The sequence below is a fragment of the Streptomyces sp. H27-D2 genome (assembly GCF_035828615.1).
Lineage (GTDB): Bacteria > Actinomycetota > Actinomycetes > Streptomycetales > Streptomycetaceae > Streptomyces.
The window spans coordinates 1-53,598 of record NZ_JAYMZR010000048.1; the positions used below are offsets into that span (position 1 = coordinate 1).

Below are 53,598 nucleotides of genomic sequence, written 5' to 3' on the forward strand. Positions count from 1 at the left end.
CTTCTCCTGGCCGCGCCACCACGAGCGGAACGACTCCGCCGGGATCGCGGGAGTATCCCGGCTGTCCGTCCAGGCCGCGGCCGGGCCGGGGACCGGGATGCGCTTGGGGATCAGACGGCGGGTGGCAGACGCCGTGCGCTGGGCCGCGGCGAGGCGGCGGGGGTTCTCCAGGACCCAGCGGGCGCCCCTCATCGCGGTGCGCTCAGCCGCGTGGCCCTTGCCGGTTTCGGCGATGCGTTCGCGCAGGTGGACGAGGACTTCGGGGATGTCGATGGCGACGGGGCAGACGTCGTAGCAGGCGCCGCACAGCGTGGACGCGTACGGCAGCGACGCGTCCACCTCGTTCTGCGTGCCGCGCAGTTGCGGGCTGAGGATCGCGCCGATCGGGCCGGGGTAGACCTGGCCGTAGGCGTGGCCGCCCGCGCGTTCGTAGACCGGGCAGACGTTGAGGCACGCGGAGCAGCGGATGCAGCGCAGGGCCTGCCGGCCGACGGTGTCGGCGAGGGTGTCGGTGCGGCCGTTGTCGAGCAGTACGAGGTGGAAGTCCTGCGGGCCGTCGGCGTCGGTGGTGCCGGTCCACATCGAGGTGTAGGGGTTCATCCGCTCCGCTGTGGAGGAGCGCGGCAGGGTCTGTAGGAAGACTTCCAGGTCCTGCCACGTGGGCACGATCTTCTCGATGCCGACGACGGAGATCAGCGTCTCGGGCAGCGTCAGGCACATCCGGCCGTTTCCCTCGGATTCGACGACGACCAGCGTGCCGGTCTCGGCGACCATGAAGTTCGCGCCGGAGATGCCGACCTTGGCGCGGAGGAACTTCTCCCGCAGGTGCAGCCTGGCCGCGTCGGCGAGTTCGGCGGGCTCGTCGGTGAGGTCGTCGGGGGCGGGGCGGCCCCAGTCGCCCATCTTCTCGGCGAAGATGTCGCGGATCTCGCCCCGGTTGCGGTGGATCGCGGGGACCAGGATGTGCGAAGGACGGTCCTCGCCCAGCTGCACGATCAGCTCCGCGAGGTCCGTCTCGTAGGCCGCGATGCCCTCGGCTTCCAGCGCCTCGTTGAGACCGATCTCCTGGGTGGCCATGGACTTGACCTTGACGACTTCGAGGCGGTCCGGATCGCTGACGGGCGGGTCACTGGCGGGCAAGTCGGTGGCCTTGCCCCCGGCCCCGGCTCTACCTCCGGCCCCGCCCCCGGCCCCCCGCGTCGCCTTCACCAGATCCGCCACGATCCGGTTGGCCTCCCCCGCGTCGGACGCCCAGTGCACCGTCCCGCCCGCCTTGGTGACCGACTCCTCCAACTGCACGAGGTAGTGATCGAGGTGCCGCAGCGTACGGTCCTTGATCGCCGCGCCGGCGGCCCGCAGCTGCCCCCAGTCGTCCAGTTCGGCGACGGCTACGGCCCGCTTGTCGCGGATCGTGCGCGTCGCGCGCCGCAGGTTCTCCCGCAGGGTGGTGTCGCGGACCGCTTCCTTCGCGGCGACCGGGAAGGACGGGTACGACGGGAAGGACGGCATGCCGAGCGGAACGGCGCTCATCGGGTTGCTCCTTCGCTACCGGTGACGACGGAGAGGCCGGAGCCGCCGGTGACGACGGAGACCGGAGCCGGCCCGTCCGCCCAGTGGGCCCCGAGCGGGTCCTCCTCCGTCGCGGCCAGGATCTCCGCGATGTGCAGCGGCTCGATGGCCGTGCGCTGCCGGGAGATCGTGCCGCCGATGTGCAGCAGGCAGGAGTTGTCGGCGGCGCACAGCACCTCCGCGCCGGTGGACGCGGCGTTACGGACCTTGTCGGCGCCCATCGCGGCGGACACGTCCGGGTTCTTCACCGCGAAGGTGCCGCCGAAGCCGCAGCACTCGTCGGCCCCCGGCAGCTCGACCAGCTCCAGGCCCTTGACGGCCTCCAGCAGCCGCCGGGGCCTCTCCCCCAGGCCCAGCATCCGCAGGCCGTGGCAGGTGGGGTGGTAGGTGACCCGGTGCGGGAAGTACGCCCCGACGTCGGTGACGCCGAGCACGTCCACCAGGAACTCGGTCAGCTCGTACGTCTTGGGGACCACCGGCGCGAGCGCGTCGGCGAGCTCCTCGCCGCGCCCCTCCGCGCGGGCCCGCTCGCCGAGCCGGGGGTAGATGTCCCGGACCATCGCGACGCAGGAGCCCGAGGGGGTGACGATCGCGTCGTAGTCCGCGAAGACCTCGGCGTAGCGCCGGGCCAGCGGCTCGGACTCGTGCCGGTAGCCGGTGTTGTAGTGCGCCTGGCCGCAGCAGGTCTGGCCCATCGGGAAGTCCACCCGCACTCCCAGCCGGTTGAGCAGCGCGACCACGGCCTGACCGGTGCGCGGATAGAGCGTGTCATTGACACAGGTGAGGAACAGAGCGACACGCATCGCGACTCCCTCGGCGTCCGGCCTCGGGGTGGGGTCGGACGGGTGCGAACAGAAACTGGACAGAGGCCGGACAGAAACCGGACAGACGGCACCGGTGCGGCCGGAACTTGGGAACGCCCCGGCGCATCGATCTTCAAGCTCCATGAGATCACCCGGCGGGCGGCAGGGGTAGCCCTGTGGACAGTAGCGGTACCGGGGACTCCGGTTGCCGGGCGCTCGGAGCCGCCCTTCGCGGCAGACGCCGAACCGCCGCCGCGTGCCCGGAACACCCCCGCCCGCCCCACGCGGCCGAATCCGGCGGCGGCCGGGTTTCACGGCTGCCGGGGCCCCCGACGGGGTACAAGACCAAAGCGTCGGAGCGGGCGCCGGAGGGGGAGCGAATGGCTGGGAACGAACGGACGTCGCGCGCGGTCGTGGTCGCGGTGGAGCAGTACCAGGGCGGTTCGTCATGGAACCTGGACGGGCCGGTACGGGACGCCCTGGGCTACGCCCGCTACCTGCTCGACACCGGGCTCGACGCCGATCAGCTGACCCTGCTGCTGTCACCGCTGCCGCACAACGTCGCCGAGGCCGAGCGGCTCGGCCTCCCGTACCGCCCTGCCGACCGGGAGACCGTACACCAGGTGCTCTTTCGCGAACTCGCGCCCCACCGGGGCGACTTCCTGTTCGCCGCCTGGTCCGGGCACGGGCTGGTGGACCCGGAGGGGCGGCGGCGGCTGCTCTACGCGGACGCCGTGCAGGACGACATCCGCAGCCTCGACCTGGACGCCGCGCTGTCCGCCTACCGCTCCGACCTGGTCCCCGCGTTCCCGCGCCAGCTGTGGCTGATCGACGCCTGCCAGATATTCACCGACCCCTCGCGGTTACGCGGCTCGCTGCGGCCCGACCCGGTGCCGACCGGCAGGCTGCGCGGCAGACCCGGCCAGCACGCCCTGTTCGCCTGCGCCCCCGGCGGCACCGCCCGCAACGAGGCCGCCGCCCGGTCCGGGACCTTCAGCACCGAGGCGCTGAACCTGCTCCGTACCGGACAGCGGAAGGGGGACTGGCCGCCGGCCCCTGACGTGCTGACCGACGCGCTGCACGAGCGCTTCGCGTCGCTCGGCCGCGACGGGGCGCCGCAGCAGATGCCCACGTACTTCTGGCACGCGGGCCCGCGCGGCGAGCGCGAGTGGTGGGGCGAACAGCCCGCCGAGCGGTCCAACGGGTCCAACGGAGATGCTGCCGGCCAGCCCACGCGCGCGGGCGGCGCGCGTCCCTCTCGCGAGCAACGCATCGGTCTGGTCAAGGCATTGGAGTCCGTCCCGGTGCTCGCCGACCCCAACTCACGGGGCGCGGTCATGGGGATGCTCGCGCCGGAGATCTCCGGCAGCCTGCCGCGCTCGCCGATCACCCGGATCGACCTGATCGGGCTGGTCGACACCTGTTTGTCGTTCCCCGAGGGCCTCGCGGACCTGTGGGAAGCCGTCAGCTCGGCGGACGGCGGCACACTGGCCGTGGAGCAACTCGGGCGGGTGCTAGGGGACTTCCCCGGCTATACTGAACGGTCGGCCGACAGAGCGCCCTGACGGCCCCATGACAGCTCCATGACGGCCCCACAGCAGCGCCAGGACATGGCGCGGGTGCGCCCCATGCCCGGCCCGCGGCGGGCCCGCGCCCGCCCCACGTCCGCCCCGCGCCCGCCGCACTGTCCGAAAGGATGTCCGAGACACAGGGTTTCCGGCCTGGTGACGCGGGGACATCATGGAAACAGCGGGTCGGCTCGACCCGGAGGGTGGGAGGCAGCGGCACGATGGACCAGTCCGGCACCGCTATCGAGTCCGAACTTCTTGATCTGACGGGGGTCACGCTTGAGGAGTTACGCCAGCACCGCAGTCCCGAGCGCGACGACGCCGAACGGCGATTGCTCCAGGATCTCTGCCATCCGGCGACCAACCTCGGTGACAACACGTCGAGTTGGAAGATCTGACCCGGCCGCCGAGCGCCGGGAAGGATCCTTCTGTGCCCCATGAGCAGCAGACCGAGCCGCCCGCCCCGCCCGCTCGGCGGCACGCGCTCGCACCGCGCCACTTCGACGCCCTCGCCGCAGGCGGCGGGGGCGCGTCCGCGATGGCCCACCTGTGGAGCGGTGAACGCAGCCATCGACTGCTACTGCTGGACCTGCTGCTGAAGACCGTGGCCGACCGGCCGGACGCCACGGGCTCGCTGCCGCCGGTCAGCCGCGCCTGGGAGCTGCTGATAGCCGCCGAGCGCCGCGACCGCGCGGTCACCGACCGGATTCTGCTGCTGCCGGAGACCGGGCTGTGGCTCATCCACTCACTGCTGCGGCTCCAGAAGAAGCGTCCGGCGCCCGACGAACCACCGCTGTGGATCGACGTGTGCCATCTGCACACCGTCGCCGCCGCCGCGGCGATCCGGGCCGGCCTCGACTTCTCGCTCCGGGTGCCCGCCCGCTCCGGCGCGGTCTGGCTGCCCTCGGTCGGCCGCGCCTCGCTGCCGGACACGGTCGCGTGGGGAGCGGCGGAGGTGACGTTCCACGGCGGCGTGCTGAACATCCGCAGCGAGGACGGCAACGTCCGCTTCCCGCCGCCGCTCAGCCGGGCCCGCCCCGGCTGGGAGCCGCCCCGCACCCTCACGCTCGAACGCGCGGCGGCCCCCGAAGACCCGCTGTCCATCGACGATTCGGCCGCCCCCGAGGGCTCCGCCGGCTCGCCGGCCCCCGGCGACGTCTTCCTCGACGACCTCAGCTCCTACCGCATCTTCCCGGTCCAGCCGAGCTACCCGCAGCGCGAGTGCCTCTCCGACGAGTCGGCCGGCCGCTGGACCACCCTGCTCAACGAGGCGTGGCCGCTGCTGTGCCGCACCGACCCGCAGTCCGCGGAGGACATCGCCGCGTGCCTCCGTACGATCGAGCCGCTCTCGGCGAAGGAACGCTTCCGGCTGCGCAGCGCCACCTCGGGCGACGGCATCGGCGGCGTCGCCACCTCCGAGCCGTCCGACGCCGCGCAGTGCGCCGCCGTGCTGACGCACGAGATCCAGCACAGCAAGCTCAGCGCGCTGATGCACATGCACCCGCTGCACAGCGAGGAGAACGCCGCCCGGCTCTACGCCCCCTGGCGCGACGACCCCCGGCCGCTGCGCGGGATGCTGCAAGGGGCCTACGCCTTCACCGGAGTGGCCCGGTTCTGGCGGGCCCGGATGCTCGACCCGGCGACGGTCGGCGAGGACGCCATTCTGGCCAGCTTCGAGTTCGCGCTCCGGCGCAACCAACTGCGGCGCGCCCTGAAGCGCTTGGCCGCAGACCGGGCCCTGACCCCGCTGGGGCGGCGGCTGGTCGAGAAGCTCACCGGGACGGTCCTGCGCTGGGAGACCGACCAGGTCCCGCCGGACGCCCTCGCCGAGGCCGAACACGCGGCGGACGACCACGCGATGAGCTGGCGGCTGCACCACCTCGCGCCGCACCCCTCCCTCCTGGACGCCGCGGTACGGAGCTGGCTCAAGGCCGCCGAAACGGGGCCGTCAGCCGGGACCGCGGGCTCGTCCGCGACAGGAGCCGACCCCGAAGCCGCGGAGCCACCCGCGGCGGCGTTACGGATGGACGACTTCCCCGGCCCGCGCCTGGACCCGGACGCCTTTGCGCGCCACCTGGACTCGCGGACCGTGCTGCGCCGGATGCGGCTGACCGAGCCGATCCTCGACAAGCTGCGCGACACCCCGGACGGGATCGGCGCGATCGTGTCCGGCGCCCGGATGTCCGACCTCACGCTGGTCACCGGGGACGCGGCAGCCGCGCGGCGGCTCTACACCGCCGAGATCATGGCGGCGAGCGCCCCGGACGCACCACCGCCGGACGAAGGCGGCGGCACCCGACCGTCGGCCGCCGCCTGGGCCGGTCTACGGCTCGCGCTGGCCGACCGGGACGGCCGGCAGCCGGCCGTCAGAGCCCTGTCGACCTGCCCGGAGCTGGTACGCGACGTGCACAGCGCCGTACGCGAGAAGGCCCGGGAGGCGACCGACCCGGTGGCGGTCGCGACCTGGCTGGGCCGGGCACTGCCCGAAGCGCGCTGACCCGAACAGCGCTGCGGGCACTTGTACGAGGCGTGTCAGCACGAGGCGTGTCAGCACGAGACGTGTCAACACGAGGCGCACCGGCATGAGGCGTACCGGCACAGGCGTACAGGCACGAAACGCACTGCCCCAAGCCGACGCTGCCTCGACGGGACGTGCCCCGAGGCGGCACAGCCTCGACGCGACAAAGCCCCGGGGCGACCACCGCATACGTGATCGCCCCGGACACCCGTACCAGCTACCAGCCCCGCCCGCCCTACATCGGCATCGGGTCCGCGTCGCAGTTCGCCCGCCGCCACGCGGCCGCGTCCTCGTACGCCGGGTGGGCCACGCCCAGCCTGGCCTTCATGCCCTCGACGGCCCTCGCGTGCATCGCCTCCGCCTCGTCGAGGCGGCGCAGCGCCCTGAGGTCGGCGGCGATGTTGCTCATCAGCGCCAGCGCCGAGGGGTGGTCCTCGCCGAGGGTGCGCACGGTGGCTTCCAGCGTCCGCTCGTCCAGCTCCAGCGCGCCGGCCGCCTCGCCCTGCGCGAACATGTCGCTGGCCAGGTTGGTGGCGCACACCAGGGCGGTGGGGTGCGTCTCGTCCAGCACCTGGTGGGCGCGCTCCAGCGCCGACTCGTTGAGCGCGCGCGCCGTGCCCACCTTGTTCAGCAGCCGCAGGGTGATCGCGAGGTCCACGTCGGCCGCGATCGTGTACGGGTGATTCGGCCCGAACACCTCCTGGTAGAGCCGGCTCGCCTCCTCGCCCAGCCGCAGCGACTCGTTGAGGTCGCCCGTCTGCCGCAGGTCCACCGACAGGTTCAGCGAGGCGACCAGCGAGTCGGGGCTGCGCCGTCCGTAGCGCTCGCCCAGCGTCTTGCGGGCGTGCCTGCTGAGTTCGAGGGCGCCCGTGTGGTCGCCGGCTTTGCGGCGGGATACGGCCAGCCGGGTCGCGGCCCGCAGGGTGTGCGGGTTCATCTCGCCGAGCAGCCCGCGGTACTTGTCGGTGATGCCCTCGAAGAGCTGCGCGCCCAGGGCGTAGTCGCCCAGCTCGCGGCGGTCGATCGCGAGGCCCATCTCGGTGATCAGGGTGACGAAGACCTGGTCGCCGTACATCTGGACCTTGCGCCGCCAGGTCTCCTGGTCCAGTTCCAGCGCGCGCCGGAAGTTGCCGTTCGCGCGCAGTCCGACGCCCAGGTTGTGGGCGTGCAGCAGCGTCTCGGGGTCGTCGTCCCCGTACGAGCGCAGCGCCCGCTCGTAGACCTCTTCGTCGAGCGCGAGGGCGGACCGGAAGTCGCCCTGGGCCCGCCGGTCGGCGGCGACCTGGCCCATCACGGCGAGGAGTTCCTCCTCCGCCTCGGGGCCCAGCCGCTGGGCCTCGGCGAGCATCCGCTCGCCCAGCACGGCGGCCTCGTCGTAGCGGCCCATCGTCCAGAGCACGAAGCGCAGTTGCCGGGCGAGCAGCATCGTCTGCTGGTCGTCGGCGCCGAACCGCTCCCGCCAGATGTCGTACGCGTTCTGGGCGAAGGCCCGCGCGCCCTCGTGGTCGCCCCAGTAGAAGAGGTAGCTCGCGACGGTGATGACCATCTGGCGGACGTTGCGGGACTCCGCGTGCACCGCGTCGGAGACCACCACGTGCGGGTACAGGTCGCCGAACCGCTGCCAGTGCTCCGGGTCCTGCGGGTCGCGAGGGGTGTTCGCGGTGAGCAGCAGATGCGCGCCGTGCCGCATCTTCTTGCGCTGCTCCTCGGACATCCGGGCGATGAGCACCGCCTGCACCAGGCGGTGCATCTGGATCGAGTTGTTCCGGTGGTCGATCTTCGCGAGCGAGTAGCGGTTGATCTCCCGGATCGCCTTGGCCAGCCGCAGCGGGTCGGTCAGCGCGCGGTCCAGGTCGGGGGCGATGGGCTCGACGGCCGCGCCGGAGAACAGCGAGCGAGCGATCGGCTCGGGCGCGAAGTAGGCGCAGACCTGGAGGAGTTGCAGCGCCGCCGCGTTCTTGCGCTCCAGGTGGTCGAGGGAGACGTTCCAGGCGGTGGCCACCGTCTGCTCGTACTGGGTCGGCGGGGAGACGGTCATCAGCTCCGCGCGCTTCTCCTCGAACAGCCGCAGGTACTCGGCGGCCGGCATGCCGGTCTCGGCGCGCCAGGCGGACGCCTGCTCGACGGCGAGCGGCAGATCCCCGAGCACCTGGGCGAGCTGGTCGGCTTCCGCGTCGGGGAGGTCGGGGTTGCGGCGCTGGAGCAGGTGGATGCTCTCCTCGCGCTCGAATACGTCGACTTCGAGCGGGTGGGCGAGGGTGTTCCACTGCGGATTGCGCGAGGTCACCAGAATAGAGCCGATCGGAGTGTCGCCGGAACCGGTCGGGAAGTATTCCTGCACCGCCTGCGGGCTCTCCGCGTTATCGAAGACCAGCAGCCAATTCCCGTACGGCGTTCCGGTCCGCAGCGCTTCCAGTACGGCCGGTACGGCGGTGATGGCCTCGCCGGAGACCGGAAGGTGCAGCCGCTGGGCGAGTTCCACCAGCGCCTGGGCGATCTGGGTGGTGCGCTCCGCCGGAATCCACCACACGATGTCGTACTGCGCCGCGTGCCGGTATACGTATTCCAGGGCCAGTTGGGATTTCCCGACGCCGCCCATGCCGTGCAGGGCGTGCGGCAGGACGGCGGTGGGGCCTTCGCTGAGGCCGCGTTCCAATTGGTGCAGCAATTCCTCGCGCCCGGTGAAGACCAGATTTCGGGGCGGCATGTTCCCCCAGACCGCGGGCCGCATCGACGGGGCCCGCTCGGTCCGGTCGAGCGTCACGCCGGCGCCCTCGCCGGGGGCCGCGCCCCCGTGGGAGCCGGTGCCCGCGCGGGCGGCGGCGTCACGGACCGCGGCCCCCTCGTGCAGGTACATCGGGGCGCCCTGCGAAGTCCCCTGGGCAGGTGTGCCCTGGGCAGGTGTGCCCTGGGAAACCGTGGTCATTTGCGTGCCTCCTTGCCCCGAGGGAACGGGCGCTTCTTCGGGGTCGTTCCGGCTGCCGGGCGTCGCTGAGTAGTCCACTTTGCCAGAACCTTCGCTCATAACAGGAGAATGGGAATCCATGGAATTACGCGTCGATGCGTCAATATTCTCGTACGACCCGGCGCGGTCCTCGACCCGAACCCGCACCGGTTCGTCGTACTCTTCGATCAACACCTCAAGCTGCCGTGCGCGATGCAGATGAGATCCCGACAGCGCCTGTAGCACAGCGCGCTCCACCACCCGGAACCGTAAATTGTCCTGGGTGACCTCGGGTTCCCGCCAAGGCGGCCGGCCGTCGAGATGGGTCAGCAGGTCGCGGGCGGCGTCACTGTGCGGCGCGAGTATCTCCGCCGCTTTTCTGGACGCGCGCTCCGTGTGCTGCCGGGTGCTGGAGGCGAGCAATTCCTCCCGCACGCCATGGCGGAACAGATAGGAGTTCTGTTCGCTGCCCGGCAGTGGTTCGACCAGACCGCTCATCAGGAATTCGGCCAGGTGCGCCGGACCGGACCGGGGCAGCGTGTGGCGCTGCACCGAGGCGATGACCGGCAGGTCGAGCTGGACCGCCGCCAGCCGGGTGGCCAGCGCGAACGCGTCCGACGACGACCACACCCGGAAGCGCGCGACGCGCTCCGCCGGGGATATCGGACGCTCGGCGGCGCTCATCGGCCGCTGCGCGCGGTCCGCCTTCTCCGCCGCCGCGTCCGCCGCGCCGTTTGCCGCGGCGTGCCCCGGGCGCCCGGCATGCCCCGCGTGCTCGGAGTGCTTCGAGGGAGCGACGAGCATCGCCGCGACCTCCGCCCAGCGCGGCCCCTCGCCGCCCACGAAGCGGGCCCACGGCGCGATCCAGTCGGCGGCGATCTCCAGCACCGGGACCGGCAGCGGCGGCCGGCCGCCGTCCTGGCCCGGCTGCTCGGCCAACAGCGGTTCGGTGTACTCCCACTCGACCTGCCCATTGGCGGCCCACGGCCCGGTCGTGCGCAGCCGGACCCGCTCGGGGAACAGTCCGGTGCGGTGCCAGAGGCGCTGCGGCAGGGTGTGCAGCACCGCGAGCGGCTGGTGCCGCCCCCAGGTCGCCAACAGCTGCTGCATCGCGCCGGACCGCCAGGCGCGGGCCAGCCCGTCGGTCAGTACGAAGACGATGCGGCGGCCGGTGGGGTCGACCAGGCTCCGGAGCGGCTGGGCCCGCGCGCCCCGGCCGCGCCCGCGCAGCACGACGCCCTCGGCGGTCTCGGAGTCGGTGTCCAGGCTGTGCAGTTCGACGGTCCGAAATCCGCCGTAGCGGTGCAGGACATGCGCGAAGCGGTTGGCCGTGCCGCGCCACACCGCCATCTGCGAGCCGGTGTCCACCAACAGGACCGCGTCCCAGCGGGGCTCGTGCCCGGAGCGCATCACCGGGGGCAGCCGCGGGTCCTCGGCGAGCTGCTCGGCGGTCGCGTCCTCGTCCAGTTCCTGGAGGCGGGCCGTCCGGATCTGCCGGCGCAACGGGCGCAGCGCCCGCCCCAGCGCGGCGGCGTCCAGGCCGGTGGCCGCGCCCGCCCCGGGCGCGGCGCGCGCCGGGCGCGCTTTGCGGCGCTCCTTGCGCTCGTCGCCCGCCTCGTCCTCGGCGGCCGGGAGGACCACATGCGGGCGGTACGCCAGGCGCTCGTCCCACCCCAGCGAACCGCGCGGGGGCGGACCGCCGCCGTCCGGCCGCCGGTGCTCGTCGCCCGGGTCGCCCAGGTCGCTGGGGTCCGTACCGCCTTCGCCCGTACCGCCGTTGTCCGCACCGCCGTTGTCCGCACCGCTGCCGTCCGCACCGCCGTCGTCCGAGGCGCCCCGGCCGCCGGGCGGGCGCTCGCCGCCGTCCTGGTCACCGCCCCGGCCGTACGGCGGCGGCGCGGCGGAGCCCTCGGGGGGCGTTCCACCGGAGGGCGGCGGCTCGTCCGCGCGCTCGGGGCTCGCGAGGAGCGGGTGGTGCTCGGCGAGCCACAGCGCGTCGGCCACCTCCCACCAGCACAGGTCGGCGACCGGCAGACGGCCGCGAGCCGGCGCGGGGCCGGGTTCACCCGCCCCGGGCCCCGTCTCCGCGCGCTCGGGCACCGACGGCCTTTCAGTCACCCCGGCCAGCCCCATCGGAGTTCAACGGGTGCCAGATGGCCCGCAGGACCGCCTGCCACTCGGTGCTGTCGCCCTCGCCGAACGCGTAGGCGCCGGACGTCGCCAGATGGGCGGCGTTGAGCAGTTGGTCGGCTGCCAGACCATCGGCTTGTTCGCTACGCGTCATGAAGTCGCCGATGAGCTTTCTCTGCGAGTCCCCGAGGCGGTCGGAGAAGTGGGCCGCGACCAACTCTCCCAGTGCTTCGGCGTCCGGGTCCCGCATGTCCAGCCGCAGGCATCTGCGCATGAACGCCTCGGGGAACTCGCGTTCTCCGTTCGACGTCATGATCACGATGGGAAAGGCCCGAGTCCGAACGATTCCTTCCACCACTGGAGCGATTTTGCCTGGATCCGAGGTGTGGACGACAGCTCTCGGGGTCTGATGCTTCACTCGAACGAGAGGCGGAACGGCGTACCAGCCGTCCTCGAAGAGCGTCAGCAGATCGTTCGGCAGGTCCGCGTCGCCCTTGTCCAGCTCGTCGATCAGCAGCACCCGGGGCAACCGGTGCGGCAACAGGGCAGTGCCCAGCGGCCCCAGTTGGACGAAGTCGCCGATCTCGGCCCGCGCCTCGACGGGCCGCGCCTCGAGCGCCCGCTCTTCCCCGGTTCCCTCTTCCACGGCTCCCGCCGCGCCGGTCCCGGCCGCCGCCTCGGCGCGCTGCGCGGCGTACCACGCCTGCCCCGCCTGGGCCCGCCCGATGACGTCGTACTCGAAGAGCCCGGAAGCCAGCGTCGTACGGCTGGTAACCGGCCATTGCAGCACCCGCCCGAGCCGCAGCTCACGCGCGATCCGGTAGGCGAGGCCGGATTTGCCCACCCCCGGCCGCCCGGTCACCAGCAGCGGACGGCGCAGCAGCAGCGCGGCGTTCACCAGCCGCACCTCGGCGGCGGACGGCCTGCGCACCGCGCCGACCGGTCCCAGCCGCCGGTCCGGCTCGCCGTCCTCGGGCGGTCGCGGCTGACAGGGACCGCCGCTGAAGGTCCGCCAGCGCGGGCCCTCGGGCCAGTCGCGCTCCTCGTACGGGACGTCGGGCAGCACCTCGCCCGTGCCCCGGTAGAGCAGCCCGTCACGGGCGGGCGGTCCGGCCCGCTCCTGCGCGGCTGCCCCCGTCGGCCCACCGCTCCTCTCCGACGCGTTCAATCGATCCCCCCTACGAAAGTGGCGGGAGCGCACGGTCCGCCATCGAGAAGCTGCTCCGGGTCGTCCCAGATCACGTTGAGATGTTTGATGACGGCGGCGTCACGCGGGCCGATTCCACCGGCGGCGGCAGAGTCGCTTTTCCACTGTTGCGCACGAGCGGGAAGGTTGGCCAGACCGTCGTCGGCCAAGACCTCCCTCACCATGCTGCGAAACTCCTCCGAGGCGCTGTCCTCCCGGTGGAAGATGAGTATCGGCAGCCCGAAATCCAGCCCCAGCCGCACCTCGCGCAACCCCAGCCCGCCCCTGCCCCGCGGCGGCTCGCTCAGCACCATGCCCACCACCTCCTCGGCCTTGCCGATCTTCGCGTCCAACAGCCCCAGATGTTCATCGGCCGGACGCCCGTCCGGATCGCACCAGTGGAGGTCACCCTGGTCCGGGTGGCTCTTCCAGCGCGCCCACCGCATCCGCCACGCGTGGTGGAGATCGCGGCGCTGCACCCGCTCCAGGCTGTGCAGCACGATCTGCGGATATTTGCTCAACAGCGGGTTGTCGTACCCGAGTTGAGGATCGCGATTCCACCATTCCACCGGCTCGTTGAGCAATTCGGAGGGCAGGAAGAACTCCAATACGACATTCTCCGCACGAGCCTGCCAGAGCTGCGCCATCCGCGTGAGCAACTCCGCGACAGCCAGCGGCAGTCGGTTGCGCGGCACCAGCTCGTGCGCCCCGCCTTCACTCTCGCTCTCCGCCTCCTGATGCAGGGCCGCCGACTCGGCGTACTTCACGCACGCGGAGATCCGGTAGCGGGCCTCCCGGCGGCCCTGCCGCCTGGCTCTGGCGTCGGTGGGGGTCAGGTCCGGCGCGACCTTGATGAACAGCCGGATGACCGGGCGTTCGTGGCCCGGCCGCACGTCGTCGGCGCCGGCCTCCGCGAGGGTCGCGCCGCCCACCGCCCACGGGTCCGGCAGCGCCGACGGGTCCGGCGCCGAGCCCCCCGCCACCGACGTCTCCCTCCCCGCCGACGGCACGCTGTCGGCCCCCGACGCCCGCAGGCCGGCGATCTCCATCTGTGACAGACCCCACAGCTCGGCGAAGCGGTCGTTCCAGGCGCGGATCTCGCCGACGGCCGCCGCCGCGTCCGGGCGGACGGCGAGCCGCTCCAGCAGCGCCATGCTGGGCGGCGGACAGCCGGGGGCGGTGTTGCGGCAGGCGAGGTGCACGAAGGCGTGCCAGACGGTCGTGCAGTGCGAGGGCAGCCGCACCCGGTCGGCGGTCAGCTCCGCCACCACGGCGTTCAGCTCCGGCAGCGGGAAGTCGAGGACGCCGCGCAGCGCCTCCCAGTCGCCGCTCGTGTAGAGGTCCACCGCGTGCCACTCGTCGAGCAGCGGGCGCAGCCGGTGGGAGAGGGCGGGAACGACCGCCCGGGTGACGTCCAGCAGCTTTTCCAGGCCGTCCTCCAGCGTGCAGCAGTAGCGCACCACCTCGTAGAACTCCTGGTGCCGGGTGGGGTATTCGGGCAGTTCGAAGCCCTCGAACTCGTCCAGCAGCTCACGACGCCACTGGTGCCGCCCATGGGCGTCGGCCAGCGCCGACGATTCGTCCAGTGCCTCCACCATCGCCCCCCGGACACGGCGCCGAGCAGGGTGTCTCGCCAACTCCTGTGGCACTCGCGCCCTCCCCCTCGCACCGCGATGCAGCCCCTGCGCGGCGCGCGCAACACGACAGCGCCGACCCAGCCAGAATCGCTCAGGTTAGAGCCAGATCACCCCCGTCGAACAGCTTCGTCACGTAATTCGTACGTAGCTGTTTGGATGCTGTTATGGACGCTGGCACTCGCGCATCGCCCTGGCCCGGGTGGGGAGTTGGCGGTCTGCGGCTCGGGGCGTACTCAGGAGTCGACCGGCGTCACTCGCGCATCACGCGAACCGCGCATGACGAACACCGGGCGGGCACCGGGCGGGCACCGGGCGGGCACCGGCACGCGGTCGTCATTTGGGGAGCACTCCGGCCAGAATTCGGTGCACCTCCGGGTTGGCCCAGTACGCGCTGTGCGCCGCCGAGGCGGGCTGGCCGTTGTCGACGCCGATGTCGTGCACGCCGTCCCCGAAGACCCCCGCGCCGAGGAAGGAGAGCAGGTCGCGCGGGTCGTAGATGTTCACCCAGGCCGGAAACCCCGCAGGCAGTCCGGTGCCGTAGGGGCGGGAGGGGAGGGCGTCCAGCTCGTACAGCAGCGGGGCCTGCGAGCCGACGGTGATCAGCAGCTCGACCCCGGGGGCCGCCGCTCCGGGCCCCGGCGGCGCGTCGCCGGGCGTACGGGACGCGCCGGGCGTACGGGACCCGAGTACGCCGGACGCGAGCAGGTCGAACGAGACGATGCCGCCGAGACTGTGCCCCAACAGCACGACAGGGCTCGGCAGTTCACGGGCGCGGTCGGCCACGTAGGCCCGTACCGCCTCACCCCGGACCAGATAGCTCATAATGTCCCCGGCGAATCCCACGGAGCGTTCCATCATGGCCCCGCGCCGGCTCACGAGCCAGCGCGAGCCGCCCGCGCGCTCCAGCATGCGCGCCGTCGCGCCCAGCGACGCCGAGACGGCGTCCGCGATGCCGCGCTCGTCGCCGCCCAGCTCGTCCACCACGGCGTCCACCAGCGCGTCCCTGACCCCGACCGGCACCACGCCGGGGCCGCCGGGCAGCCGCCCCAGCAGCCGGGCCGCGAACGCCCGGCCCACCAACCGCGGCAGGCCGCCGGGCTCGGCGCCGGCCGCCGCGTCCGTGGCCCGCTGGAAGGAGGGCGAGGCCAAGAGGTCCTCGACGGCCGCGCCCAGAGCGCCGCCCGCAGCCGCGCCCACCCCGGTGTCCACCGCCGCGCGCACGCCCGTCCCCGGCCCCGCTCCCGCGCTCGCCGCCTCCCACGCCCGGCCGACCGCCCCGGACCCGGCGAGCCCGGCCGCCCTGGACCGCAGCGCCTCACCGGGCGGCAGCACCCCCGGCGCGAAGCCGGTCTCCGGCGCAGCGGTCATCGCGTAGAGCGCCAACTCCGCGTACGGATCGGCGTAGAGCAGCGCCCAGCGGGCCCGCTCCTCGTCCTCCTCACGCGGGGGAACGGGGGCGGATTTCGGCTGGAACCCGGGTATCGAGACCCCTTCGGCGCGCAGGTGCGAGCCGAGCGCATCGCCCCAGTTGCAGCCCTCCACCGCGACATCGGGCCGCAGTGCGCCGAGGCCGGAGCGGAGGGCCGCGAGGGCGGCGGTGTATCCGGGTTCGCGAACTCCGGTTCCGTGTACGAAGAGGACCGTGGTCATCGCGTCGAGATCCCTTCTGGGAGCTTCGAGTCGGGAACTTCGGGTGATGGGTGGGGGCCGGGGGCTGAGTGGCCTGGGCCGCCTGGTGCTCGTTACGCCTTACCGGCCGGGTTACCAGCCGGGGGCCGCGCGGCGGCGCGCGCCCGTGAGCGCTGCCACCAGTGGAGGCGGCGCGGGTGCACGGCGCGGCCCAGCCTGCGGCCGAGCAGCAGATAGCCGAGCAGCGCGCCCGTCGTGTTGAGGATGACGTCGTCGATGTCGAAGGCGCGGCCGGTGATGAGCGCGCCCTGCACCAGCTCCACCAGCAGCATCACCATGGCGGTCGCGATCCCCACCCGCAGCAGCCCACGGGCCTTGGGGACCAGCACCGGCAGCAGCACCCCGAACGGCACCCCGAGCAGGATGTTCCCGCCGAGCTGCTTCACGGTGTCGCGGAGCGCGGGCTGCCCGAGGTAGTCGCGGATCGAGTCGCCCGGATGGAGATTGCTGTGCGTCAGCGACACCGAGGAGGCCGACGGAAGCAGCGTCAGCCGGGCCAGCACGACCGCGAAGCCGACCATCGCGGCGAACGCGAGCAGCAGGAGCAGCGCCCGGACGGGCCAGGACGCGCGGGCGGCGTTCCGCCATGAGTCGGCCCAGTCGGCCGGGTTGGTCGCGTCAGCCGAGTCGGATGCGCCGGATGCGCCGGGTGCGTCCGAAGCGCCGGGTGCGCCGGACGGCTTCCGTGTCGCGGGCGGCTCGCGGGACTCCGGGGGCCCGGTTTTCGTACGGCCGCCGCGTCTGGCCCAGATCGCGGGCTTCGCCGTTTTCGCTCCCGCCGCCTCGGCCGAGCGCGGCTTCTTCGCCGGCGCCGGCTTCGTCGTTCCCGTCCTCTTCTTCGTCCTGGTGCTCCTCGTGTTCTTCGTCCCCGTTTTCGCCGCTGTCGTTGCGATCGCCGCTCTGCCGAACAGGTTGGGCCGCACCACGAGAACTCCTCCGGGTCGTTGCTTGCCTGGAGTGCCGATTACCCGCCGTGGCCCCGCACATGCGTGCCGCCGGGGGCGCAGCGGTGTGCGCGGCGGTGTGTTCCGCGCGCGCCGGTCGCGGATACCCGTCCCGGATATGAGCGACAGCGGCGGCAGCAGCGGCACCGGCCCAGGCACGGATGCGGGAACGAAGGCGGGAACGGGCGACCGGCGGAGCGTGCGGATCGGGCGGCGCACCGTGAAATGCGGGCAGCGGAGCGCCCGCTCGCGAAGCTGAGCTGAGCTGAGCTCAGCAGCACTCAGCTCAGCTCAGCTCAAGCTGTCAGGCCCCGATGTCGCGCCCGTCGCGCCGCCAGACGCTGATGACGGACGGGCGGACCAGCTTGCCCGGCCCGTCCGGCCAGGCTGAGGCGGGCTTCTCGACGCTCGCGCCGTCGATCTCGCCCGGGTGCTGGACGGCGACCAGGACGCGGGTGTCCTGGACGACCGGGCCGCAGGTCTCGGCGCCGTTCGGGACGGTGAGGAACTGCTTGACCTCGCCGCGCCGCTCCCCTGCGGTGGCGACGCCGAACAGGCCGTCGTGGCTGCCCAGCGCGTTGCCGTCGGTGGAGATCCACAGGTTGCCGTGCGAGTCGAAGGTGATGTTGTCCGGGCAGGAGATCGGGCTGACCTTCTCCTTCGGGAAGCCCGCGAAGTAGCTGCTCGGGTCCTCCGGGTCGCCGCAGACCAGGAACAGCCGCCAGCTGAAGCGGTCGGCGGCCGGGTCGTCCCGGTGCTCGGCGAGTTCCAGGATCTGGCCGTGCTTGTTGGCGTTGCGCGGGTTCACCTCGTCGGCCGGAGCCTTGCCGGCCTTGCCACGGTCGGAGTTGTTGGTCAGCGCCACATAGACGCGGCCGGTGCGCGGGCTGGGCTCGACGTCCTCGGGGCGGTCCATCTTCGTCGCGCCGACCTTGTCGCCCGCGAGCCGGGTAAAGACGTAGACCTCTTCGGCGCTCATGCCCTCGACGTACGAGGTGGTGCCGCTCGCGAGCGCGATCCACTCGCCGGAGCCGTCGAACGCGCCGTCCTTGGGGAGCTTGCCGGTGCCGTCGATCTCAGCGTCCGGGCTGTCGCCGGTGAACTTGGCGACGTACAGCGTGCCCTCGTCCAGCAGGGTGCGGTTGTGCGCGCGGGCGGCGCGGCTCGTGCCGTGCTTCATCCGCTTGTCGGAGACGAACTTGTAGAAGTAGTCGAACTTCTCGTCGTCGCCCATGTAGAGGACCGCGCGGCCGTCGTCGGTCAGCCGGGGCTCGGCCGCCTCGTGCTTGAAGCGGCCCAGCGCGGTGAGCTTGCGGGGCGTCGAGTCCGGGTCGAACGGGTCGATCTCGACCACCCAGCCGAACCGGTTCACCTCGTTCGGCTCCTTCGTCAGGTCGAAGCGCTGGTCGAACCGCTCCCACTTGCGCTCGGTGGCCGCGCCCGCGATGCCGTACCGCTTGAGCCGGGCGGCGGTGACCGGGTCGGTGACCGAACCGCCGTTGGCGAAGTACTGGTTGAAGTTCTCCTCGCCGGAGAGCACCGTGCCCCACGGGGTGATGCCGCCGCCGCAGTTGTTGAGCGTGCCGAGGATCTTGCGGCCCTTGGGGTCGACCGAGGTCCGCAGCAGCTCGCTGCCCGCCGCCGGGCCGCTGACCTCGAAGGGCGTCGTCGCGGTGATCCGGCGGTTGAGGTGATGCCGGGTGACGGCGGTGAGCCGGCCGACCTTACGGTCCTCGGCCGCGACCAGGACGGACAGGCCGTGCGCGGCCCAGGCGATCTCGGCCTGCTCGCGGGTCGGGTCGGCCGGGTCGTAGCCGGCGAACATCAGCAGCTCGTCGGTGTACTCGTGGTTGATCACGAGCAGCTGGCGGTGCCGCTCGCCGGGCAGGTCGAGGACGGCCATGTAGTCGTTGTTGTAACCGAACTGACCGGCCTGGGCCTTCGCCGACTGCCGGTCCGCGTTGAACGCGGGCGCTCCGCGCAGGATCGGTTCGCCCCAGCGGATCACGACGTTCTGGGCATAGCCCTCGGAGACCACGACGGCGTCGGTCTTGTTCGGCGCGACGGGCGCGAAGCGCAGGCCGCGCGCCGCCTTCTCACTCCCCTGGCCGCCGTGCCCGGGACCGCCGGCGGTCCCGGCGGTGGCCGCGCTCGCGTCCTGGGCCGGGCCGACGAGCGCCGTACCGGCAGCGGCGGCCACTGTCACCACGGCGCTCGCCCGCAGCAGGGAACGGCGCGACAGCGCGCCGGCGATGACGTCGCCGACGTAGGCGTTGTCACTCGTGTTCGGCACCTCGTGGAAGCACGCGTCACCGCAGCGGTAACGGCAGGTCATCGCGGAGCGACCACCCGGGTGCGAACTGATCAGCGGCAGCAGTCTGCGCACTTGTCCCCTCCGTTTGGGAATCACCGGCGCAGCGTGCGCCGACACAATGTCGGAAACTATCTCGCGGTGGACGCTACGGGCGTAGACCCGCCGCGCGGCGACCGCCGCGTGAACGCGTGGTGAACCCCGCACGGCTGGACGAGAGCCGGGCGAGAGCCGGGCGGGACGTGGCGGGAACCGAGCGCGGCCGACCGGGCTCGTACACTCGTCCGCTCAACTGACGGACGTACGAACCGCGCGGCGGTACACAGCGGGGCACAGCAGGGCAGGGCGGCACACTCCGGGACACGACGGGACGCGGGGTCGGACGGAGCCCGGCTGTCGGCGGTTAGCCTTACGACTTACGTGTCCGTCCTGGTCAGGGATGTAACTCGCACCACGGACATTCGTCGCACCCACCACTTGTGAAGGGTTTCCCCCATGGGCATTCGGAGCCTGCTGCGAAACGCTTTCGGACGCTCACGGGCGGACCGGAGCGCAACGGATGCGCCGGAGAACGAATCAGGCGCGGCAGCCGTGGCAACCGAGGTCGATTCCGCGGAGGTTGCCGCGAAGCCGTCGGTGCCCGCGCAGTCCGCGTCGGCCGAGCCGATCCACCTCGACCCGGTCGCGGAGACGGTCTCTGAGCCCGTGTGGGAGCCGCTGCCGGAGCCGAGGTCGGAGTCCGTGCCGGTCGTTGAGACGATCGTCGAGCCGGTTGTCGAGCCGGTTGTCGAGCCGGAGCGGGAGTCCGCCTCCGAGCCCGAGCGGGAGTCCGGCTCCGGCTCCGAGTCGGTGGCGCCGATCGCGTCCGTACCGGCGCAGGCCGTGCCGGAGCGGAGCGCTCCCGAGCGGGTCCTGCCGGAGCCGGTCGCGGTCGAGCCCGAGCCGGTCGCGGTCGAACCGGAGCTTAAGGCCGTCGAGCTCAAGGCCGTCGAGCCGAAGGCCGTCGAGCCCGAGCCGCAGGCAGCGCCGGAGCCGGAGTCCGAGCCCGTGGGCTCGCCGATCCAGGCCGAGGACCCCGTCGCGCCCGAGCCGGAGGACGAGCCCGAGCCGGTTCGCGAGCAGGAGCCGAAGCCGGCGGCTGAGACCGAGCCGGAGCGTGAGGCCGAGCCGGTCCTCACGCCCGTCCAGGCGGAAGACCCCATCGCTCCCGCGCCCGAGCACGAGCCCGCGCAGGAGGGGGAGCCGGTCGTCACCGCCGTCCAGGCCGAGGCCCCCACCGCCGAGCCCGAGGCCGCGCACGAGCCCAAGAGCGACACCGCGCCCGGCACCGATCCCGACACCGACCGCGCGCCCGTCGTCGTGGTCGTCACGGAGCCGGCCGCCACCGAGGCCGTAGTCGCCGTCGAGTCGGTCGTCGCCGCCGAGTCGGCCGTCGCCGCCGAGTCGGCCGTCGCCGCCGAGTCGGCCGTCGCCGCCGCCCCGGCCGCGACTGTCGCCGCGAGCGCCCCCGTCGTGGAGGCTCACGCCCCCGTCGCCGACGCGCCCGCCGCAGCCGAGCCCGCTGCGGACCACCCCGTCGCCGGCGGGCCGGCGATCTCGCTCGCCAAGGTCGAGGCCACCGCCCCGGCGCTGGTCAGCCTCTACAAGACCGCCGCCGTCTCGCTCGCCAAGCAAGGGCTGACCGGCCGCCGCGCCGCCGTCTACCTGGTGCTCGACCGGTCCGGGTCGATGCGCCCGTACTACAAGGACGGCACCGTCCAGCGCCTCGCCGAGCAGGCCCTGGGCCTCTCCGCGAACCTGGACGAGGACGGCATCGTGCCGGTGGTCTTCTTCTCCACCGACATCGACGGCACCGCCGACATCGAACTCGCCGACCACGACGGCCGGATCGCCGCGCTGCACGCCGGGCTCGGGCACATGGGCCGGACGAACTATCACGCCGCGATCAACGAGGTCGTCGCGCACTACGAGAAGTCCGGCTCGACCGACCCTGCCTTCGTCATCTTCCAGACGGACGGCGCTCCGACCAGCAAGGCCGCCGCCGAGAAGGCGCTGTGCGACGCCGCGCGACTGCCGATCTTCTGGCAGTTCGTCGGCTTCGGCGACCCCGAGGCCAAGGGCTTCGACTTCCTCCGCAAGCTGGACGACCTCGCGGTGCCGGCGAAGCGCGTCGTGGACAACGCGGGCTTCTTCCCGGCCGGCAAGAACCCCCTTGAGCTCTCGAACGAGGAGCTGTACCGCCAGCTCATGGTCGAGTTCCCGGAGTGGCTCATCGAGATCCGCGAAGCGGGCATCCTGCCGAAGTAACGCCGCCCGAGCACCCGGCCCGAGAGACACCGGCCCGAGACACCCAGGCCGGCACACCCAGACCGGCACACCCGGCCCTGGACCTCCGCGCCCAGGAACCCCGGCAGCAGCGGTCAGCCCCCGCTCCCGCTCCCGCTCCCGCTCCCGGACAACCGCACCGACACGGCCAGGCCGCCCTCACGACCGGGGGCGGCCTTCGCCGTTCCCCCGTGCGCCACCGCTATCGAGCGGACGATGGACAGCCCCAGCCCGGCCCCGCTCCCCGGCACAGGGCCCAGCCGGTCCCGCCCCTCACCCCGGCGGAACGGTTCGAACAGGCCCGGTATCTCGGCCGCCGGCACCACAGGCCCGGTGTTACGGACCGACAGCCACCCCGGCGCGACCCGCACCTCCACCACTCCGCCCGGATGGTTGTAGGCGATGGCGTTGCGCAGCAGATTGCCCGTCAACTGCGCCAGCAGGACCGGATTCCCGGACAGCGGCGAGGGGGCGCACTCGACGCTCAGCGCGACCCCCGCGCGCTCCGCACTCCGCGCGTGCCCGGCGGCCTCCTCGGACACCACCTCGGCCAGATCCAGCGCGTCGAGCCGGTCGAGCCCCCGCTCGCTGCGCGCGAGGACCAACAGCCCCTCGATCAGCCGCTCGCTGCGCCGGTTGGTCTCCAGCAGCGTGGTCCTCGTACGGGCCAGCTCCTTCGGCGACGGGTCGTCCAGGCCGATCTGGATCGCGGCCCGCTGGGTGGCCAGCGGGGTGCGCAGCTCATGCGAGGCGTTCGCGATGAAGCGGCGCTGGCTGGTGAACGCGCCCTCCAGCCGGGCGAGCAGCGCGTCGAGGGTGTCGGCCAGTTCCTTCAACTCGTCGTCGGGGCCGCTCTGGGCGATGCGCTGGTGCAGGCTGCGCTCGGAGATCCGGCGGGCCATGGCGGTCATCGCGTGCACCGGCCGCAGCACCTTGCCCGCCGTCCACCAGCCGACGGCGACCGCGAGCAGCGCGGTCACCAGCAGCGCGACCGCCGACCAGAACACGAGCTGCTGCGAGGCCGCCTGGCTGACGTCGTCCGACACCCGCACGATCTCCGCCATCCGGACCCGCCGGCCGGGCTCCGGCAGGTAGCTGGCCACCCCCTGGAGAGGCATCCCGTGGACGCTCTCCCTGGCCGTCACCGCCGAGGTGATGTCCCCCGCCCGGTCCTCCGTCCCCACCCGGGACAGCACATTGACGAAGACGAGCAGCGCCGTCCCGAGAACGAGGAACACCGCCCCGAAGACGAAGGCGATGCGGGTCCGCGCCTTCGGCACCCGCAGCTCCCCCAGCACGCGCCGCAGCACCCGCCCGGCCTGCCCCGCTCCTCCCGCCCGGCCTGGCCCCGGCCGCGCATCCCGCCGTACCCGCGTCACAGCGCGTACCCCACGCCCTGCACGGTCCGGATCAGCGGCGGCTCCCCGAGCTTGCCGCGCAGCTTGCTCATCGCGACCCGCACCGCCCCGGTGAACGGGTCGGCGTGCGCGTCCCAGCCGCGCTCCAGCAGCTCTTCGGCGCTGACCGTCGCCCCGTCCGCCTCCAGCAGGATCTGCAACACCGCGAACTCCTTCGGTGAGAGGTCGAGCGTCCGCCCGTCCCTGGTCCCGATCCGCAGGACGGTGTCCAGCCGCAGCCCGGACCGCTCCAGCACGGGCGGCGTCGGCCGGGCGCTGCGCCGCCGCAGCGCCCGTACGCGCGAGACCAGCTCGGGGAACTCGAACGGCTTGCCCAGATAATCGTCGGCGCCCAGGTCCAGGCCGCGCACCCGGTCCTCCATGCTGCTCGCTGCGGTGAGCATCAGGATGCGGGTGCGGGACGCGGAGGCGACCAGCTGCCGGGTCACCTCGTCGCCGTGCACGCGCGGCAGGTCGCGGTCGAGGACCACGACGTCGTAGTCGTGCAGCCCGAGGTAGGCGAGCGCCGCGTCCCCGCTGTAGACGGTGTCCACAGCGAAGCCGGCCCGGCGCAGCCCGATGGCCACCAGCTCGGCCAGCTCTTCCTCGTCCTCGGCCACGAGCACCCGCATGATGTCGTTCAACTCCTCGCGCACCTTTCGCCCCCTTCCTTAAGGGGTGTACAGCGGATGATGTTTCGCAAACCTCTCCCCCTTCCGCGCGCCTGCCGCACGCCTGCCGCACACTCCAGTCCGCCGTCCGCGCGGGTCGAAAAGGGGGCGCGGCCGGCCCAGCCCGGTCGGATACGCTATTGACGGCCTGTAGACGAAATCCTCACTCCGCGTAACGACTTGGGAGCAGCCGGCAATGGCTCGACACCTCATCACCAGCGCCCTTCCGTACATCAACGGGATCAAGCACCTGGGCAACATGGTGGGGTCCATGCTCCCGGCGGATGTGTACACCCGCTACTTGCGCCAGCGCGGCCACGACGTGCTCTACATCTGCGCGACCGACGAGCACGGCACTCCGGCCGAGCTGGCCGCCAAGGACGCGGGCCTGCCGGTCGCCGAGTTCTGCGCGCAGCAGCACCACGCGCAGAAGGAGATCTACGACGGCTTCAGTCTCGCCTTCGACTACTTCGGCCGCAGCTCCTCCGAGCAGAACCGCGAGATCACCCAGCACATCGCGCGCAAGCTCAAGGAGAACGGGTTCATCGAGGAGCGGTCGATCCGGCAGGTCTTCTCGATCACCGACGACCGCTTCCTGCCGGACCGCTACATCGTCGGCACCTGCCCGCACTGCGGCTATGACAAGGCGCGCGGCGACCAGTGCGAGAACTGCACCCGTGTCCTGGACCCGACGGACCTGATCGAGCCGCGCTCCGCGATCAGCGGCAGCGGCGAGCTGGAGATCCGGGAGACCACGCATCTCTTCCTCCTCCAGTCGAAGCTGGCGGGCGAGGTCGAGGCGTGGATCGACGAGAACGGCGAGGAGTGGCCGACCCTCGCGTCCTCCATCGCCCGCAAGTGGCTGACCGAGGGGCTGCACGACCGCGCGATCACCCGTGACCTGGACTGGGGCGTACCGGTCCCGGCGGACACCTGGCCCGAGCTCGCAGCCGAGGGCAAGGTCTTCTACGTCTGGTTCGACGCCCCGATCGAGTACATCGCGGCGACCAAGGAGTGGGCGGACGCGGAGCGGGAAGCCGGCGACTCCGCGCCCCGGGACTGGAAGTCCTGGTGGTACGAGGCCGACGACGTCCGCTACACCCAGTTCATGGCCAAGGACAACGTCCCGTTCCACACGGTGATGTTCCCGGCCACCATGCTCGGCACCCGCGAGCCGTGGAAGAAGGTCGACTACGTCAAGGCCTTCAACTGGCTGAACTACTACGGCGGTAAGTTCTCGACCTCCCAGAAGCGCGGCATCTTCACCGACGCCGCCCTGGAGCTGCTGCCGGCCGACTACTGGCGCTACTTCCTGATCGCGAACGCCCCGGAGTCCGACGACACCAGCTTCACCTGGGAGCTGTTCTCCTCCTCGGTCAACAAGGACCTCGCGGACACCCTCGGCAACTTCGTCAATCGCGTCCTGTCCTTCTCCCGCAAGCGCTTCGGCGACGAGGTCCCGGCCGGTCGCGAGGCCGGCGAGGCCGAGCAGAAGCTGGGCGAGCAGATCGCCGAGCTGCTCGCCGAGTACGAGGGCCACATGGAGACCCTGCAGTTCCGCAAGGCCGCGCACGCGCTGCGCGCGCTGTGGAGCGCGGGCAACTCCTACCTGGAGGAGAAGGCCCCCTGGCTGGAGATCAAGACCGACCAGGACGGCGCGGCTCTCACCCTCCGCACCGCGATGAACCTCATTCACCTCTACTCGGTGATCTCCGAGCCGTTCATCCCGGCCTCGGCCCGCCTCATGCGGTCCGCCTTCACCCTCACCGACGACACCACCCCCTGGATCACGGCCGAGCAGGCCAAGTCGCTGTCCGCGGTCCCCGCCGGCACGCCCTTCACGGTGCCGCCGGTGCTGTTCGCCAAGATCACGGCGGAGGATCTCGACGCCTACCGCGAGCGCTTCGGCGGCGCGGAGACGGCCGACGCCGGCTAGTCCTTCGCTTGGGGCAGCCGCTCGGAGCATTCGCTTGGGCAGCGGCTCCGGTACGCCCGGGGCCGCTGTGAACAGCCCGAGGACCGCCGTGAACAGCCGACAGCCCGGCCCGTAACGCCAGAGGCGTACGGGCCGGGCTGTCGGCCGGAGACGAACTTCGCTACTCAGCGGCCTTCGCGTCCGCCGCCGGCTCAGCCTTGGCGTCCGTCTTCACGGCCGCCTTCGGCGCGACCGCCTTCACCTGCGGCTTCCGGATGTTGAGGTGCAGCTCGCGGAGCCGCGACTCGTCCACCTCGCTCGGCGCGCCCATCAGCAGGTCCTGCGCGTTGCCGTTGAGCGGGAAGGAGATGGTCTCGCGGATGTTGGGCTCGTCGGCCAGCAGCATCACGATGCGGTCCACGCCCGGGGCGATGCCGCCGTGCGGCGGCGCGCCGAACTTGAAGGCGCGGAGCATGCCGCCGAACTCGCGCTCGACGTCGTCCTTGGAGTAGCCCGCGATCTCGAACGCCTCGTACATGATCTCGGGCTCGTGGTTCCGGATCGCGCCGGAGGAGAGCTCGGTGCCGTTGCAGACGATGTCGTACTGCCAGGCCAGGATGTCCAGCGGGTCCATCGTGCGCAGCGCTTCGAGGCCGCCCTGCGGCATCGAGAACGGGTTGTGCGAGAACTCGATCTTCCCGGTCTCCTCGTCCTTCTCGAACATCGGGAAGTCGACGATCCAGCAGAAGCGGAAGACGTTCTCCTCGAAGTGGCCCGCGCGCTTCGCGGCCTCGACGCGGACCGCGCCCATGATCCGGGAGACCTCGTCGAACTCGCCCGCGCCGAAGAAGATCGCGGTGCCCGGCTTGGCGTCGAGCTCGCCGAGCAGCGCCTTGACGTCGTCCTCGGTCAGGAACTTGGCGATCGGACCGGTCAGCACCGGCTGTCCGGCGTCCTCGCCGACCCGGACCCAGGCCAGGCCCTTCGCGCCCTGCTCGACCGCGAACTCGCCCATCTGGTCGAAGAACTTGCGGGACTGGCCCGCGGTGTCCGGCACGGCCAGCGCGCGTACGTGCTTGTCCGCGAACGCCTTGAAGCCGGAGCCCGCGAAGACGCCCGAGACGTCGACCAGTTCGAGCTTGGCGCGCAGGTCGGGCTTGTCGCTGCCGTACTTGACGAGCGCCTCGCGGAACGGGATGCGGACGAACGGCGAGGTGACCTCACGGCCGCCGCCGTACTCCTGGAAGACCTCGGTCATCACCTTCTCGATGACCTCGAAGACGTCCTCCTGCTCGACGAAGCTCATCTCGACGTCGAGCTGGTAGAACTCGCCAGGCGAGCGGTCCGCGCGGGCGTCCTCGTCACGGAAGCAGGGCGCGATCTGGAAGTAGCGGTCGAAGCCCGCGATCATCAGCAGCTGCTTGAACTGCTGCGGGGCCTGCGGCAGCGCGTAGAACCTGCCGGCGTGCAGCCGGGACGGGACCAGGAAGTCGCGGGCGCCCTCGGGGGAGGTCGCGGACAGGATCGGGGTCGCCATCTCGTTGAAGCCCAGCGAGGTCATCTTCTGGCGCAGCGTCGCGATGACGGCCGAGCGCAGCATGATGTTGCGGTGCATGCGCTCGCGGCGCAGGTCGAGGAAGCGGTACTCCAGCCGCCGCTCCTCGTTGACGCCGTCGTCGGCGTTGATGGTGAAGGGCAGCGGGTCGGCCGCGCCGAGCACCTCGACGTCGGTGACCTCGACCTCGATGTCACCGGTGGGCAGTTCGGCGTTGACGTTGTCCGCGCCGCGGGTCAGCACCTTGCCGTCGATGCGGACGACGGTCTCCTTGGTGATGGAGCTCAGCGCCTCGTTCGCCGCGGTGTCCGGGCGGACGACGAGCTGCACGAGGCCGTGGTGGTCGCGCAGATCGATGAAGAGGATGCCACCCAGGTTCCGTCGGTTGTGCAGCCAGCCGGACAGGCGGACGTCGGTGTCGACGTCGGACGCGCGCAGCTCGCCGCAGGTGTGGGACCGGTACCGATGCATCGTTCATCCAAGTCGTCGGATCGGGGTGAGAGTGCGGCCCAGACTACCGCCCCCGCAACCCCGCGATCTTTGGCATATACGCGTCACGAATGCCCCGCCCCGGCACGGCTCGCCGACCCCCGGCCCACCACCCGCGGACCGACCCGCCGGCCGACCTCCGGGCCGCACCCCGGACCACCCTGCCGAGCGCGCCGCCGAGCACTCCGCAGACGGGCCCCGACCGCCCCGCAGGCCGCCCCCCGACCGACCCGCCGAGCACCCCGCCGGCCACCCCCTGACCACTCCCCGACCACCCCGCCAACAGCCCCGCCAGCAGACCCACTGGCTCCCCAATGTCTGATCAACATAAAGTGGTGCAATGCGCACCGAGGATGTATTGGCCGCCACCGCGACCGGCCTGTGGCGCTGGGACAACGCTTCGGCGACCGTCACGCTGGACGCCGAAGCGGCCCGGCTGCTCGGCCTGCCCGCGGAGCCCGTCGTGCTGGGCGAGTCCGCCGTGCGCGCCCGCTTCCACCCGGTGGACTGGGTCGAGATCAACGGCGTCGTCAACCTCGCCGTCGCCGAAGGCACCCTCGCGGAGGCCCGGCTGCGCATCATGGGCGAGGACGGCAAGGTGCTGCGTACGGTCCGCAGCCGCTCCCGCCCGCTCCAGCGGGGCAGGCCCGACAGGGGTGGCTATGAGACGGCCGGCGCCTATGAGCCGGCCGGCGACTACGACCCGGCCGGTGACTACGAGCTGGTCGGCACCCTCCAGGAGGTGGCCGAGCCGCAGCCCGGCACCAGCGCGGCCCGTACCCCGGTGACCGGCGAGTGGCACCGCAACCGGGAGGCGTTCCTGCTCGACGCGGGCCGCGCGCTCGCCGAGGCCCGCTCCACCAGCGAGGTACTGCGGGTCGCGGCCGGCCTGTCCATGCCCGGCTTCGAGCCGGAGGGCCTGGCCGTCTTCGGGGTGCAGGGCGACCGGCTGTCGGTGATCGGCCACCACGGGCACCAGCGGGGCGACGAGAGCCCCTTCCTCGACATGAAGCGGGACGCCGCCTACCCGGCCGCCGAGGTGGTCCGTACCGGCCGCGCCGTCTACCTGCCGACCCCGGACGACTACCGCCGCCGCTACCCCTCCGGCTGGCCGCTCGACGCGCGTTTCCACCGCCAGTCCTGGGCCTTCCTGCCGCTGATCGTGGCCGGCCGCACCATCGGCGCGTGGCTGGCCGCCTTCGGGCAGCCGGTGAGCTTCACGCCCGACGAGCGCGCGGTGCTCACCACGGTCGCCCGGATGCTCGCCCAGGCACTCTCCCGCGCCTATCTGCACGAGACGGAACGCGAGCTCTCGGACGGCCTCCAGCGCTCGATGATGCCCGCCCGCAAGCCGGACTTCCCGGGCATGCGGGTGGCCGCGCGCTACATCCCGACCGGCGGCGGCCTCCAGGTCGGCGGCGACTGGTACGACGTGATCGCGCTGCCCTCCGGCCGTACCGCGCTGGTCATCGGCGACGTACAGGGGCACGACGTGCGCGCCGCCGGGCTCATGGGCCAGCTGCGGATCGCGCTGCGCGCCTACGCGACCGAGGGCCACCACCCGGACGCGGTCCTCTCCCGCGCCTCGCGCTTCTTCGCCGGGCTCACCGACGGCGGCGGCTACGACCACGACGGCCCGGCCTTCCCGCACGCCTCCCCGCACGACAGCGCCGACGCGCGCTTCGCCACCTGCCTGTACATGGAGGTGGACCCGGTGCACGGCACCCTCGACATCGCGCGCGCCGGCCACCCCGACCCGGCAATCCGGCTCAGCGACGGCACGATGCTGATCCGCCCCACCGCCGGCGGACTGCCGCTGGGCATCGACCCGGACAGCGACTACCCGACCACCCGGCTCATCCTGGAGCCCGGCGAGACGCTGCTGATCTGCACCGACGGGCTGATCGAGACCGGCGGACACGACCTCGGCACGGGCTGGGCGCGCATCCGTTCCATCTTCGAGTCGCACCCCGACCCCGACCTGGAGTCGCTCGCCGACGCGCTGGTGCGGGCCGTCCACGGCCCGTCCTCGCACCACACCACCGGGCCGCTCGCCGACCGCCGCGAGGACGACATCGCGCTGATGCTGCTGTGCCGCGAGGGCGACGCGGGAGCGGGCCAGCGCCCCGACGAGGACCTGGTCCGGCGTACGGTGCTGACCGTCGCCCAGGCCGAGTCGGAGCGCATCGCGGGCATCCGCCAGCAACTGCGCGAGCTGCTGCACGACTGGACCGACCCGGAGCAGGTGCACGCGGCGACGCTGATGCTGACCGAGATGGTCACCAACGTCCTGGTGCACACCGACGGCGACGCGCTCGTGGTCGCCGAGCTGACCGGCTCGCCGGGCGCCCGGCGGCTACGGGTCGACGTGGCGGACGGCAGCGACGAACTCCCGCACCGCCGGCAGCCGGGCGAGCTGTCCGCGACGGGGCGCGGCCTGCTGCTGATGGAAGAGCTGTCCGACACCTGGGGCGTGGACCCGCGGGGCGAGGGCAAATGCATCTGGTTCTCGCTGTACGAGCGGACGCCGGAGGCCCTGGCAGGGACGGGAGCGACGGGGACGGCGGGATGACGCGGGCTGCGGGATGACGGATACAACCGTCGAGCCCGGGGCGGCGGCGTCCGGGGATCTCGCCTCGGACTATCTCGTTTCGGGCTGTCTCGCCTCGGGCTGTCTCGCCTCGGACTACGCGGACTACTCAGCCACGAGCGCGTCCCCCGAGGGCCCGTCCTCCTCGGCGGCCGGCGGCGCCCCCGCCGCGTAATGCGCGCGCAGCTCGGAGATCACCCCGAACACCGCCGCGGTGAGCGGCACCGCCAGCAGCATCCCGAGAATCCCGGCGACGCTCGCCCCCGCCGTGATCGCCAGCAGCACGACCGCCGGATGCATCTGCACCGTGCGGCTCTGGATCACCGGCTGGAGCACATGCCCCTCCAGCACCTGCACCGCGAGCACCACGCCCAGCACCCACACCGCGATGACGAAGCCCCGGTCGGCGAACGCGACCAGCACGGCGACCGCGCCGGAGAGGAACGCCCCGAGATACGGGATGTACGCGCCGACGAAGACCAGCGCGCCCAGCCCCACCGCCCCCGGCACACCCAGGATCAGCAGGCCGACGGTGATGCAGATCGCGTCGATGAGCGCGATGACGGTGGTGCCCCGCATAAAGCCCTCGACAACGCTGAAGGCCCGCCGCGCCATGGCTTCGAGCTGCGGCCCCGTGCTGCCCGGCGCGAGCGACTGGAGGGTGCCGGCCGCCTTGTCGGAATCCCGCAGGAAGAAGAAGGTCAGCAGCAGCGCGAGCACGCCGGCGGCGATGACCTGGCCGACGAGACTGATCCCGGACAGCAGCCCGGAGGCCGCAGAGCCGCTGAACTTGGCGGCCAGGTCCTTCGCGCTGGAGGTCATGACGTCGAGCGAGTCCTTGTCGACGCCGAAGTGGTCCGAGAGGTCCTGCCCCGCGTTACTGACCGAGGACGCGATCTGGTCGCCGGTGTGGATCAGCGCGGTGACCACGATGTATCCCGCGCCGCCGACCACCCCGACCAGCGCGAGGCAGGTCAGCCCCGCCGCGACGGAACGATTCAGCCTCATCTTGATCAGCCACCGGTGCAGCGGCCCCAGCAGCGCGGTGCCGAGCAGCGCCAGCAGCACGGGCGTGACGGCCGCCTTGAGCGTGACGCACAGCCAGACGCCGACCCCGGCGACGGCGATCACCAGCAGGATCAGCCCGCACCAGGCCGCTGTGCGGCGGGCCGGCTCCGGCAGCAGTGGTCGGTGGGGCCGCGCATCGGTCTGCATCCGGTCATTCGATCATGGCGGCGCACGGCGGGCGTGCCCGGAGAGCCGGGCGGGTGAGCGGGGGCGCGCGGGGCGGGCGGGCGGCCCGCGCGGGGCGCGGGGCACGCACGCCTCCCCGCGCCGGGGGGACGGAGCGCGAAAAAACCGGCCGGGGCCCCAACGGGGGAGTAGGAGCCCCGGCCGGGGCTTGCGGGGGTGCAGGGGCTTGCGGGCCCGCCCCTGGTCTCAGAGCGCGTCGGCCGGAATCCTGCCGAGGCGGCCGGCCTGGAAGTCCTCGAATGCCTGCGCCAGCTCGGCCTGGGTGTTCATCACGAACGGCCCGTACTGCATCATCGGCTCGCGGATCGGCGCTCCGCCGAGCAGCACGACCTCGAAGTTCGGGCTGCGCGACTCCTGGGACTCGTCGGCCCGCAGCGTGATCGAGTCGCCGTCGCCGTAGACGACCGTCTGGCCCATCCGGAACGGACGCCCGTCCACACCCGCCGTGCCGCGCCCCGCGAGGCCGTACACGAGGGCGTTGAAGTCCGGGCGCCAGGGCAGCGTCAGCTCCGCGCCGGGGTTGACGGACGCGTGGATCATGGTGATCGGGGTGTGCGTGGCGCCCGGCCCCTGGTGGCCGTCGATGTCGCCCGCGATGAGCCGCAGCAGCGCGCCGCCGTCGGACGAGGCGAGCAGCTTGACCTTGGCGCTGCCGATGTCCTGGTACTTCGGCGGCATCATCTTGTCCCGCTTCGGGAGGTTCACCCACAGCTGGAGGCCGTGGAAGAGCCCGCCGCTCATGACGAGCGACTCCGGCGGGGTCTCGATGTGCAGCAGGCCGGACCCGGCGGTCATCCACTGGGTGTCGCCGTCGTTGATGGTGCCGCCGCCGCCGTGCGAGTCACGGTGGATGAACGTTCCGTCCATGATGTACGTGACGGTCTCGAAGCCGCGGTGCGGGTGCCAGGGAGTGCCCTTGGGCTCGCCCGGCGCGTACTCCACCTCGCCCATCTGATCCATCATGATGAACGGGTCGAGGTGCTGGTGGTCGATGCCCGCGAACGCGCGGCGGACGGGGAAGCCCTCGCCCTCGAATCCGCTGGGGGCGGTGGACACGGCGAGCACGGCGCGCGACGCGCCGTCCTCGGCGGGCTGCCCCACGCGCGGCAGGGTCAGCGGGTTCTCTACGGTCACTGCGGGCATGACGGGCCTCCTCGGCTCTTGCTTCCAAGTTAGTTGAATGGTGAACATTCGGCAAGCGCCCATCCATTCCCACTGGCACGGCAGCCACTCCCGGAGGCGCCCACGGCGCACGCGTGTGAGGGCGCCCACCGCCATGCGGTGGGCGCCCTCACACACTCAGGCGGGAGCGATCAGCCGTACATACGGCGCATCGCGAAGTCGACCATCTGCTCCACCGCCTTCGCGTCGAAGACCATCCGGTGGTCGCCCTCCATGTCGAGCACGAAGCCGTACCCCGTGGGCAGCAGGTCGATCATCTCGGCCCCGGTGATCACGAAGTACTTGGACTCCTTGCCCGCGTAGCGGCGCAGCTCCTTGAGGGAGCTGAACATCGGGATGACCGGCTGCTGGGTGTTGTGCAGCGCCAGGAAGCCCGGATTCTCGCCGCGCGGGCAGTAGATCTTCGAGGTGGAGAAGATGTGCTGGAAGTCCTCCGGCGACATCGAGCCGGTGGTGAAGGCCCGCACCGCGTCGGCGAGCGAGGGCGGTGACGGCTCGGGGTAGAGCGGCTGCTCGCCGTAGCCACCGGGAGCCTGCTGGGGCTGAGGCGGCGGGGCCGCGTACTGCTGCTGCCCCGCGCTCGCGTTCTGGTCGTAGCCGTACATGCCCCTGAGCCTACTGAGTCACAGTTGGCCGGTTAGGGGTTGCTTCTTATTACCGACGGGTAGCATCATCGTGCGTACCGATTGGTACGCATACGAGGATCCTCCCTCGCCGCCCGCCGTCACCCGAACAACCACCACCTCAACGAGGCTGCGCGGCCTCTGTTGATCGAGTCTTACGGAGCCGTTGCCATGGGCCACTACAAGTCGAATCTCCGCGACATCGAGTTCAACCTCTTCGAGGTGCTCGGCCGCGACAAGCTGTACGGCACCGGCCCGTTCGAGGAGATGGACGTCGAGACCGCCAAGAGCGTGCTCTCGGAGATCGCCCGCCTCGCGGAGAACGAGCTGGCCGAGTCCTTCGCGGACACGGACCGCAACCCGCCGGTCTTCGACCCGGACACCAACACCGCACCGATTCCGGACACCTTCAAGAAGAGCTACCAGGCGTACATGGACGCCGAGTGGTGGCGGCTGGGCATCCCGGAGGCCATCGGCGGCACCGCCACTCCGGCCACCCTGATCTGGGCGTACGCCGAGATGGTGCTGGGCTCGAACCCGGCGGTCTGGATGTACTCCTCCGGCCCCGCGTTCGCGGGCGTGGTGCACGACGAGGGCACCGAGGAGCAGCACAAGGTCGCACAGCACATGGTGGACCGCCAGTGGGGCTCCACGATGGTGCTGACCGAGCCGGACGCGGGCTCCGACGTCGGCGCGGGCCGTACGAAGGCGATCAAGCAGGACGACGGCTCCTGGCACATCGAGGGCGTCAAGCGCTTCATCACCTCGGGCGAGCACGACATGTCCGAGAACATCATCCACCTGGTGCTGGCCCGCCCCGAGGGCGCGGGGCCCGGCACCAAGGGCCTCTCGCTCTTCATCGTGCCGAAGTACGACTTCGACTGGGAGACCGGCGAGCCGGGCGAGCGCAACGGCGCGTACGCGACCAACGTCGAGCACAAGATGGGCCTCAAGGCCTCCAACACCTGCGAGATGACCTTCGGCGACCGCCACCCGGCCAAGGGCTGGCTGCTCGGCGAGAAGCACGACGGCATCCGCCAGATGTTCAAGATCATCGAGTTCGCCCGGATGATGGTCGGCACCAAGGCCATCGCGACCCTGTCGACCGGCTACCTGAACGCCCTGGAGTACGCCAAGGAGCGCGTCCAGGGCCCGGACCTGGCCGGCTTCACGGACAAGGCCGCGCCGCGCGTCACCATCACGCACCACCCCGACGTGCGCCGCTCGCTCATGACGCAGAAGGCGTACGCCGAGGGCATGCGCTCGCTGGTGCTCTACACCGCCTCGGTGCAGGACGAGATCGCCGTCAAGCAGGCCGCCGGCGAGGACGCGAGCGGAGCGGTCGGCCTCAACGACCTGCTGCTGCCGATCGTGAAGGGCTACGGCTCGGAGAAGTCCTACGAGCAGCTCGCGCAGTCGCTGCAGACCTTCGGCGGCTCCGGGTACCTCCAGGAGTACCCGATCGAGCAGTACATCCGGGACGCCAAGATCGACACCCTCTACGAGGGCACCACGGCCATCCAGGGCCAGGACTTCTTCTTCCGCAAGATCGTCCGTGACCAGGGCCAGGCCCTGACCACGCTCTCCGAGCAGATCAAGAAGTTCCTCGCCGAGGCCGTCGGCGGCGAGGAGCTGGCCCCGGCCCGCGAGGCGCTCGCCCAGGGCGCGGTGGACCTCGAAGCGATCGTCGGCACCATGCTCACCGACCTCGCGGCCACCGAGCAGGACGTCAAGGCGATCTACAAGGTCGGCCTCAACACCACCCGGCTGCTGATGGTCTCCGGCGACGTCGTCATCGCGTACCTCCTCCTCAAGGGCGCGGCAGTCGCCGCCGAGAAGCTGCCCACGGCCTCCGCCAAGGACAAGCCCTTCTACCAGGGCAAGATCGCGGCGGCGAAGTTCTTCGCGCACAACGTGCTGCCGGTCGTCTCCGTCCAGCGCGCGCTGGCCGAGTCGATCGACCAGTCGCTGATGGAGCTGGACGAGTCGGCGTTCTGATCGGGTCGGTGTTCTGACCCGGCTGGGTCCGGCCCTTGGGGGCCAGTGACGCATTGATCGCAGCGAGGCCCCTGTCCGAGAGAGTCAGCTCTCCGGGCAGGGGCTTTCGCGCTGCGCGGCGACGCCGGCCGGCTTCACGCCTCCGGATCCGACTGCGCCCCCGGTCCCGCCCCCGGCCCCGGCTCCGGCCGCGCGGCGGGGCGCGATGGCCGCGCGTACGGCTGCCGCGTGGCGGTGCACCGGCTTCGGGTCGAAGGATTCGCTCCGGGCGGCGGCGGGGAGAGGGACCGGCCGGCAGGCTTCGCACAGGCCGCCGGGGAGCGCCTCGGGGCGGCCGGGAGCCCGGCAGGTGGTGCACTCCATGAACCGCATCCGGGGCGGAGCCTGCGCGGGTTCGGGTTCAGGCAGCGGCCCGGCGTACGGCGGCAGGGCGGCGAGCCGCACCTCCGCGATCCGGCGCGGAAAGTGCACGCGCGTCGGAAGCCCGGCGACGAGCGCCTGGAGGACCTGGGCCTCGCCCGCGCCACGCTCGAACCACTGCTCGACGACGGGTTCCAGGGCCGCGCAGTCGGCGGCGGAGAGCGTCATCCGGGGGTCGGCCAGGCCGAGCCGGGCGAGGAGCGCGTACGCGGGCGTTTGCGCGGGCCGTTCGACGGTGCGGGCGGGAGGCCGCGTCCGTACGGGCCGCGTCAGGCGCGTCGGCCCTGCCGGTACGGGGTCGGCGGCTCGGGCCGGGGCCGTCCGTACCGGCCGCGTCGGCCACGTCGTCGTTGCCGGGACGGGCGCGGCGGCCCGAGCCGGGGCCTCGACCGCGGGCCGGGGCCGTACGACGGGCGCGGGCTCGACCGCAGGCCGGGGCCGGGGCCGTGCGACGGGCGCGGGCTCCTCCGGCTCCGGCCACCCCACCGGGTCCGACTCCGGCCACCCCACCGAGTCCGACTCCGGCCCCCACTCCGGCCCCCACTCCCGCTCCCGCTCCCGCTCCCGCTCCAGTAGCGACTCCGGCTCCAACTCCGGCTCCCGCCAGCTGTCCATCACCCGGCCTGCGAGGTGCGCCGCCCACCAGGCATCGCTGCGCGCGGCACGCGAGAAGTGCGTCCGCGTCACCCACCGATTGCCGTTGACGTGCTCTTTCACCCGCCGCAGATGCCCGACGACGGACAGCTCCCGCAGCACGGTGCCGATCGCGGCCTGGCCGGGCGGGAGTTCGCCCGCCAGTACCTTGGTGGAGATGTCCGCGCCGTCCGGCAACTGGTCGATGTACCCGGCGACGCTCGCCGTCAACGGCGTGAGCTCCGCGAAGTCCTCCGGGCGACAGGGCTCTTGGCCGCAGACGGACCGCTTTCCGAAGCCGGGTGCGGCCATCGGGTGCCCCGACGGGGACAGGTCAAAGCTAAAGTGGCTGGCAGCCATGGGATCGCTCTTCTCGATCTCGTTGGTCAGGCCCCCGGCAGGTGTTGGTGCACCTTCGGGGGCCGTTTCTTGCGGCGCACGCTACACCGAGATGCCCCTGTGTCGCGACCCGATCACAAAACGTCACCCCGCCTGCTCGCGCGGCCACTTGGGGAGGGGTGGGTGGGTGGGAACAGTTCTCCTCCCATTCCGCTAGAAGGCGTCTCGGATCCCGGATCCCGGATCTCGCATCCCGCGCCCCGAGACCCGGGACTCGGGCCCGGCGGGCTCATGCGGCTGGATCAACAGGCCGCGCTTCAGGGAATTTCGGCCCAGGTCTGCATAGTCGCCTCCAGGGTCCAGATCCGAACCTTGGCCTGGACTCTCTCTGCGTACATGTCCCGCTCCGCGACGATGCTCAGATCTCCCGTACCCAGTTGCTTTCGCACGGCGTGTTCGGTGAGAGACATGCCGGTCACTCCGCCTTCGCACAGGGCGTTCAGCAGTGCGGCGTCCCAGGTGCGCTCATGCAGTCTCCACGGCGCACGTCCTTCCGCGGTGGCGCGAAGAAGGTGCGTGTAGGCGTCAGCGCACTTCCGCCTGGCGCGCCCGTCTTTGACCTGGAAGACATGATTTCCGGTCTCGATGACGGTGGCGGTCGGCAGGACGAACTTGACGCCCTCCTGCTTGCGACGCTCCATCTCCGCCACGACCGCATCCCGTCGCTCGTTCATGAACGGCACATTCAGAACTTCCACGAGAACGCAGGTGTCCAGAAAGTCGACGACAGGCAGAGCCAGGGCGGGCTGCTTCTGCCTTTTCACAGAGTCCTCAAGAATTCTTCGATGGTCTGGTTCGAGTCTCCGAGGGGCTCGGCCGCAGCGGGTAGCCGGCCCTTCGCGACGGCGTCGCCCAGGCCGCCGGCGGCGAAGAGGTCCACGTAGCCCGGAAGGTCCGTAAGCTTTGTCAGCAGACTCTCGCCCGTATCCGGGTCACGTGTGCACACCACCACTCCCGAGTGATCCTGCGCCGACAAAGAATTCAGAAGTGCCGGACTGTGGGTGGTGAACAAGATATCGATACGCCGACGATCCGACTCTTCTTTCATCAGCCCCAGTACACGGGCTGCCTGTGTCGGATAAAGGCCGTTCTCGATCTCTTCGATCACCAGCAGGCGCTGAGCGGGCTCGGTCACGTCGGAGACCGACTCATGCGACTTCTGTTCCGCATCGACCACGGGAGCGCTGAGCAAGGCCGTGCCGAAGGCCAGGAACCGAAGCATGCCGTCGCTCAACAGACGTGCAGGGACCTCGTTCACCACGTGGTGGAAGCCCTCCTCGTGAAGTACGAGCTGGACGTCGCCCAGCGGGGTCCGGACGCTGTCGACCTCCACCACCGGGTACTCGGGCATACCCGCGATCAGCTGCTTGAGGCGGCCGAAGGCTTCGCCGTCCGAACGCTTGAGTTCGGCCACCGCAGCGCTGAGATTGTCACCGCTGCGGCGCAGTTCGGAGTCCCGCGCGTTCACGTACTGCCTCATGAGGTGTGGCACCGGATCCAACAAGAACACTTCTCGCAGAGCCGTCACCACGGACTCCGCCGCACGATGGACCAGACGAGTGGCCTCACTCGTGGCAGGGACGCGCACCGCGATCTGGCTGCACAACAGTCGGTCGGCAGCGAATGGCAGGCCAGGGTCCGTACCGGTACGCCCGTTGAAATATCGGACATTGAGATCGCTCCGCTGAGGATCCCTCACATCGCTGGCAAACAGGGATCGCCCGCTGACGACCCGTTTGCTGCCGTACGCTGCCCTGCCAACGGCGGTGAGCCGTTCGCTGACGACGCGTACCTCCGGTCGTACCTCGATCTCCACATCGAGGTCGAAGGCAACCTCCCCGACGCGCACCCGGCAGCCGATGGCGAAACTGTCCTGACCCAGTGGGGCACAGCCCTCCGCACCACCCCGAATAGGGTCCTCCGCAGAGCGAGGGCCATCCAAGGCATCGCGCAGCGGTTCGCCCAGCGCCAGACGGGACAGGACCACCAATGCGTCGAGAGCATTGGACTTGCCGCTCCCGTTGCGCCCGATGAGCAGAGTGAGATCACGTAGGTCCAGCGTCTGCCCGGCGAAACTCTTGAACGCCGTCAGCCGCACTTCCTCGAGACGAGACGTCTCCACGGGTACCTCTCTCATCGATTCTGGGCGGACGACGCGATGGTAATCAGCCATGCCCGGCTACTGAGCGTTTGGGCGCGATGTCGGGCGCTGCGCGCCCGTTCGATGCTGGTCAGAGCCCAGCCGTGAACGGATACCGCGCCGAAAACCTCAGTAACCAGTATCTCCACATAGCGTCGCTTGATGAACCAGACGCGTCGGGAAGGCCATTCGCCCGGCGGCGGACCGGAACCCGCCTACGTCGTGGCTGACGACGCTTCGTCGGCGTGATCCTGCGCTTCCAGGACGAGGTGCCCCAGGACGGCTTGGCGGTGCCGCTGTGCGGGGACGACCCAGGGGCCCTGGATCTGGTGCCGAGTTGGTGACGGCCTTGGGCGCAGTCCCGCTGGACGTGGGCGGTGTGGACCGGGCCGGCTACCTGGAGGCCACCGCCGCGTTCGTGATCGGCGTGTGGTTCACGGGCGGCGACCCGCGCACGGCACTGCCGCACGCGGAGCACGCCCACGGCTGACCGGGGATTGCGGCGACGCCACGACCCCGAACTCGCCTGGTACGCGGAGCGCGGCCAGGCGCGATTTCAAGATCGTTCATGCCAGAACGGGAATAGTCCCGAGTCCGCATGGACCAGCGCTTGCCCGCTGCGTAGCGTCGATCCCGAACAGTGCAACCAGGACTGAGGACTGAGGAGTTCGGCCATGGAACGTGGGGAACTGACCCGACTCACCGGCACCGGCACCGGCAACCCGGACGATCCACCCTGCGGCGGGGACGACTGCCCCAACGTCTACAGGCACGACGAGCGGGGCTCCATCATCGTCCAGGGCAACCGATTCGAGGGCTTCCCCGTATCGGATGGGGAAGCCCTCGTGGAGATCCCGGACCACGTTCTGCGGGAGGCATTCCGTGCACTTGGCTGGTAGCGACTGGCGCGCGTACTTCGACTCCATGGAACGGGACGCCTGGCGCTTGGAGACTCGCCCCGTCTACACCGTGCCGCAGGAAGAGCAAGCCATCCGGAGATTCCAGGCCGGGAATCCCCTCGACCCTGGCGACACAGCCGCATGGACCGGCAGGGTCAGGAACTACCGCGCCACCAACCGGAGCGTAGGCAGGGTGCATATCGTCACCCGGCCTTTGACGGACTACCTCCGCTTCGAATTCGAGCACTACCGCCATAATGTGGAGGCCGGAGAGGATGTCCGCATCCTCGACCTCACCGACCGCCCTGATCCCGGCATACCGAGTCAAGATTTCTGGCTCTTCGACGACGCCCAAGTGGTACTGATGAACTACCGGGCAGACGGAACGCAGACCAGCCGAGAGGTATTCGACGGGGACCCGAAGCCTTACGTCGAGTGGAAGCGGATCGCGGTGGCAGAATCGGTACCCTTCCTGGAGTACGTGAAAGACTAGATTGAGTGACGCTGGATCCCGAGCAGCTAGGGAAGTCGAAAGCGGACCTGGCGGAAAAGCTCCGAGAGCTTCGAAAGCGAGCCGGCCTCACAGGGGACCGGCTCGCCAAGCGTTGCAATATGTCGCAGAGCACCATCAGTAAAATTGAGACGGGTCGAAAGACCCCGAAGCTGATAGACGTAGAACGCATCCTTCGAGCACTTGACGCATCTCCGGATGCGATCGCGGAAGTGGCTGCGCTGGCCAGGATGGCCAACACCGAATGGCAAGACATTCGGACATCATGGCGCAGAGGATTGGACAAACGGCAAACGGAGCTGGCATCCCTTGAGGTCACTGCCCGCGACATGCGGTACTTCCTGCCTTCAATGATCACCGGCCTGTTGGCCACACCAGAGTATGCGAGAGCCAGCCTGGACTACTCGCCGGGTGATATCAGCAAAACCCTGGCGAAGAAGCTGGACAGGCAAGCCGTCCTGTACGACAGGTCCAGGACGTTCACCTTCATACTCACCGAGCAGGCAGTGAAATGGTCCGTCATTCCGCCTGCGGCCATGTCGGTGCAGATCGACCACCTGGTATCCGTGTCGCGCCTTCCGAATGTGCGGCTGGGAGTGATCCCCAACGGAACACGGATAAGCCGGGGCCCCATGAACACATTCACGGTCTACGATGACCGGCTGGCCACTGTGGAGACGTTCACCGGACGCATCGTGTTCCAGGACTACAGAGACGTTGCCGAACATCTTGCGCTGTTCGCCCTCTACGAAAGCCGGGCAACGTTCGGCGAAACATGCAGGGAACACCTGTCCAGGTGGGCGGAGATGTACCGGAGAGGTCTTTAGCCCATAACAGGAATAAGGCTGGAACCATTCCGGCGAATGCCCGAGGATGAGTACATGACCTCGGACACCGCACGAGCCGCCCAGGAAGCCGATGCATTTCTGACTGGAAAGCGGAAGTCGGATGACGCGGCAGCCATGCTCTCCAATGTCCTACGGACCATAGGCATCAGGGTCGGGGACGAGGATTCATGGCCATGGATGGACGGCCGTGCGTCATGGTCCGGTGAACCTTCGGTGTTCTTGGGAACTGTGCCCCTCCAGACCGTCAACAAGCTCATTGACGTTCTGATCCGGGGGCAACTCTTGGAGCGCAAGGAAGCTCAGCGGGCCTTGGGCTACGACGATTGATCCACCAATCGGGAGGATGCAGCATGACCAACGAAACCGACCTCTACCGACTGCCTCTTGACGGCATCCGGTTCACCAACGCTTGCGGGGGGAACACGCATCCCGACGGTGAATCGTGCGTGACGCTGGCCCGCATTGGTGACGGAATCTGGGCCGTGGCGGATAGCAAACGGCCGGACGCCGAGCCTCTGCGGTTCACCACGGCCGAATTGAACGCGGCGGGCATCGAACCAGGCCGCTTCGGTCTCTCGACCTGACGCGGACCCGAGAACGACAGTCCCGGCCTACTCCCGTAGGCCGGGACTGTTCTGGATGAACCAAACCGAATTGAACAGGAGCGGCGTTGCATCACCACGGGTACCTCTGGATCGGTGACAAAGCAACGTTCGACAAGGAGTCGTGAAGGTCCCGCTGGATAACGACACGCCCCCTTCCTGCTGAGCGGCACCATCCGCGCCGGAATCCGGATCACTGCCTCCGTGCTTGCCGAAGACCTCCGTGCTTGCCGAAGAAGAGTAGAGCCGTGACTTTGCCCGCTCGCCTGCCGGTTGCGTCGCACGACCATCACGCGGCGACCGAGAAGGGACGGACCGCAAATGACGGGCCGGCCCTTCATGCTCGGTCAGATCAGGTGATCGAACTCGCCGTGGTCATGTCTCGGATTCTACCTAGGATGGGTCAAACTCTCCGGCCTTAGCCCCGTGGAGGAAGCATTCCCAGACATGGCGGGTGACAACGAACGGCGCGTTTCCAAGATCTTCATTGTCTCGGAGCGCTACACGGCCGTCAGACAAAAAGGCCGCCTCCAGGCACCCGCCACTAGAACTTGAGGCCGACGCCTTAAACCATTCGGCGTTTTCCAATGCGTCAGGCGAGAGCCACCCTGTCGTATTGGCCATTATCTCATCTCCTTTGCAGCACGCTCGATGAGCGCTAGCGAATCGTCAGGGTCGATAGCGGCTGCCTTCAATACGTCAAAGGCATGCACGAATCGCCGCACGTCGCGTTCCTTTTCCAAGTACAGGTTTCCTGCCGGATTGTCGACGTAGACGACAGAGGGCTCATCTTCGAACTCAAGCAGGCTGAATGCGCCGCCGAGCCCCGGATGACTCCGCTTGTCGAACGGCACGATCTGGATCATTACGTTGAGCAGGTCAGCGGTCTCGCGCAGGTGCCGGAGCTGAGTGCGCATCACCTCAGCGCCGCCGATCGGCCGGCGGATGACACTCTCGTCCAGTACCGCCCACAGTTCCAGCGGGTTTCCCTCACGGTTCAACAGCCGCTGTCGCTCCGTGCGCACCTGCACCAGGTCGTCAACGTCGGCCGGGCGATGCGTCCGCGTCGCTTTGATGACCGTCCGCGCATAGTCCGGAGTCTGCAAGAGCCCGTGGACCAGCAGGGGTTCCCAGGCCCGTTCAGCGCGCGCGTCGGTCTCCAACCCCACGTACACCTCAAGACCGGACGGCAAAACCTCCTCGAACGACTCCCACCATCCCCGCTTCTGCGAGTTGGTCAGCATCGTGAGAAGCATGTCGATTTTACTCTCGTCCTCGACGCCGTACAGCGCGCACAAGACCCGTACATCTCTTTCTTTGGCGACCGCACCACCCCTGCCGGTCTCAATGCGGCTCAGCCTCGTATCACTACAGCCCAGGGCTTTTGCGGATTCACCAATGAGCCGTCCGGCGGCAACTCGCAGTCGCCGCAGCTCGGCGCCGAGCTGTCGCCGGTGCACCGTGGGGCCGGTGACCATGGGCTTCCCTCCTCGACGCTTACTCCTGCTTGCGCGTGGCGCACTTGCTCGCTGACAGTCTGCCCCACGGTCGGGCTGGGCTGCATACATGAGCGGTCCCTTCCATCCCGGTCGAACACCAGTCTCGCATGTGCTCAACACTTGCTACGCACTTGCGTTGGAGGTGCGCGTGGCATCACTCTAGGACCAACTCAGCACGCCTTGTAGTGGCTCGGTTACACATAGCCGATCTTGGGCCGCGCAGTGATTCGGAGTTCGGGCATGGCACCGACAGGACGTATGCACGACAGCGCCACCACCCGGGAGTTCTCGATCCCGGTCAGCCAAGACGCACTTCGCCGCCTACAGGGCGCGGCGTGCATCGTCTGCGGCGAGGTGGCCCGGCAGCTTTACCCGGCAGGCCACGCCGTCAGCGTCTCCCCTTGCGGGCAGGTGCTGCGGTGGAACGTGCGCGCCTGCGCGCCGCACACGGAGGCCGGATGAATGCCGCCGGCGCGGCGTCCGCACTCCGCGCCCACCCCCGTACGTCCCCCACCAGACCGCAGCCCAAGCGCTGATCCTTCCGGAGGCCCCTCAGTGACGCGCCCTCATACCATCGGCGAAACCGGCCCCGCCGGCCTGCGCGCCGTCCCCCCGCAAGGACTCAGTTCTTCCCGCGCCGGACGCGACCGGCGTATCACCCAGAACTTCGCGCGGGCATCCGACAGCCCAAGCCGGGCCAGACGTCACACGCGCGTGACGCTGGCTACCTGGCAGGTACCGGACGACGTTGCCGAACGGTTGGAGAGCATCGTCAGCGAACTCGTCGCGAACGCGGTCCAGCACACCACCAGCCTCCGGGTGACCCTCGTGGTGTCCCTGGTCCGAGGCACGGCCACCGTCCGCGTGATCGACGCCGACCCCCACGAGCCGCTGCACGCCCAAGACCCGGGCCCAGACGCCGAGAGCGGCCGTGGACTCTTCCTGGTCGACGCACTCGCCGACCGCTGGGGGCAGGAACCCGCCCCCGCCGGCAACGCCGTATGGGCCGCCATCGACATCACGGCCGCCACCTCATGAACGACACCGCCCGCCGACTCGCCGACCTCACGCCGGGCAGCTTGCACACCCTTCAACATTCTGTTGTCGCACCCGACCCGGCAACGGAAATCGCGCTGCTCACCCGGCTGCGGAACGCCCTGATGCGGTACGAACCGCCCGGTGCCCCCAAGAACGCCTCGCAGGACCAGGGCGACCCCTAGTTCCACGAGGTTCCCCGCGATCGACGCCGAAGAGGCGTCCTTCGCGGAAGGCCGTGCGTGGTCCGGAGACCAGTCCCAGCCGCACTGGGGTCCGGACCGCGCACCGGCGGCTTCCGCCCGGCACCAGCACGGTTCCAGAAGTGCCCAGACGCGCCGTGACGGCCAGGCAGCCCATTCATGAAGGAGCCAACTGATGTCCCAGCAAGCACCCTTCGGCGGTGACTGGTTCGGCTGTGCCATCGGAGTCGTGCTCACCGTGACGCAGATCGTCGGACTGGTTTTCCTCGCTGCGGCCGTTCACCTCGGCAACGGTCGTGACCGCGCTACCTCGGCCGCCGATCTGTCGAGGCGCGGGCAGCCTGACATGCGCGATCTGGCCGACTGACAGGAGCGTGCACGACGACGAAACACGCTCGGTGTCGCTGATCTGGATCATCAGCGGGCCCTGAGCCGGACGACGCGGCAGCCATGCGGGTGGGTGCGGCGCACCACGGAGCCGTCGCCGGAGGTCACCACCACCCCCGCGCCCGCGAGACCGCCCCGCGCCCCCCGCATGCCCCCCGCGCCCCCTCCCTATGCTGGGGTCATGAGCATCCCGACCCGCTTCGATCGCGGCCACACCGACGACCTGATCAGCTTCCTCGCCGCGAGCCCGACGCCGTATCACGCGGTCGCGAACGCCGCCGCGCGGCTGGAGAAGGCCGGTTTCCGGCAGGTCGAGGAGACCGACGGATGGGACGAGGCGGCCGGTGGGAAGTACGTGCTGCGGGGTGGGGCGATCATCGCCTGGTACGTGCCCGAGGGGGCCACGGCCGCTACCCCGTACCGGATCGTCGGCGCGCACACCGACTCGCCGAACCTGCGGGTCAAGCCGCTGCCGGACACCGGTGGGCACGGCTGGCGGCAGGTCGCCGTGGAGATCTACGGCGGGACGCTGCTCAACACCTGGCTCGACCGCGACCTCGGGGTCGCCGGGCGGCTGTCGCTGCGGGACGGTACGAGCCGGCTGGTCAACGTCGACCGGCCGCTGCTGCGGGTGCCGCAGCTCGCCGTACACCTCGACCGGGGGGTCAACGCCGAGGGGCTCAAACTCGACCAGCAGCGGCACATGACGCCGATCTGGGGCCTCGGGGAGCCTCGTGAGGGCGATCTGATCCGGTTCCTGGCGGAGGACGCCGGCATCGCGGCCGGCGACGTCACCGGCTGGGACCTGATGGTGCACAGCGTCGAACCGCCCGCCTACCTCGGCCGCGACCGCGAACTGCTCGCCGCGCCCCGGCTGGACAACCTGGTCTCCGTGCACGCCGGTACGGCCGCGCTGGCGGCCGTCGCCGCCACGGACGGCAAGGACGGCGGCGGTCCCGCGTACATCCCGGTGCTCGCCGCCTTCGACCACGAGGAGAACGGCAGCCAGTCCGACACCGGCGCGGATGGCCCGCTGCTCGGCAACGTCCTGGAGCGCTCGGTGTTCGCGCGCGGCGGCTCGTACGAGGACAAGGCCCGCGCCTTCGCCGGCACCGTCTGCCTCTCCTCCGACACCGGCCACGCCGTGCACCCCAACTACGCGGAGCGCCACGAGCCGGGCCACCACCCGATGCCCAACGGCGGCCCGATCCTGAAGGCCAACGTCAACCAGCGGTACGCGACGGACGGTTCGGGCCGCGCACTATTCGCCGCCGCGTGCGAGCGCGCCGGGGTGCCGTGGCAGCACTTCGTCTCCAACAACTCGATGCCCTGCGGCACCACGATCGGCCCGATCACCGCCGCCCGGCACGGCATCGCGACCGTCGACATCGGCGTCGCGATCCTGTCCATGCACTCGGCGCGCGAGCTGTGCGGCGCGGACGACCCGTATCTGCTGGCGAACGCGCTGGTGGCGTTCCTCCAGGACTGAGCGGGCGGGCAGCTTCGACGCGGACAGCAAGCACCTCGTCTCGTCCGGCTACCAGGACTACGCCGACGTGCGATAACCCGCACCCCGGCCCACCGCCTCCGGGTGGCGGGCTCCCTCGCACGGCTGATTCGAAGAGGGGTACACGAACGCCGACCGGCCGGAACAGCCAAGCGAGTTGAAGGGGAGATCCACGGGTCTGAGACGCTGCATAGTTCTGCTGGCGGTAGGTGCGATCCTCACCTTCGCCACCGACTGGACGATGGACAGCGTCAACGCCGACCTGGTCGGCTTGATCATGATGGCCGTCGGCGTCATCGGCATCGCCGCGTACATGAGCGTGCTCAAGCGGCGGCGCGGAATGCCGCCGACCACCACGACCGTGGTGGAGGACGACACCTACCGCCACCTCGGCTGACCGCTCCACCCCAGGACCGCGCTCGCTCAGCCGTCCAGCCCCGCCAGCACGAGCGGCAGCCGCGCCACGCCACCCTCGACGACACGGACCGGAACGCCCCAGTCCTGCTGATGCATATGGCAGGCGGGGTAGAGGTTGTCAGGGTCGTCGTCACAGGAGGCCGCCATCGCCGAAACGTGCAGCACACCCTCCGACACACCCTCCGTCACGCCTTCCGACACGCCCTCCGACGCCCCTTCCCGCAGGACCAGTTGACGGCTCAGATCCGTCCCCGTCCCCGCGCCCTCCGCCAACAGCTCGGGCGGTGTGGAGCTGACGATCAGCCGGGTGGACGGCCCGTAGCGCGTATCGAGCTTCTGTCCGGCGGGGGCCTGGAAGACCACCTCCAGCAGCAGCCCGCCCGGCGCGATGTCGGTGGCCGCGCGCTGCGTGCGGTGGGCGACGGACTCGACCCGTACGGCCTGCTCGGGCAGCCGCAGCCGGGTCAGCCGGTGTCGCGCCGACTCGACGACCACGATGTCCTGGCCGACGAGGACCGCGCCGGACGGCTCCCGCAGATCGGTCGCGAGGGTGCTGACCTCGCCCGTCGCCGGGTCGTAGCGGCGCAGCGCGTGGTTGTACGTGTCCGAGATCGCGACGGAGCCGTCGGGCAGCGCGGTGACGCCCAACGGGTGCTGGAGCAGGGCCTGTTCGGCGTCGCCGTCGCGGTGGCCGAAGTCGAAGAGTCCGGCGCCGACGGCCGTGCGGACGACGAAGCCGTCGCCGGAGCGGGCATCACCGGAGCGGGCATCGCCCGAGCCCTGTTCGCGGTCCCGCTCGACCCACCGCACCGCGCTCGTCTCGGAATCCGCGACCCACAGCCGGTCCTCCGTAGCGGCCAGCCCCGACGGCTGGGCGAACCACGCCTGCGCCGCTGGGCCGTCCACGAGACCCTCGTTGGTGGTGCCCGCCGCGACCTCGACCGTCGCGGTCGCCGGGTCGTACGTCCACAGCTGGTGGACGCCCGCCATCGCGATCCACAGCCGGCCGGCGAACCAGGCCACGTCCCACGGCGAGGAGAGGCTCACCTCGCGGGCGGGCCCGGCGGCCGGTGAGCCCTGCCACCACTGGCTGCCGGTGCCCGCGAGCGTCGTGACCTCGCCGGTGGCCGGGTCGTAGCCGCGCAGCGCGTGATTGACGGTGTCGGCGACGACCACCGTGCCGTCCGGCAGCAGCGCGAGGCCCTGCGGCTCGCTGAAGCGGGCCAGGCCGGGGCCGCCGTCGATGAGCCCGCGCTCCCCCGCGCCGATCCGCCGCACGACGGTCTCGCCGTCCGCCGCGAGCTCCACCAGCGAGTGCCGCGTCGTGTCCGAGACCAGGAAATTGCCCGTGGGCAGCGCGAGGACCTTGCCGGGGAAGCGGAGATCGGTCGCGACGGGCTCCATCGGCAGGGGCGCGAAGCTCCTTGAGGGGTGGTGGTCGGGCGACGGGTGGGCATAGGGACCGTCGCCCCGCCGCAGCGTGCCCTTCGCCGCGTGCTCGGCCTCCAGCTCCTCGACCAATTGCTCGATGGCGTGCACGTGGCCCTCGCCCGCGTGCTGGGCGACGATGTAGCCCTCGGGGTCGATGACGACGAGGGTGGGCCAGGCCCGTACGGCGTACTGCTTCCAGGTCGCGAGCTCCGGGTCGTCGAGCACCGCGTGGTGCACCTCGTAGCGCTCGACGGCGTCCACGACGGCCGCGTGCTCCGCCTCGTGGACGAACTTCGGCGAGTGCACGCCGATGATCACGAGCGTGTCGCGGTGTTTCTCCTCCAGCTCGCGCAGCTCGTCCAGGACGTGCAGACAGTTGACGCAGCAGAAGGTCCAGAAATCCGCGATGACGATACGTCCTCGCAGGTCAGCGAGGGTAAGGTCAGTTCCGCCGGTGTTCAGCCAGCCGCCCTTGCCGATCAGTTCGGGGGCGCGGACGCGTGCACGTGAAGCCATGTCACTATCCAACATCACCCTCCCGCGTACGCATTCCTGCGGGGCGGGCGGGAACAGCTCGCAGCATGAAATACCTGGTGCGCGACAAGATCTTCGGGTTCGGCGACGACTACTGGATCGAGGACGAGCACGGCCGGCAGACCTTCCTCGTGGACGGCAAGGCGCTGCGGCTGCGCGAGACCTTCGAGCTGAAGGACCCGGCCGGCCGGGTGCTCGTCACCATCCGCAAGAAGATGCTCAGCCTGCGCGACGCGATGGAGATCGAGCGCGACGACGAGCGGCTCGCGACGATCCGCAAGAAGCGGCTCTCGCTGCTCCGCAACCACTACCGGGTCGAGCTGGTGGACGGCACCGAGCTGGACGTGAGCGGCAAGATCCTCGACCGGGAGTTCAGCGTCGAGTACGACGGCGAGTTGCTCGCTCACATCTCGCGGAAGTGGTTCCGGATCCGGGACGCCTACGCGGTCAACGTCGTACGGGAGGACGCCGACGCGCCGTTGATGATCGCCGTCGCGGTGTGCGTGATCCGGCTCGCGGAGCGGGATCACGGGAACGACTGAGCGGGATCACGGGGTCAGCTGAGCGGGTGGACGGGAACGGCTGAGCGGGTGGACGGCTGAGCGGAGCGGCCCCGGGTTCGGCAGGGGCCTACGCCCGGGTGCGGCACGGGCCTACGATCGTCACACCAAAGCACTGCCGGGGTGCCCGTGCGGAGCGTAACTTGACTGCACAGCACCCAGCCCGCGTACGCACCGCCCGAGGGGTTCCGTGACCGTCCACCCGAGTATCCAGCCCTACATCGACGCCTGGACCCACTCCATCGAAGCGATATCCGAGTTGGTGACGCCGCTCGTCGAGGGTGAGTGGAACCGCCGGACCGACTGTCCGGGCTGGTCCATCCGCGACATCGTGTCCCATGTCATCGGCGTCGAGTGCGAGATGCTCGGCGATCCGCGCCCGATCCACACGCTGCCGCGCGACCTCTACCACGTCGTCGACGAGACGACCCGGTACGTCGAAGTGCCCGTCGACGTCAGACGCTGCCACACCGCCCCGGAGATGACCTCCGAGCTGGAGTACACGATCATCCGCCGCTCCCGGCAGCTGCGGAACGAGTCCCGCGAGCCGAGCTTCATGCTGCGTGGCCCGCTCGGCACCCAGATGACGCTGGAACACGCCCTGCGGATGCGGGCGTTCGATGTCTGGGTGCACGAGCAGGACCTGCGCAGGGCGCTGGGCCGGCCGGGCAACCTCGACTCGCCGGGCGCGCTCGTCACGCGCGACTTCCTGGTCGCCGCGCTGCCCAAGGTGGTCGCCAAGGACGCGGGCGCCGCCGCGGATTCGGCCGTCGTGTTCGATGTGCACGGCGCGCTGGAGTTCATGCGCACGGTACGGGTCGACCCGGGTGGCCGGGCCTCGGTCAGCGGCAGCCCCTCACTCGGCCCGGCGGCGACGCTGAGCCTCGACTGGGAGACGTACTTCCTGCTGGCCTGCGGCCGGGTCAAGCTGGCGGCGGTCGCGGAGAACGTGAAGGTGGAGGGGGACCAGGCGCTGGCGGAAGCGATTCTGCGGGTGTTCGCGGTGACGCCGTAGCGGTAGCCGGTGCCGGGCTACGGCTACGGCTACGGCTACGGCTACGGCTACGGCTACGGCAGTATCTACGCGGCTACGGTCGCGCGCCGCAGCCCGTCTCCGTCCGCCGCTCCGGCCGCCGCCGGCCGTCCCCGTCCCGCCCCGGCCCGTCCCCCAGCGGGCCCCAGCAGGGCCCTCTCCGCCAGCGGGCCCCCTCAGAGACTCAGAGACCGAAGAGCGGCCCGCAAGCCTCCAGGCCCGCGATCCGGACCGGGACTCCGCCGCTCGCAGCCGCCGCCCCGGACTGCCCCGGCTCCTCCCGCTGCCCCGCCTCCCACGTCGCGCGATCCAGCCGCAGCCGTTGCAGCGTGCGGGCCGTGCCCTGCACGGAGGCCACGGTCAGGCCGTCCGGGCGGTAGCCGAGCTTGCGCGATACGGCGAGCGAGCGCGGGTTGTCCGTCATGGCGGCCGAGGTCACCGCCCGTGCGCCCAGGCCCGCGAACGCCAGGTGCACCGCGGCCGCGCGCATCTCGGTGCCGATCCCCCGCCCCTGGTGCGCGAGCCCCAGCCAGGACCCGGTGTCCACCTCGCGGGTCACCGCGAAGTCGGCCGCCGTCATGTCCTGCCGCCCGACGACCCGGCCGTCGCGCAGCACGGCGAGGCTCAGCGTCCAGCTCTGCGGGGTCCAGTTCGCGATGGTGCTCAGTACGTGCTGGAAGGTGGTCCGGCCGCGCTCCTCGGGGGTGCCGACGGTCCACGGGATGGTGAACGGCATGGACGCCTCGTCATGGACGCCGTCCGCGGCGACCTTCGCCAGCTCGTCGAGCAATTCGAGGTCCGGCAGGCGCAGTTCGAGGCGCGGCGTGCTGACCCGGAGCCCGTACAGAGGCCAACGGCGGGGCTGCTGGTCCCGATGGTGCTGACAGTGAGCTTCCATGACGGGAGCTTGCCGGACCGACCGCCGAGCCGTCGAACGATTTACGGGACGGCCGGCAGCCAACGAGCCCCACCCGCCGCTCCCGCCGCTCCTCCCTCTCCCTCTCCCTCTCCCTCTCCCTCTCCCTCTCCCTCTCCCCCTCCGCCTACGCCGTCGCCGGCACATGCACCGTCTCGACCCGGCTGGCCACGATGCGCTCGCTCTCCAGCCGGTGCGCCCGCGCGCGGAGCCGCAGGATCTGAGTGATGCCGAGCAGCTCCAGGACGAAGACCGAGGCGAAGGCGATCCGGTAGTTGTCGCCGGTCGCGTCGAGCAGCAGGCCGACGGCGAACAGGGTGCACATGGAGGCCGTGAAGCCGCCCATGTTGACGATTCCGGAGGCGGTGCCGAACCGCTCCGGCGGGTTGGCCGGCCGCGCGTAGTCGAAGCCGATCATCGATGCCGGGCCGCAGGCCCCGAGCACCGCGCACAGCACGATCAGCATCGCCATCGGCGCCTGCCCCGGCCAGGCCAGCACGGTGCCCCAGGCGAGAGCGGTCGCCGCGACCGTGCCGAGCGCGAGCGGGGTGCGGGCGGCGTTGTGCCGCGCTATGACCTGCCCGTAGATCAGCCCGACGGCCATGTTGGACAGCACGATGAGCGTCAGCAGCTCACCCGCCATGGCCTGCGAGAGCCCCTGCGCCTCGACGAGGAACGGCAGCCCCCACAGCAGCAGGAAGACCATCGCGGGGAACTGCGTCGTGAAGTGCACCCACATCCCGAGCCGGGTGCCGGGCTCGCGCCAGGACTCGACGATCTGCTTGCGCACGTACGCGCCGCCGGAGTGGTGCACCGGCGGCGGCGCGTAGCCCTCGGGGTGGTCCTTGAGGAACACCAGCACCAGAACGAACACGACCACACCGCCGACGGCGCTGCCCAGGAACGTCGGCGTCCAGCCGACGCTGTGCAGCAGCCGGGCCAGCACGATCGTCGAGACCAGGTTGCCTGCCATCCCCATCAGCCCCGCGAGCTGCGAGACCAGCGGCCCGCGCCGGGCCGGGAACCAGCGCGAGCCGAGCCGCAGCACGCTGATGAACGTCATCGCGTCCCCGCAGCCGAGCAGCGCGCGCGAGCCCAGCGCCATGCCGTACGAGTGGGACAGCGCGAAGCCGAACTGCCCGATGGTGAACAGCACCACGCCGAGCGCCAGCATCTTCTTGGTGCCCACCCGGTCGACCAGCAGCCCCACGGGTATCTGCATGCCCGCGTAGACGAGCAGTTGCAGGATCGAGAAGGTCGCGAGCGCGGACGCGTTGATGTGGAACCGCTCGACGGCGTCGATCCCCGCGACGCCGAGGCTGGTCCGGTACGTGACGGCGACGAAGTACACGGCGACGCCGATGCCCCACACAGCCGCCGCGCGCGGGCCGCCGGGCGGATCGCCGGGCAGCCGCAGGTGCGTACGCGAGGAGTCCGTGACGCTCACCGGGCGTCCCCCCGCGCCAGGTGCTTCACCCAACTGACGTGCTGGTGGACGGCCGCGGCAGCCGCGTCCGCGTCACCGGCCCGCAGCGCTTCGAGGATCTCGGTGTGCTCGGTGATGTTCTTCGCGATCCGGTCCGGGTGCGAGTGCATCACCGCGACGCCCATCCGCAACTGCCGGTCGCGCAACTGGTCGTAGAGCCGCGAGAGGATCTCATTGCCCGCGTCGCGCACGATCTCCGCGTGAAAACACCGATCGCTGACCGACAACGCCGCCAGATCCCCGGCCGCCGCCTGCGCCTTCTGCTCCTCCAGCAACTCCTCCAGCCGCGCGATCAACCCCGGCCCGGCCGGCACGGCCTTGCGCGCCGCGTGCTGCTCCACGAGCAGCCGCGTCTCGACCACATCCGCGATCTCCTGCGCGGAGACCGCCAGCACGAGCGCGCCCTTCTTCGGATAGAGCCTGATCAGCCCCTCCACCTCCAGCCGCAGCAGCGCCTCACGCACGGGCGTACGCGACACCCCGACGGCCTCGGCGAGGTCGCCCTCGGTCAGGAGGGTGCCGCCTTCGTAGCGGCGGTCGAGGACGGCCTGCTTGATGTGGGAGTAGACGCGCTCGGCGGCGGGGGGCTGTTTGGCGGGCTTGGTGGTCTTGACGGGCTTGGCGATCTTCGCGGGGGCGACGGCAGCACTCATGATGCGCACATCATAGATACAACAGGTATACGTGGGGAGAGGGGGTCCGCGATGCGGACGGGGGGGTGCCCCTATGTCTTTCGTCAACCCCGAGCTGCCTGTCTTGTGATGATTCGTCCATGTCGGGTTCATGCGGCGAGTTCGACGTTCTTGGCGGTGCGGGGTTCGTAGAAGGTGCCGTTGCGGA

At 70.8% G+C, this 53,598-nt stretch carries 44 protein-coding genes; 21 read left to right on the forward strand and 23 right to left on the reverse strand.

Annotation, left to right across the window (positions count from 1 at the left end):
• Both QMK28_RS19130 and QMK28_RS19135 read right to left on the reverse strand, forming a co-directional pair.
• Positions 1-1,530 (reverse strand): lactate utilization protein B (locus QMK28_RS19130; RefSeq protein ID WP_326439521.1); only part of this gene is annotated, 1,530 nt, incomplete at its 3' end.
• Positions 1,527-2,372: a (Fe-S)-binding protein gene (locus QMK28_RS19135; RefSeq protein WP_326439523.1), complete on the reverse strand. Its 846-nt coding sequence runs from the start codon at positions 2,370-2,372 to the stop codon at positions 1,527-1,529. The genes QMK28_RS19130 and QMK28_RS19135, both read right to left, overlap by 4 nt.
• A 380-nt stretch (positions 2,373-2,752) precedes the next feature.
• On the opposite strand from QMK28_RS19135, the gene QMK28_RS19140 reads away from it, so the two are divergent.
• From QMK28_RS19140 to QMK28_RS19150, 3 genes are all read left to right on the forward strand, one after another.
• Complete coding sequence (locus QMK28_RS19140) at positions 2,753-3,937, forward strand: effector-associated domain 2-containing protein (protein WP_326439525.1); 1,185 nt, start codon at positions 2,753-2,755, stop codon at positions 3,935-3,937.
• A gap of 224 nt (positions 3,938-4,161) precedes the next feature.
• On the forward strand, positions 4,162-4,338 hold the full coding sequence (locus QMK28_RS19145; protein WP_326439527.1) for a hypothetical protein: 177 nt from the start codon (positions 4,162-4,164) through the stop codon (positions 4,336-4,338).
• A gap of 32 nt (positions 4,339-4,370) precedes the next feature.
• Positions 4,371-6,437: an HEXXH motif domain-containing protein gene (locus tag QMK28_RS19150; RefSeq protein ID WP_326439529.1), complete on the forward strand. Its 2,067-nt coding sequence runs from the start codon at positions 4,371-4,373 to the stop codon at positions 6,435-6,437.
• Positions 6,438-6,693: 256 nt separating this feature from the next.
• On the opposite strand, the gene fxsT is transcribed toward QMK28_RS19150, so the two are convergent.
• The 6 genes from fxsT to QMK28_RS19180 form a co-directional block, all read right to left on the reverse strand.
• Positions 6,694-11,520, reverse strand: coding sequence for an FxSxx-COOH system tetratricopeptide repeat protein (gene fxsT / locus QMK28_RS19155; RefSeq protein WP_326439531.1), 4,827 nt, complete (start codon positions 11,518-11,520; stop codon positions 6,694-6,696).
• Entirely contained in the window at positions 11,513-12,700 is a 1,188-nt protein-coding gene (locus QMK28_RS19160) for an AAA family ATPase (RefSeq protein ID WP_326439533.1), read from the reverse strand. The genes fxsT and QMK28_RS19160 overlap by 8 nt, the downstream gene beginning before the upstream one ends.
• On the reverse strand, positions 12,697-14,316 hold the full coding sequence (locus QMK28_RS19165) for a VMAP-C domain-containing protein (RefSeq protein ID WP_326439535.1): 1,620 nt from the start codon (positions 14,314-14,316) through the stop codon (positions 12,697-12,699). The genes QMK28_RS19160 and QMK28_RS19165 overlap by 4 nt, the downstream gene beginning before the upstream one ends.
• Positions 14,317-14,688: 372 nt before the next feature.
• Positions 14,689-16,005 (reverse strand): hypothetical protein, encoded by a 1,317-nt coding sequence (locus QMK28_RS19170; RefSeq protein WP_326439537.1) that lies wholly within the window; start codon positions 16,003-16,005, stop codon positions 14,689-14,691.
• Positions 16,006-16,097: 92 nt separating this feature from the next.
• On the reverse strand, positions 16,098-16,970 hold the full coding sequence (locus QMK28_RS19175) for a VanZ family protein (RefSeq protein ID WP_443050771.1): 873 nt from the start codon (positions 16,968-16,970) through the stop codon (positions 16,098-16,100).
• 322 nt (positions 16,971-17,292) lie between these two features.
• On the reverse strand, positions 17,293-19,374 hold the full coding sequence (locus tag QMK28_RS19180; RefSeq protein ID WP_326439539.1) for a PhoX family protein: 2,082 nt from the start codon (positions 19,372-19,374) through the stop codon (positions 17,293-17,295).
• A 516-nt stretch (positions 19,375-19,890) separates the two neighbouring features.
• Between QMK28_RS19180 and QMK28_RS19185 the strand changes: the two genes are divergently transcribed.
• Positions 19,891-21,606 (forward strand): VWA domain-containing protein, encoded by a 1,716-nt coding sequence (locus QMK28_RS19185; protein WP_326439541.1) that lies wholly within the window; start codon positions 19,891-19,893, stop codon positions 21,604-21,606.
• Between the two features lie 113 nt (positions 21,607-21,719).
• Here the strand turns inward: QMK28_RS19185 and QMK28_RS19190 are convergent, their stop codons facing one another.
• Positions 21,720-22,934: a sensor histidine kinase gene (locus QMK28_RS19190; protein WP_326439543.1), complete on the reverse strand. Its 1,215-nt coding sequence runs from the start codon at positions 22,932-22,934 to the stop codon at positions 21,720-21,722.
• Between the two features lie 65 nt (positions 22,935-22,999).
• The gene (locus QMK28_RS19195; RefSeq protein WP_326439604.1) at positions 23,000-23,653 is read right to left on the reverse strand and encodes a response regulator transcription factor; all 654 of its coding nucleotides are present in this window, start codon (positions 23,651-23,653) and stop codon (positions 23,000-23,002) included.
• Positions 23,654-23,888: 235 nt separating this feature from the next.
• Here QMK28_RS19195 and metG point away from each other — a divergent pair, with 235 nt between their 5' ends.
• Positions 23,889-25,628 carry a methionine--tRNA ligase gene (metG, locus tag QMK28_RS19200; protein WP_326439545.1) on the forward strand — a complete coding sequence of 580 codons (1,740 nt, stop codon included), beginning with the start codon at positions 23,889-23,891 and terminating at the stop codon, positions 25,626-25,628.
• A gap of 160 nt (positions 25,629-25,788) precedes the next feature.
• On the opposite strand, the gene aspS is transcribed toward metG, so the two are convergent.
• Complete coding sequence (gene aspS / locus QMK28_RS19205) at positions 25,789-27,633, reverse strand: aspartate--tRNA ligase (protein WP_326439547.1); 1,845 nt, start codon at positions 27,631-27,633, stop codon at positions 25,789-25,791.
• A gap of 358 nt (positions 27,634-27,991) precedes the next feature.
• On the opposite strand from aspS, the gene QMK28_RS19210 reads away from it, so the two are divergent.
• Positions 27,992-30,223 carry an ATP-binding SpoIIE family protein phosphatase gene (locus tag QMK28_RS19210; protein ID WP_326439549.1) on the forward strand — a complete coding sequence of 744 codons (2,232 nt, stop codon included), beginning with the start codon at positions 27,992-27,994 and terminating at the stop codon, positions 30,221-30,223.
• Positions 30,224-30,346: 123 nt separating this feature from the next.
• On the opposite strand, the gene QMK28_RS19215 is transcribed toward QMK28_RS19210, so the two are convergent.
• From QMK28_RS19215 to QMK28_RS19225, 3 genes are all read right to left on the reverse strand, one after another.
• On the reverse strand, positions 30,347-31,456 hold the full coding sequence (locus QMK28_RS19215) for an AI-2E family transporter (RefSeq protein ID WP_326439551.1): 1,110 nt from the start codon (positions 31,454-31,456) through the stop codon (positions 30,347-30,349).
• 225 nt (positions 31,457-31,681) lie between these two features.
• Entirely contained in the window at positions 31,682-32,638 is a 957-nt protein-coding gene (locus tag QMK28_RS19220; protein ID WP_326439553.1) for a pirin family protein, read from the reverse strand.
• Positions 32,639-32,808: 170 nt separating this feature from the next.
• Entirely contained in the window at positions 32,809-33,282 is a 474-nt protein-coding gene (locus QMK28_RS19225) for an SseB family protein (RefSeq protein ID WP_326439555.1), read from the reverse strand.
• A 189-nt stretch (positions 33,283-33,471) separates the two neighbouring features.
• Between QMK28_RS19225 and QMK28_RS19230 the strand changes: the two genes are divergently transcribed.
• The gene (locus tag QMK28_RS19230; RefSeq protein WP_326439557.1) at positions 33,472-35,298 is read left to right on the forward strand and encodes an acyl-CoA dehydrogenase; all 1,827 of its coding nucleotides are present in this window, start codon (positions 33,472-33,474) and stop codon (positions 35,296-35,298) included.
• Between the two features lie 84 nt (positions 35,299-35,382).
• On the opposite strand, the gene QMK28_RS19235 is transcribed toward QMK28_RS19230, so the two are convergent.
• The 3 genes from QMK28_RS19235 to QMK28_RS19245 all read right to left on the reverse strand — a co-directional run bounded on the left by QMK28_RS19235 (position 35,383) and on the right by QMK28_RS19245 (position 38,872).
• Complete coding sequence (locus tag QMK28_RS19235) at positions 35,383-36,582, reverse strand: hypothetical protein (protein WP_326439559.1); 1,200 nt, start codon at positions 36,580-36,582, stop codon at positions 35,383-35,385.
• 425 nt (positions 36,583-37,007) lie between these two features.
• Positions 37,008-37,514 (reverse strand): hypothetical protein, encoded by a 507-nt coding sequence (locus QMK28_RS19240; protein WP_326439561.1) that lies wholly within the window; start codon positions 37,512-37,514, stop codon positions 37,008-37,010.
• The gene (locus tag QMK28_RS19245) at positions 37,511-38,872 is read right to left on the reverse strand and encodes an AAA family ATPase (RefSeq protein ID WP_326439563.1); all 1,362 of its coding nucleotides are present in this window, start codon (positions 38,870-38,872) and stop codon (positions 37,511-37,513) included. The genes QMK28_RS19240 and QMK28_RS19245 overlap by 4 nt, the downstream gene beginning before the upstream one ends.
• A 367-nt stretch (positions 38,873-39,239) precedes the next feature.
• Between QMK28_RS19245 and QMK28_RS19250 the strand changes: the two genes are divergently transcribed.
• The 6 genes from QMK28_RS19250 to QMK28_RS19275 all read left to right on the forward strand — a co-directional run bounded on the left by QMK28_RS19250 (position 39,240) and on the right by QMK28_RS19275 (position 41,732).
• Positions 39,240-39,380 (forward strand): hypothetical protein, encoded by a 141-nt coding sequence (locus QMK28_RS19250; RefSeq protein WP_326439565.1) that lies wholly within the window; start codon positions 39,240-39,242, stop codon positions 39,378-39,380.
• A gap of 184 nt (positions 39,381-39,564) precedes the next feature.
• Positions 39,565-39,789 carry a hypothetical protein gene (locus QMK28_RS19255; protein ID WP_326439567.1) on the forward strand — a complete coding sequence of 75 codons (225 nt, stop codon included), beginning with the start codon at positions 39,565-39,567 and terminating at the stop codon, positions 39,787-39,789.
• Positions 39,773-40,282, forward strand: coding sequence for a DUF6879 family protein (locus QMK28_RS19260; RefSeq protein ID WP_326439569.1), 510 nt, complete (start codon positions 39,773-39,775; stop codon positions 40,280-40,282). The genes QMK28_RS19255 and QMK28_RS19260 overlap by 17 nt, the downstream gene beginning before the upstream one ends.
• A gap of 5 nt (positions 40,283-40,287) precedes the next feature.
• Positions 40,288-41,127, forward strand: a complete 840-nt coding sequence (locus tag QMK28_RS19265; protein ID WP_326439571.1) for a helix-turn-helix domain-containing protein — start codon at positions 40,288-40,290, stop codon at positions 41,125-41,127.
• Between the two features lie 54 nt (positions 41,128-41,181).
• Positions 41,182-41,475, forward strand: a complete 294-nt coding sequence (locus QMK28_RS19270) for a hypothetical protein (protein WP_326439573.1) — start codon at positions 41,182-41,184, stop codon at positions 41,473-41,475.
• Positions 41,476-41,498: 23 nt separating this feature from the next.
• Complete coding sequence (locus QMK28_RS19275; protein ID WP_326439575.1) at positions 41,499-41,732, forward strand: DUF397 domain-containing protein; 234 nt, start codon at positions 41,499-41,501, stop codon at positions 41,730-41,732.
• Between the two features lie 411 nt (positions 41,733-42,143).
• Here the strand turns inward: QMK28_RS19275 and QMK28_RS19280 are convergent, their stop codons facing one another.
• Positions 42,144-42,374, reverse strand: coding sequence for a DUF397 domain-containing protein (locus QMK28_RS19280; RefSeq protein ID WP_326439577.1), 231 nt, complete (start codon positions 42,372-42,374; stop codon positions 42,144-42,146).
• Positions 42,374-43,228 carry a helix-turn-helix domain-containing protein gene (locus tag QMK28_RS19285; protein WP_326439578.1) on the reverse strand — a complete coding sequence of 285 codons (855 nt, stop codon included), beginning with the start codon at positions 43,226-43,228 and terminating at the stop codon, positions 42,374-42,376. Before QMK28_RS19285 ends, QMK28_RS19280 begins: the two co-directional genes overlap by 1 nt.
• Positions 43,229-43,489: 261 nt before the next feature.
• Between QMK28_RS19285 and QMK28_RS19290 the strand changes: the two genes are divergently transcribed.
• The 6 genes from QMK28_RS19290 (at position 43,490) to QMK28_RS19315 (ending at position 46,778) form a co-directional block, all read left to right on the forward strand.
• Entirely contained in the window at positions 43,490-43,711 is a 222-nt protein-coding gene (locus tag QMK28_RS19290; protein WP_326439580.1) for a hypothetical protein, read from the forward strand.
• Positions 43,712-44,287 (forward strand): ATP-binding protein, encoded by a 576-nt coding sequence (locus tag QMK28_RS19295; protein ID WP_443050772.1) that lies wholly within the window; start codon positions 43,712-43,714, stop codon positions 44,285-44,287.
• Positions 44,284-44,469: a hypothetical protein gene (locus tag QMK28_RS19300; protein WP_326439582.1), complete on the forward strand. Its 186-nt coding sequence runs from the start codon at positions 44,284-44,286 to the stop codon at positions 44,467-44,469. Before QMK28_RS19295 ends, QMK28_RS19300 begins: the two co-directional genes overlap by 4 nt.
• Before the next feature lie 193 nt (positions 44,470-44,662).
• Positions 44,663-44,854: a hypothetical protein gene (locus QMK28_RS19305; RefSeq protein WP_326439584.1), complete on the forward strand. Its 192-nt coding sequence runs from the start codon at positions 44,663-44,665 to the stop codon at positions 44,852-44,854.
• Between the two features lie 201 nt (positions 44,855-45,055).
• Positions 45,056-46,363 (forward strand): M18 family aminopeptidase, encoded by a 1,308-nt coding sequence (locus tag QMK28_RS19310; RefSeq protein WP_326439586.1) that lies wholly within the window; start codon positions 45,056-45,058, stop codon positions 46,361-46,363.
• A gap of 175 nt (positions 46,364-46,538) precedes the next feature.
• Positions 46,539-46,778 carry a DUF6458 family protein gene (locus QMK28_RS19315; RefSeq protein ID WP_326439588.1) on the forward strand — a complete coding sequence of 80 codons (240 nt, stop codon included), beginning with the start codon at positions 46,539-46,541 and terminating at the stop codon, positions 46,776-46,778.
• Positions 46,779-46,804: 26 nt separating this feature from the next.
• Here the strand turns inward: QMK28_RS19315 and QMK28_RS19320 are convergent, their stop codons facing one another.
• Positions 46,805-48,745 carry an NHL domain-containing thioredoxin family protein gene (locus tag QMK28_RS19320; RefSeq protein WP_326439590.1) on the reverse strand — a complete coding sequence of 647 codons (1,941 nt, stop codon included), beginning with the start codon at positions 48,743-48,745 and terminating at the stop codon, positions 46,805-46,807.
• A 65-nt stretch (positions 48,746-48,810) separates the two neighbouring features.
• Between QMK28_RS19320 and QMK28_RS19325 the strand changes: the two genes are divergently transcribed.
• A complete protein-coding gene (locus tag QMK28_RS19325) occupies positions 48,811-49,305 on the forward strand; it encodes an LURP-one-related/scramblase family protein (protein WP_326439592.1) in 495 nt (164 codons plus the stop codon).
• Positions 49,306-49,513: 208 nt separating this feature from the next.
• Entirely contained in the window at positions 49,514-50,338 is an 825-nt protein-coding gene (locus QMK28_RS19330; RefSeq protein WP_326439594.1) for a maleylpyruvate isomerase family mycothiol-dependent enzyme, read from the forward strand.
• A gap of 202 nt (positions 50,339-50,540) precedes the next feature.
• Here QMK28_RS19330 and QMK28_RS19335 read toward each other — a convergent pair whose 3' ends face one another.
• From QMK28_RS19335 to QMK28_RS19345, 3 genes are all read right to left on the reverse strand, one after another.
• Complete coding sequence (locus QMK28_RS19335; protein ID WP_326439596.1) at positions 50,541-51,254, reverse strand: GNAT family N-acetyltransferase; 714 nt, start codon at positions 51,252-51,254, stop codon at positions 50,541-50,543.
• A gap of 145 nt (positions 51,255-51,399) precedes the next feature.
• The gene (locus QMK28_RS19340; protein WP_326439598.1) at positions 51,400-52,719 is read right to left on the reverse strand and encodes an MFS transporter; all 1,320 of its coding nucleotides are present in this window, start codon (positions 52,717-52,719) and stop codon (positions 51,400-51,402) included.
• Entirely contained in the window at positions 52,716-53,411 is a 696-nt protein-coding gene (locus QMK28_RS19345) for a GntR family transcriptional regulator (protein WP_326439600.1), read from the reverse strand. Before QMK28_RS19345 ends, QMK28_RS19340 begins: the two co-directional genes overlap by 4 nt.
• Positions 53,412-53,598 lie beyond the last annotated feature (187 nt).

Bases quoted from the DNA above. Each gene is read 5' to 3' on its own strand.
- QMK28_RS19135 (WP_326439523.1), bottom strand. From the start codon at position 2,372: ATGCGTGTCGCTCTGTTCCTCACCTGTGTCAATGACACGCTCTATCCG.
- QMK28_RS19140 (WP_326439525.1), top strand. From the start codon at position 2,753: ATGGCTGGGAACGAACGGACGTCGCGCGCGGTCGTGGTCGCGGTGGAG.
- QMK28_RS19145 (WP_326439527.1), top strand. From the start codon at position 4,162: ATGGACCAGTCCGGCACCGCTATCGAGTCCGAACTTCTTGATCTGACG.
- QMK28_RS19165 (WP_326439535.1), bottom strand. From the start codon at position 14,316: ATGGTGGAGGCACTGGACGAATCGTCGGCGCTGGCCGACGCCCATGGG.
- QMK28_RS19170 (WP_326439537.1), bottom strand. From the start codon at position 16,005: ATGACCACGGTCCTCTTCGTACACGGAACCGGAGTTCGCGAACCCGGA.
- QMK28_RS19195 (WP_326439604.1), bottom strand. From the start codon at position 23,653: ATGCGGGTGCTCGTGGCCGAGGACGAGGAAGAGCTGGCCGAGCTGGTG.
- metG (WP_326439545.1), top strand. From the start codon at position 23,889: ATGGCTCGACACCTCATCACCAGCGCCCTTCCGTACATCAACGGGATC.
- aspS (WP_326439547.1), bottom strand. From the start codon at position 27,633: ATGCATCGGTACCGGTCCCACACCTGCGGCGAGCTGCGCGCGTCCGAC.
- QMK28_RS19210 (WP_326439549.1), top strand. From the start codon at position 27,992: ATGCGCACCGAGGATGTATTGGCCGCCACCGCGACCGGCCTGTGGCGC.
- QMK28_RS19215 (WP_326439551.1), bottom strand. From the start codon at position 31,456: ATGCAGACCGATGCGCGGCCCCACCGACCACTGCTGCCGGAGCCGGCC.
- QMK28_RS19220 (WP_326439553.1), bottom strand. From the start codon at position 32,638: ATGCCCGCAGTGACCGTAGAGAACCCGCTGACCCTGCCGCGCGTGGGG.
- QMK28_RS19225 (WP_326439555.1), bottom strand. From the start codon at position 33,282: ATGTACGGCTACGACCAGAACGCGAGCGCGGGGCAGCAGCAGTACGCG.
- QMK28_RS19230 (WP_326439557.1), top strand. From the start codon at position 33,472: ATGGGCCACTACAAGTCGAATCTCCGCGACATCGAGTTCAACCTCTTC.
- QMK28_RS19255 (WP_326439567.1), top strand. From the start codon at position 39,565: ATGGAACGTGGGGAACTGACCCGACTCACCGGCACCGGCACCGGCAAC.
- QMK28_RS19270 (WP_326439573.1), top strand. From the start codon at position 41,182: ATGACCTCGGACACCGCACGAGCCGCCCAGGAAGCCGATGCATTTCTG.
- QMK28_RS19275 (WP_326439575.1), top strand. From the start codon at position 41,499: ATGACCAACGAAACCGACCTCTACCGACTGCCTCTTGACGGCATCCGG.
- QMK28_RS19280 (WP_326439577.1), bottom strand. From the start codon at position 42,374: ATGGCCAATACGACAGGGTGGCTCTCGCCTGACGCATTGGAAAACGCC.
- QMK28_RS19285 (WP_326439578.1), bottom strand. From the start codon at position 43,228: ATGGTCACCGGCCCCACGGTGCACCGGCGACAGCTCGGCGCCGAGCTG.
- QMK28_RS19290 (WP_326439580.1), top strand. From the start codon at position 43,490: ATGGCACCGACAGGACGTATGCACGACAGCGCCACCACCCGGGAGTTC.
- QMK28_RS19295 (WP_443050772.1), top strand. From the start codon at position 43,712: ATGCCGCCGGCGCGGCGTCCGCACTCCGCGCCCACCCCCGTACGTCCC.
- QMK28_RS19300 (WP_326439582.1), top strand. From the start codon at position 44,284: ATGAACGACACCGCCCGCCGACTCGCCGACCTCACGCCGGGCAGCTTG.
- QMK28_RS19305 (WP_326439584.1), top strand. From the start codon at position 44,663: ATGTCCCAGCAAGCACCCTTCGGCGGTGACTGGTTCGGCTGTGCCATC.
- QMK28_RS19310 (WP_326439586.1), top strand. From the start codon at position 45,056: ATGAGCATCCCGACCCGCTTCGATCGCGGCCACACCGACGACCTGATC.
- QMK28_RS19320 (WP_326439590.1), bottom strand. From the start codon at position 48,745: ATGGCTTCACGTGCACGCGTCCGCGCCCCCGAACTGATCGGCAAGGGC.
- QMK28_RS19325 (WP_326439592.1), top strand. From the start codon at position 48,811: ATGAAATACCTGGTGCGCGACAAGATCTTCGGGTTCGGCGACGACTAC.
- QMK28_RS19335 (WP_326439596.1), bottom strand. From the start codon at position 51,254: ATGGAAGCTCACTGTCAGCACCATCGGGACCAGCAGCCCCGCCGTTGG.
- QMK28_RS19345 (WP_326439600.1), bottom strand. From the start codon at position 53,411: ATGAGTGCTGCCGTCGCCCCCGCGAAGATCGCCAAGCCCGTCAAGACC.